The organism is Flavobacterium sp. UBA6135 (genome assembly GCF_002428305.1).
GTDB lineage: Bacteria > Bacteroidota > Bacteroidia > Flavobacteriales > Flavobacteriaceae > Flavobacterium.
Window position 1 is genome coordinate 1 of sequence record NZ_DIVJ01000028.1, and the last position, 57,671, is coordinate 57,671.

General features: G+C 32.2%; 57 protein-coding genes and 1 pseudogene (1 of these 58 running past the window's edge). 29 read left to right on the top strand and 29 right to left on the bottom strand.

The window, feature by feature from the left end; all coding sequences use genetic code 11:
- The 5 genes from B3L86_RS07230 to B3L86_RS07250 form a co-directional block, all read right to left on the bottom strand.
- The coding region (locus B3L86_RS07230) for a BT4734/BF3469 family protein (protein WP_291116963.1) at positions 1-692 on the bottom strand (692 nt) is incomplete at its 3' end.
- Between the two features lie 2 nt (positions 693-694).
- The gene (locus B3L86_RS07235) at positions 695-970 is read right to left on the bottom strand and encodes a helix-turn-helix domain-containing protein (protein WP_291116966.1); all 276 of its coding nucleotides are present in this window, start codon (positions 968-970) and stop codon (positions 695-697) included.
- A gap of 3 nt (positions 971-973) precedes the next feature.
- Positions 974-1,261: a helix-turn-helix domain-containing protein gene (locus B3L86_RS07240; protein WP_262319431.1), complete on the bottom strand. Its 288-nt coding sequence runs from the start codon at positions 1,259-1,261 to the stop codon at positions 974-976.
- A gap of 96 nt (positions 1,262-1,357) precedes the next feature.
- Positions 1,358-2,644 carry a hypothetical protein gene (locus B3L86_RS07245; protein WP_291116971.1) on the bottom strand — a complete coding sequence of 429 codons (1,287 nt, stop codon included), beginning with the start codon at positions 2,642-2,644 and terminating at the stop codon, positions 1,358-1,360.
- A gap of 50 nt (positions 2,645-2,694) precedes the next feature.
- The gene (locus tag B3L86_RS07250) at positions 2,695-3,930 is read right to left on the bottom strand and encodes a tyrosine-type recombinase/integrase (RefSeq protein ID WP_291116974.1); all 1,236 of its coding nucleotides are present in this window, start codon (positions 3,928-3,930) and stop codon (positions 2,695-2,697) included.
- A gap of 1,025 nt (positions 3,931-4,955) precedes the next feature.
- Between B3L86_RS07250 and B3L86_RS07255 the strand changes: the two genes are divergently transcribed.
- Positions 4,956-5,444: a hypothetical protein gene (locus B3L86_RS07255; RefSeq protein ID WP_291116977.1), complete on the top strand. Its 489-nt coding sequence runs from the start codon at positions 4,956-4,958 to the stop codon at positions 5,442-5,444.
- Positions 5,445-5,858: 414 nt separating this feature from the next.
- Positions 5,859-6,281 carry a hypothetical protein gene (locus B3L86_RS07260; RefSeq protein WP_291116980.1) on the top strand — a complete coding sequence of 141 codons (423 nt, stop codon included), beginning with the start codon at positions 5,859-5,861 and terminating at the stop codon, positions 6,279-6,281.
- Between the two features lie 78 nt (positions 6,282-6,359).
- Here B3L86_RS07260 and ltrA read toward each other — a convergent pair.
- Positions 6,360-7,655, bottom strand: a pseudogene (gene ltrA, locus B3L86_RS07265) (group II intron reverse transcriptase/maturase).
- Positions 7,656-8,530: 875 nt separating this feature from the next.
- Here ltrA and B3L86_RS07270 point away from each other — a divergent pair.
- The 13 genes from B3L86_RS07270 (at position 8,531) to B3L86_RS07330 (ending at position 23,132) form a co-directional block, all read left to right on the top strand.
- On the top strand, positions 8,531-9,214 hold the full coding sequence (locus B3L86_RS07270; RefSeq protein ID WP_291116983.1) for a glycine zipper family protein: 684 nt from the start codon (positions 8,531-8,533) through the stop codon (positions 9,212-9,214).
- 361 nt (positions 9,215-9,575) lie between these two features.
- Positions 9,576-10,037 (top strand): hypothetical protein, encoded by a 462-nt coding sequence (locus B3L86_RS07275; RefSeq protein WP_291116986.1) that lies wholly within the window; start codon positions 9,576-9,578, stop codon positions 10,035-10,037.
- Between the two features lie 421 nt (positions 10,038-10,458).
- Positions 10,459-12,081 carry an OstA-like protein gene (locus tag B3L86_RS07280; protein ID WP_291116989.1) on the top strand — a complete coding sequence of 541 codons (1,623 nt, stop codon included), beginning with the start codon at positions 10,459-10,461 and terminating at the stop codon, positions 12,079-12,081.
- Between the two features lie 58 nt (positions 12,082-12,139).
- Complete coding sequence (locus tag B3L86_RS07285) at positions 12,140-13,327, top strand: aspartate aminotransferase family protein (RefSeq protein ID WP_291116992.1); 1,188 nt, start codon at positions 12,140-12,142, stop codon at positions 13,325-13,327.
- 184 nt (positions 13,328-13,511) lie between these two features.
- Positions 13,512-14,909: a tetratricopeptide repeat protein gene (locus tag B3L86_RS07290; protein WP_291116995.1), complete on the top strand. Its 1,398-nt coding sequence runs from the start codon at positions 13,512-13,514 to the stop codon at positions 14,907-14,909.
- 73 nt (positions 14,910-14,982) lie between these two features.
- Positions 14,983-15,948 (top strand): DUF368 domain-containing protein, encoded by a 966-nt coding sequence (locus B3L86_RS07295; protein WP_291116998.1) that lies wholly within the window; start codon positions 14,983-14,985, stop codon positions 15,946-15,948.
- Entirely contained in the window at positions 15,948-16,961 is a 1,014-nt protein-coding gene (locus B3L86_RS07300) for a DUF368 domain-containing protein (protein WP_291117002.1), read from the top strand. Before B3L86_RS07295 ends, B3L86_RS07300 begins: the two co-directional genes overlap by 1 nt.
- Positions 16,936-17,694 (top strand): shikimate dehydrogenase family protein, encoded by a 759-nt coding sequence (locus B3L86_RS07305; protein ID WP_291117005.1) that lies wholly within the window; start codon positions 16,936-16,938, stop codon positions 17,692-17,694. The genes B3L86_RS07300 and B3L86_RS07305 overlap by 26 nt, the downstream gene beginning before the upstream one ends.
- A gap of 157 nt (positions 17,695-17,851) precedes the next feature.
- Positions 17,852-19,903: a DUF349 domain-containing protein gene (locus tag B3L86_RS07310; RefSeq protein WP_291117007.1), complete on the top strand. Its 2,052-nt coding sequence runs from the start codon at positions 17,852-17,854 to the stop codon at positions 19,901-19,903.
- Between the two features lie 97 nt (positions 19,904-20,000).
- Positions 20,001-20,345, top strand: a complete 345-nt coding sequence (locus B3L86_RS07315; protein ID WP_291117010.1) for a hypothetical protein — start codon at positions 20,001-20,003, stop codon at positions 20,343-20,345.
- Positions 20,346-20,436: 91 nt separating this feature from the next.
- A complete protein-coding gene (locus B3L86_RS07320) occupies positions 20,437-20,925 on the top strand; it encodes a hypothetical protein (protein WP_291117012.1) in 489 nt (162 codons plus the stop codon).
- Positions 20,926-21,093: 168 nt separating this feature from the next.
- Entirely contained in the window at positions 21,094-22,452 is a 1,359-nt protein-coding gene (hemN, locus tag B3L86_RS07325; protein WP_291117014.1) for an oxygen-independent coproporphyrinogen III oxidase, read from the top strand.
- Between the two features lie 71 nt (positions 22,453-22,523).
- Entirely contained in the window at positions 22,524-23,132 is a 609-nt protein-coding gene (locus tag B3L86_RS07330) for a hypothetical protein (protein ID WP_291117017.1), read from the top strand.
- A gap of 55 nt (positions 23,133-23,187) precedes the next feature.
- On the opposite strand, the gene B3L86_RS07335 is transcribed toward B3L86_RS07330, so the two are convergent.
- The 9 genes from B3L86_RS07335 to B3L86_RS07375 form a co-directional block, all read right to left on the bottom strand.
- Complete coding sequence (locus B3L86_RS07335) at positions 23,188-25,317, bottom strand: elongation factor G (RefSeq protein ID WP_291117020.1); 2,130 nt, start codon at positions 25,315-25,317, stop codon at positions 23,188-23,190.
- Positions 25,318-25,475: 158 nt separating this feature from the next.
- The gene (locus tag B3L86_RS07340; protein ID WP_291117023.1) at positions 25,476-26,180 is read right to left on the bottom strand and encodes a sulfite exporter TauE/SafE family protein; all 705 of its coding nucleotides are present in this window, start codon (positions 26,178-26,180) and stop codon (positions 25,476-25,478) included.
- Between the two features lie 69 nt (positions 26,181-26,249).
- Positions 26,250-26,696 carry a FixH family protein gene (locus B3L86_RS07345; RefSeq protein ID WP_291117026.1) on the bottom strand — a complete coding sequence of 149 codons (447 nt, stop codon included), beginning with the start codon at positions 26,694-26,696 and terminating at the stop codon, positions 26,250-26,252.
- Positions 26,697-26,729: 33 nt separating this feature from the next.
- Complete coding sequence (gene ccoG, locus B3L86_RS07350) at positions 26,730-28,148, bottom strand: cytochrome c oxidase accessory protein CcoG (protein ID WP_291117029.1); 1,419 nt, start codon at positions 28,146-28,148, stop codon at positions 26,730-26,732.
- A gap of 56 nt (positions 28,149-28,204) precedes the next feature.
- Positions 28,205-29,140 carry a cbb3-type cytochrome c oxidase N-terminal domain-containing protein gene (locus tag B3L86_RS07355; protein ID WP_291117032.1) on the bottom strand — a complete coding sequence of 312 codons (936 nt, stop codon included), beginning with the start codon at positions 29,138-29,140 and terminating at the stop codon, positions 28,205-28,207.
- 21 nt (positions 29,141-29,161) lie between these two features.
- Positions 29,162-29,335 (bottom strand): CcoQ/FixQ family Cbb3-type cytochrome c oxidase assembly chaperone, encoded by a 174-nt coding sequence (locus B3L86_RS07360; protein WP_291117035.1) that lies wholly within the window; start codon positions 29,333-29,335, stop codon positions 29,162-29,164.
- Between the two features lie 2 nt (positions 29,336-29,337).
- Positions 29,338-31,530, bottom strand: coding sequence for a cytochrome-c oxidase, cbb3-type subunit I (gene ccoN / locus B3L86_RS07365; RefSeq protein ID WP_291117038.1), 2,193 nt, complete (start codon positions 31,528-31,530; stop codon positions 29,338-29,340).
- 2 nt (positions 31,531-31,532) lie between these two features.
- On the bottom strand, positions 31,533-31,727 hold the full coding sequence (ccoS, locus tag B3L86_RS07370; RefSeq protein WP_291117041.1) for a cbb3-type cytochrome oxidase assembly protein CcoS: 195 nt from the start codon (positions 31,725-31,727) through the stop codon (positions 31,533-31,535).
- A 58-nt stretch (positions 31,728-31,785) separates the two neighbouring features.
- Positions 31,786-34,209, bottom strand: a complete 2,424-nt coding sequence (locus B3L86_RS07375; RefSeq protein ID WP_291117044.1) for a heavy metal translocating P-type ATPase — start codon at positions 34,207-34,209, stop codon at positions 31,786-31,788.
- Positions 34,210-34,314: 105 nt separating this feature from the next.
- Here B3L86_RS07375 and B3L86_RS07380 point away from each other — a divergent pair, with 105 nt between their 5' ends.
- Positions 34,315-34,995 carry a Crp/Fnr family transcriptional regulator gene (locus tag B3L86_RS07380; RefSeq protein ID WP_291117047.1) on the top strand — a complete coding sequence of 227 codons (681 nt, stop codon included), beginning with the start codon at positions 34,315-34,317 and terminating at the stop codon, positions 34,993-34,995.
- A gap of 248 nt (positions 34,996-35,243) precedes the next feature.
- Here the strand turns inward: B3L86_RS07380 and B3L86_RS07385 are convergent, their stop codons facing one another.
- The 6 genes from B3L86_RS07385 to B3L86_RS07410 form a co-directional block, all read right to left on the bottom strand.
- Positions 35,244-36,392 (bottom strand): T9SS type A sorting domain-containing protein, encoded by a 1,149-nt coding sequence (locus B3L86_RS07385; RefSeq protein ID WP_291117050.1) that lies wholly within the window; start codon positions 36,390-36,392, stop codon positions 35,244-35,246.
- Between the two features lie 192 nt (positions 36,393-36,584).
- Positions 36,585-37,358 (bottom strand): nucleoside triphosphate pyrophosphohydrolase, encoded by a 774-nt coding sequence (mazG, locus tag B3L86_RS07390; protein ID WP_291117053.1) that lies wholly within the window; start codon positions 37,356-37,358, stop codon positions 36,585-36,587.
- A 72-nt stretch (positions 37,359-37,430) separates the two neighbouring features.
- Positions 37,431-37,853 carry a DUF5606 domain-containing protein gene (locus B3L86_RS07395; protein ID WP_291117055.1) on the bottom strand — a complete coding sequence of 141 codons (423 nt, stop codon included), beginning with the start codon at positions 37,851-37,853 and terminating at the stop codon, positions 37,431-37,433.
- Positions 37,854-37,906: 53 nt separating this feature from the next.
- A complete protein-coding gene (gene def / locus B3L86_RS07400) occupies positions 37,907-38,494 on the bottom strand; it encodes a peptide deformylase (RefSeq protein WP_291117057.1) in 588 nt (195 codons plus the stop codon).
- Between the two features lie 100 nt (positions 38,495-38,594).
- The gene (gene ruvX / locus B3L86_RS07405) at positions 38,595-39,011 is read right to left on the bottom strand and encodes a Holliday junction resolvase RuvX (RefSeq protein WP_291117059.1); all 417 of its coding nucleotides are present in this window, start codon (positions 39,009-39,011) and stop codon (positions 38,595-38,597) included.
- Between the two features lie 70 nt (positions 39,012-39,081).
- Positions 39,082-39,966 (bottom strand): copper resistance protein NlpE N-terminal domain-containing protein, encoded by an 885-nt coding sequence (locus B3L86_RS07410; RefSeq protein WP_291117062.1) that lies wholly within the window; start codon positions 39,964-39,966, stop codon positions 39,082-39,084.
- Between the two features lie 322 nt (positions 39,967-40,288).
- On the opposite strand from B3L86_RS07410, the gene B3L86_RS07415 reads away from it, so the two are divergent.
- The gene (locus tag B3L86_RS07415; protein WP_291117065.1) at positions 40,289-41,104 is read left to right on the top strand and encodes a 2,3,4,5-tetrahydropyridine-2,6-dicarboxylate N-succinyltransferase; all 816 of its coding nucleotides are present in this window, start codon (positions 40,289-40,291) and stop codon (positions 41,102-41,104) included.
- A gap of 55 nt (positions 41,105-41,159) precedes the next feature.
- Here B3L86_RS07415 and B3L86_RS07420 read toward each other — a convergent pair whose 3' ends face one another.
- Positions 41,160-41,972, bottom strand: coding sequence for a glycosyltransferase family 2 protein (locus B3L86_RS07420; protein WP_291117067.1), 813 nt, complete (start codon positions 41,970-41,972; stop codon positions 41,160-41,162).
- Positions 41,973-42,168: 196 nt separating this feature from the next.
- Here B3L86_RS07420 and B3L86_RS07425 point away from each other — a divergent pair, with 196 nt between their 5' ends.
- Positions 42,169-43,137: a Stealth CR1 domain-containing protein gene (locus B3L86_RS07425; RefSeq protein WP_291117069.1), complete on the top strand. Its 969-nt coding sequence runs from the start codon at positions 42,169-42,171 to the stop codon at positions 43,135-43,137.
- Positions 43,138-43,420: 283 nt separating this feature from the next.
- Positions 43,421-44,200: a glycosyltransferase family 2 protein gene (locus B3L86_RS07430; RefSeq protein WP_291117072.1), complete on the top strand. Its 780-nt coding sequence runs from the start codon at positions 43,421-43,423 to the stop codon at positions 44,198-44,200.
- Here B3L86_RS07430 and B3L86_RS07435 read toward each other — a convergent pair.
- Positions 44,197-44,961, bottom strand: coding sequence for a lipopolysaccharide kinase InaA family protein (locus B3L86_RS07435; protein ID WP_291117075.1), 765 nt, complete (start codon positions 44,959-44,961; stop codon positions 44,197-44,199). The two genes, B3L86_RS07430 and B3L86_RS07435, sit on opposite strands and share 4 nt — an antisense overlap.
- 89 nt (positions 44,962-45,050) lie before the next feature.
- Between B3L86_RS07435 and B3L86_RS07440 the strand changes: the two genes are divergently transcribed.
- The 7 genes from B3L86_RS07440 (at position 45,051) to B3L86_RS07470 (ending at position 50,898) form a co-directional block, all read left to right on the top strand.
- On the top strand, positions 45,051-45,920 hold the full coding sequence (locus B3L86_RS07440; protein ID WP_291117078.1) for a glycosyltransferase: 870 nt from the start codon (positions 45,051-45,053) through the stop codon (positions 45,918-45,920).
- 23 nt (positions 45,921-45,943) lie between these two features.
- Entirely contained in the window at positions 45,944-46,510 is a 567-nt protein-coding gene (locus tag B3L86_RS07445) for an L-threonylcarbamoyladenylate synthase (RefSeq protein WP_291117081.1), read from the top strand.
- Between the two features lie 34 nt (positions 46,511-46,544).
- Positions 46,545-46,919 (top strand): GxxExxY protein, encoded by a 375-nt coding sequence (locus B3L86_RS07450; protein ID WP_291117084.1) that lies wholly within the window; start codon positions 46,545-46,547, stop codon positions 46,917-46,919.
- 66 nt (positions 46,920-46,985) lie between these two features.
- Positions 46,986-48,434 carry a CCA tRNA nucleotidyltransferase gene (locus B3L86_RS07455; protein ID WP_291117087.1) on the top strand — a complete coding sequence of 483 codons (1,449 nt, stop codon included), beginning with the start codon at positions 46,986-46,988 and terminating at the stop codon, positions 48,432-48,434.
- Between the two features lie 56 nt (positions 48,435-48,490).
- The gene (locus B3L86_RS07460) at positions 48,491-48,781 is read left to right on the top strand and encodes a hypothetical protein (RefSeq protein WP_291117090.1); all 291 of its coding nucleotides are present in this window, start codon (positions 48,491-48,493) and stop codon (positions 48,779-48,781) included.
- 283 nt (positions 48,782-49,064) lie between these two features.
- Positions 49,065-50,084: a COX15/CtaA family protein gene (locus B3L86_RS07465; protein ID WP_291117093.1), complete on the top strand. Its 1,020-nt coding sequence runs from the start codon at positions 49,065-49,067 to the stop codon at positions 50,082-50,084.
- 43 nt (positions 50,085-50,127) lie between these two features.
- The gene (locus B3L86_RS07470) at positions 50,128-50,898 is read left to right on the top strand and encodes a CDP-alcohol phosphatidyltransferase family protein (RefSeq protein WP_291117095.1); all 771 of its coding nucleotides are present in this window, start codon (positions 50,128-50,130) and stop codon (positions 50,896-50,898) included.
- Positions 50,899-50,901: 3 nt separating this feature from the next.
- On the opposite strand, the gene B3L86_RS07475 is transcribed toward B3L86_RS07470, so the two are convergent.
- From B3L86_RS07475 to B3L86_RS07495, 5 genes are all read right to left on the bottom strand, one after another.
- A complete protein-coding gene (locus B3L86_RS07475) occupies positions 50,902-51,657 on the bottom strand; it encodes a LytR/AlgR family response regulator transcription factor (RefSeq protein ID WP_291117097.1) in 756 nt (251 codons plus the stop codon).
- 86 nt (positions 51,658-51,743) lie between these two features.
- Positions 51,744-52,052: a 2TM domain-containing protein gene (locus B3L86_RS07480; RefSeq protein ID WP_291117100.1), complete on the bottom strand. Its 309-nt coding sequence runs from the start codon at positions 52,050-52,052 to the stop codon at positions 51,744-51,746.
- 15 nt (positions 52,053-52,067) lie between these two features.
- Complete coding sequence (locus B3L86_RS07485; RefSeq protein ID WP_291117103.1) at positions 52,068-52,367, bottom strand: 2TM domain-containing protein; 300 nt, start codon at positions 52,365-52,367, stop codon at positions 52,068-52,070.
- Positions 52,368-52,378: 11 nt separating this feature from the next.
- Entirely contained in the window at positions 52,379-53,716 is a 1,338-nt protein-coding gene (locus B3L86_RS07490; RefSeq protein ID WP_291117106.1) for a 2TM domain-containing protein, read from the bottom strand.
- 7 nt (positions 53,717-53,723) lie between these two features.
- Positions 53,724-54,344, bottom strand: a complete 621-nt coding sequence (locus B3L86_RS07495) for a hypothetical protein (protein ID WP_291117109.1) — start codon at positions 54,342-54,344, stop codon at positions 53,724-53,726.
- A 233-nt stretch (positions 54,345-54,577) separates the two neighbouring features.
- Here B3L86_RS07495 and B3L86_RS07500 point away from each other — a divergent pair, with 233 nt between their 5' ends.
- Both B3L86_RS07500 and B3L86_RS13675 read left to right on the top strand, forming a co-directional pair.
- Positions 54,578-54,820: a hypothetical protein gene (locus B3L86_RS07500; RefSeq protein ID WP_291117112.1), complete on the top strand. Its 243-nt coding sequence runs from the start codon at positions 54,578-54,580 to the stop codon at positions 54,818-54,820.
- Positions 54,813-55,109, top strand: coding sequence for a type II toxin-antitoxin system RelE/ParE family toxin (locus tag B3L86_RS13675; protein ID WP_414655125.1), 297 nt, complete (start codon positions 54,813-54,815; stop codon positions 55,107-55,109). The genes B3L86_RS07500 and B3L86_RS13675 overlap by 8 nt, the downstream gene beginning before the upstream one ends.
- A gap of 25 nt (positions 55,110-55,134) precedes the next feature.
- On the opposite strand, the gene B3L86_RS07505 is transcribed toward B3L86_RS13675, so the two are convergent.
- Positions 55,135-57,288 (bottom strand): TonB-dependent receptor, encoded by a 2,154-nt coding sequence (locus B3L86_RS07505; protein ID WP_291117115.1) that lies wholly within the window; start codon positions 57,286-57,288, stop codon positions 55,135-55,137.
- Between the two features lie 133 nt (positions 57,289-57,421).
- Between B3L86_RS07505 and B3L86_RS07510 the strand changes: the two genes are divergently transcribed.
- Positions 57,422-57,671, top strand: the 5' portion of a protein-coding gene (locus tag B3L86_RS07510) for a hypothetical protein (protein WP_291117118.1). 197 nt of this gene lie beyond the right edge of the window; the window shows 250 of its 447 coding nt (coding positions 1-250); the start codon lies at positions 57,422-57,424; the stop codon falls past the right edge of the window.

Here is a 57,671-nt window from a genome sequence, read left to right on the forward strand (position 1 = left end):
CTATTGCCATTGTAATACTGTTCTTTTTGCTCCGTAAACTTTAAGCATTTATCTAATAATTCATCAGTCGTAAGGTCGTGTTTGACTTCTTTTTGTGGTTCTGTTTTTAATGGTTTAATTTCTTCCTTTACTTCAAAAATTACTGCATTTTCATTTAAAAATAAATCTGTATCACAAGAAACAAAACACAATCGGGTAATGTCTTTACATTTTGCATCAAAATTATAACCTGATAACTCTTTATAAAAATTTGCGATTTGATTGTAAACTGTTGTGTGTTGTTCTGCATTTGAATTGACTTTAATGAATACTTTTAAACCTTCGTTACTTGGACTTATAAATGATGCAAACGTGTATCTACAGCCATTTACAAGCGTTACAAGATTGTTTATTTCGGTTAATGGTATATCATCAAAATCTAAACATACCACTTGTGAATAGGTTACTATATTCCCTTTTGTTCTGCTTTCTCCAAATGTTCCAGAAGTTGTAAAACCTAACAAATTACTTTTGATTTCTTCGGCTGTTTTTTCATCTCCTTTATGCAAAGCATATCGGATAGAATTAATTTCACTTTGATATTTATCGGATTTGATTTCTTGTAATATTTCCAAAAGATTTCTTTCTCCTAAGTTGTGTTTGAACTCTTGAAAAACACTAACCATCAGTTTGTTGTTTGCTGTCTGTTCCATTGTTACTTAGAATTATAGTTATCATTTAGTAATTTTTGAATGTCTGAAAGTCTGTAATAGATTTTATTACCTACTTGAGAAAACTCGATAATTTTCTTGTTTCTCCATTCCTGTGCTGTTCTTTTACTAATATTCATTAGTTTCATAAATTCACCGTTATCAAAAAAAACATCTTCGGGATCTAATTTGCCACCTATTTTCATTTGTGCAACTAATAAGGCAACACTTTCGTCTAACCTTTTTAATACTTTTTCGGCATCGTCATAAAAATTATTCATAGCTTACTTTTTTAATAGGGTTAAACATTCCATTATTTCAGACTTTTTGTAGTAACGTCTTGCACCTATGCCATAGGCTTTGACTTTACCATTGTTTGTCCATGCCCAAAGTGTGCTGCTATCAATTTTTAGAAATTGACAGGTTTCTTCTCTGGTCATTAATTCTTCTGAATTGTCTTTTGTTTGAATTTCCTTTTGAAGTTCAAGAATTCCGTTTCTAACGGATGTACCTATTAGCTGTTGAAGCTGCTCAACAGTTAGGGTTTGGAGTAAAATTGCATTGTTTTGCATATCGAATAATATTTAAAATTATTCGACAAACATTCAAAGTGTATGTGGTGGTTAAAAGTGTAAGAGAAAGTGTTTTAGGTGTATTTGGTGTTCGCTTTATTTGTCAGGGTTTGTAGTGAATAATTTATAGAATTTTGATTTGTTAAAATTATCATTTTCTATTATTTCCTTTTCAAATAGGTTTATGTTTTCTTGAGCAAAACGGAAATACTCAATATCCAAATTATCCTGTTTATTGTTTTTATAAACTTCCTTTAATGCCCAGCCAACTTTCTTTTTATTAACTCTTTTAAAAATTATTTTTTTATCGAGTTTTGGAAATTTTGAGGTTGTGAAGTATAAATATAAAGCATCTACTAAGATACCATAGTTGGCAGTATCTATAAATTCTGTCACTGTTTCTAAATAATCTTCGATTGAAGATTTTAAATAATCATTTTCAATAGGTAAGCTGTTGTTGCTTTCAGTTTTATCTTGTGTTTCTTCGTCAATAGATGAATTGTGCTTTCTCTCTATTCCATTTAAATGATTATAAACATATTTTAAATTTGAAATATTTTCAAAATTTTCAATTGGATTTGCAAAAAAGCCATCATAATAATCAATCATCATATTATTTAGATAAACTAATCTTACAGTGTTTTCTTTCTTTTCTTTAAATAATCCAGATACATTGTAAACAGTTTTAATAGAACCAAAATCTTTTACAAAAACACTGAAATTTTCTAAATCACCTTCATAAGCATAGACGTACTCTAAGTTGTTTTCAAGTATTTCTAAAGCTTTTTTTATATCGTCGTCCTTTACCTTAAACATAAATTCATTAAAAATAAATTGACAACAAGAGTTGAACTCTTTTAGAAATAAATCGTATGTTTTTTTGTTTGTATTATCGTTTATATAATTTATAACATTAATAATAGTAATGTTTTTATATAAAATATCATTCAATAATTTTCTAACTTCTGGAGTTTTCGCTGTAGATATAAGGTTGTTATATTTTTTAGAATTGATATTGGAAACCAACTCTTTTCGTTCTTTAAGAAAATCAATGATTTTTTTAAATGTAACTTGGTATTTTAATGCAAGTTCTAAATCCCACCCGTCATTCTCTTTTTTAAAGGTTACTAAGCTATCATATATTTTAGAAATAATAAATCGACAATTACCAAAGTTAATTGCATATTTATACTCACCTTTAAATGTGTAAAGTGTTAATGTTGCGTTTTCTAAACACAAATCATAAAGGTCTAATTCGTTTTCAATAAAATTAATTTCATCAAAATCTTCATGTTTTGACAAGAAAGAATTAAGTAAGGTGTTGTATTTACTACGATATTCCTTTGATGAAAAAAAAATATCTCTGCTATTATAATCAGACATTTAAAAACTTTAAAAATAAAAAATGTGAAAGTATGAAAAACCTTTAAAAATTAAAAGTAATTTGTTAACTCCATAGCAATATCCTTGTTGCTCTTACCAATATAAGTTAAAAACATTGCTTCTGTTGTATGCCCAGTTACATAGATTAGATATGTTGTTGGTATTTTACCGTAAAAATTAGTAGCAAAAGAACGTCTACCAATATGAGAAGATACTAATTCATATTTTTTATATGTATCTGTTTTTTTTCTGTAAATACCGCTATCAGTTGCAGTTTCTACTTTTTTACTACCAATAATTTTGTTGTTAATTTCAGCTACTTCACAAACCTTTTTTATATAATCATTATACTTTTGGTCTGAAATGGCATAAGGAAAATCACCGTTTCTTTTTTCTAAAATTTCTAATACTTTTTTATGTATTGGAATGGTCATTATTTTATTTGTTTTTTGCTGTGTAAACTCTAATAAGTGTTTTCCGTTTTCAACTCTAATCATTTCTTTGGTAAATCTTAAAAAATCAGATACTCTTTGTCCTGTGTAACAACTAATAATTAACCAGTCTTTTGCATTTTCAAGACTTTCAGATAATTTACCTTTTTTAATATTATCTATTTTTTCTAACTCCTCAAAGCTTAAATATATTTTTTCAACCTTTGCCCTATCTAATCTTAAATCATCCAATTGTGGATGTGTTTCTATCCCTAAAAGGCGTGCATGTTTGCAAAATGTTTTAATAAAAACTAATTCTCTTTGCATTGTGTTTTGTGCATATCCTTCAGCTTTGTAATATTCAACAAATTCCTTTTTAAAGTTTTCGTTAATTTCACTTATGAGAATAGGCTTTTTTCTTTTCAACTGAAACCTCTCCATTTTATGTTTTATAACATTAAACTTTTTACGTGAAGTTTCTTTTATTTCGTGTTTACGATAATCAATATAAAAATCAATATACTCAACTAAGGTTGTTGGTAATTTTTGTTCTTCAATTACTTCAATAGCAGGATTTAAAAAATCCTTTAGCCATTGTGTATTAATTAATAAGTTATTATTTGTTTTGTTGTAGTATTTGAGCAAATTGCTTTTTAAGGCTACAAGCTCAGAATTAAGATTGGCATAATGTATGTCTTTTAGATCTTTTGGTTCTTGTTTTGTAGAGCTCCAATCAGACGGATTGATACTATAATTGGTTTTAGCCATTACATCAACATTTCTACCATCAGAAAGTCTAATATAAATTGGTGCAGGGTTGTTTTTTGATTTCAAAAGTACTTTAATTCGTGCCATAATTGATTTCTTAATTGCTTTATCAAATATACGAATTTCCCAACATCTTCCCAACATCTTCCCAACAATTATTCAAACACATCAAACTTAATTCAAACACATACAATATTAATACACTTGTAAAGCATTGAATTTGTTGAGTTTTTAATAAAAATAGTTATTTTTTATGGTTTGTTAATTTTATAAGTTTTGACAATAGTGTTCTCTCCGACTCCACAAAAAACCCTGTAAAGTATTTATTTTACAGGGTTTTTTATTTAACGTTGTTCTTAATTCCTTCTCTTTACCCAATGACCCGGAAATGGTGTACAGCCCACCCAATCAGGAAAACTCAAACGACTGTTTTCAGGTGAATTTTTTAACTGCCTAGTCTGTAGCGAGTTTTCTTTAGTTTTTGTTATAAAATTTTTTAGGCTCTTGCGTATTTCCGTTAGGGTTTACTGTATTTCTGTTAGGGTTTACCGTATTTACGTTAGGGTTTGACGTATTTCCGTTAGGGTTTGGTTTATTTTCGTTAGGGTTTGCCGTATTTACGTTAGGGTTTCGCGTATTTCTGTTAGGGTTCGACGTATTTACGTTAGGGTTTGCCGTATTTACGTTAGGCTCTGGCGTATTTCTGTTAGGGTTTGACGTATTTACGTTAGGGTTTGACGTATTTCTGTTAGGGTTTGGCGTGTTTATGTTAGGCTCTTGCGTGTATTTGACAATGACTGGCGTGTATTTGATAATGACGGACGTGTTTATGGAAATGACTGCCCTGTAATTGACAATGACCGCTGTGTATCTGACAATGAATGGCTTGTAAATGGAAATGACTGACGTGTATCTGATAATGACTGATGTGTTTATGGGTAATGTTTAATTAACTGTGTAAAGTTTCTTTTTTTTTAGATTCTTTAGTTTTTTGGTTTTTTTGATTTTTTGGTTATTAGATTATTTGTTAATAAATGGATAAGAAAATTCTTGTGTTGATTTGAGAAGTCTTAAAGTAGTTTATATATTTACTGTTTATAGCCAAATTTAGAATGACAGCAAACCAAGACATAAGAGACATTTTTTCAATCCTACACGACGGGAGAATTACAGCGTGGTCTGGTGATAAATACTCGCTGACTTTGACGGTTGACTGTGAGTATTTAGCAGAACGAATTGATAAGTCTTTCGATAAGTTCTTTGTTGAGCTAACTGAGCTTGACGAATTGTTTTTATTGACCTGGCCAAATCCATTTGATTTACCTGTGCAGACATTATCAGAACTAAACGATATATTTAAAGCAGAACTTGAAATACTCTCGGCTGACATCAAAGACGGAAAAGTAATAATTGCTTGCAATCAACATGACACAGACTTTGACTATTGCGGGGGCAACTTGATAATTAGCTGTAAGACAATAAAAGTGTTTGACCAAAATAGAAGCGAATTAACAATTGAGGAGTTTGACACAATATGTAAAAGCTATTGGAACGACATTAATAGGCAACAAGAGAAATTAATTAATGACAGAAAAAAATAAAATCTGTCTATATATGAGTAGACTGACCCCCTACTTTAAGTGTTCTAAATTAGCACTGAGTTCTGCGAATGTCTTTGACTAATGCGTTTTTGAAGTTGAATTCTTAAAAAAGTTAACTTTTTGTAAGAAGTAATTACTTTTTTCTTATCTTAGTATTTCCAAAAACGAGTTTACCGTGTGGCAGACGAATTCCTTATTTATTTTTTGTGTTTTACTGAAATCCGTAAAAAGGTTTGGTGGTGATGGATTAGGTTTGTACATAAAAATTTATAAAAGATAGATATTAAATAAAAACAATAAACTTTTGGTTATCCATACCATCAGGCTGAATAAACAAATGTTTTTATCGGCTAGCAATTAGTTGGCAGAAATTTTTGAGAAACGCAGTGAATATAATCCTAGAGACATAATAATATGAATGATTTTTTTGAAATATTTTGTGATCCTAAAAAAGAAATATTTTGGACTGCAAGTGGTACAATTTTAGCAATATCTATAGCTTTAGGAAGTTTATTTACTTTTATTTATAATTCTATAATTAAAAACAAGGTAAGTGAAAGAACAAAAATCATTATAGATGGACAAATTGAAATCTTCACAAATTGGGTTAAAGTTAGAAGCAAATCACAACAAATAGATGAAAAGAATATAGAAGAATGGTTATCAGATTTAGGTGGTGTTGTAAACCTTGGAAGAAATTATGTTATTTATAGAAAATTTATAGAAAAATTAAACGAAAAGGAGAATAAAAATATTCAGCTTATGAACGAAGATAAATTTAATAATTTAATAAAGGATTTTGACAACGCACCTAAATGGTCAAGAATTGAATGGTAATCAAAACTTCTGCTAATCGAGTAGACTGCCCTGCCAGAAACTGACAGGGAGAGCCTCTCACACCACCGAGCGTACGGGTCACGTACTCGGCGGTTCGCAAAGAGATGGGTTGAGTTGAATGTAAATTTCCGTTAAGGATTCGTATCCTTTCATTTTCAAGCGTTTTAGCGTGATGGTTGTTCCTAAAATGGGACTTTGAGCAATCGCCCAACCACCTTTTCGAGTTCGACTCCATGCATAGGCGTGGTCTTGGTCAACCCCCAATCGAATCAGGTTTTTCCTTTTCCTTTCAGGTTTCTTCCAGTCGTGCCAAATACAGTAGCGGATGCGATTCCGTAGCCAACCATCTATATCTCGTAATTTTCCCATGATATTGGTTCCTCGAAAATAGTTTAATCATCCTCGTTGGATTTCCTTTATCTTGGTTATACGTTCTTCTGGTTTGGCTGGAGTGGTTTTTCGGGTAATACTTTTGAGTCGCATCTTTAGGTTTTTCCATGCCTTTTCTGCTACTACAAGTTGGTATTGATTCTTGCTTCCTTTATTGTAAACGGGCACAAATCCAAAGCCAAGTAACGTAAAGTTAGAGGGTTTTCTAATCCCACTCTTTTCCTTGTTGATGGTTAGTTTGAGCTTGTTCTTGAGGAACTTTTCAATCACTACGTTCGTAGCTTTCGCTTGATTATGGCTCTTGCAGTAGATACTAAAATCATCAGCGTAACGAACGAATTTATGTCCTCTTCGGGTCATTTCTTTATCCAATTGATGGAGTAAGATGTTTGACAATATTGGACTTAAAGGAGAACCTTGCGGAACGCCTTTTCTACGTTTTCGTAGCTTTCCGTTGATTTTAGTCGGTGCTCGAAGCCATTTGCGAATGAGTTGCATCGTGGTTTTGCATTTCACTTTTTGAAACACCAGATTCAATACTAAACAATGGTCAACTTCATCAAAGAAGTTTTTCAGGTCAATATCCACAATGTGGTTCAGTCCTGAATGAATGTAGTCCCGTGCTTGTCCAACGGCTTGTCGGGCATTTTTGTTGGGTCTAAATCCAAAACTGCTGGGTTTGAATTCGGGTTCAAATAAAGGTGCGATGCTTTGTGAAACCGCTTGTTGCAATACTCGTTCGCTTGTTGTGGGAACTCCCAATAATCGGGTTTTTCCGTTTCCTTTTGGAATCTCGATTCCTAAAATGGGTTGAATTTGATAGTTTCCTTGTTTTACTTCCTCAATAAGTTGTAGTTTCTTTTCCGTAAAAACCTTGCGGAGTTCACGCACAGAAACGCCATCAACACCCGCACTGCCTTTGTTGGCAATGACGTGTTCCAATGCTTTTTGGAGGTTGTAAGGATGTACTACTTTTTCAATCATTTTAGTTTTGTTTTAACCTGTTTTCGTTAAGTAGGGCTATCCGCCGTGGCGAATTCCGTTACTTATTGAAAAGCTCTTTACGTTCAGTCCTTCCTTGTTTGTGAGTCCTATGCGGTATCTATTCGCACCTCGTTGCTTTCAAGTACTATGACTTCTGCTGACTTCTCTTTCTAACCAACTCGTGGTTTAAGAGACCTCCCCCGGTAACCGCTTTTTCCTTCCTCCAATCCCTGCGTCATCTACAATTTAAAGTTTTGGTATTCTTTGGACGTTGCGTTGCTGTGGACGCTTATCCGCTTTAAATTGCCTCTTATGACGTTTCTGTTCGTCAGTACCGGATTTTGTAGTCCTGCTTCCTTCAGTGCATACCTCACGATAAACCACCTTGCAACTTACTAAACCTTCGAGACGTTACTCTCGCGGTTAAGGGACTCGCACCCTCTGGAAAAATAACACCCCGAAAATTAGTTTTTGTAGTCAAAATTTGTATTTTTGAACTATTTGAAAAGCTTTCGGGGTGTGTCCTGCGGATGCAGGGCACACACAGCTTGGCAAAATGGCGGGTTAAGTACTAAATTGAACATTCGGATTTATAAAAAACATTAGTGCTAAATTAAAAATAAGTGCTTCTAAATCCGCCACATCGCCAAGTCAAAACCGTTAAGCCATATCAAAGAAAACAGTCTGGTCTTGTTTTCAGACACTTGGGCTGATATACCCAGTTTACGATGGAGGATGTGAAAGCGAAAAGCCATCGAAAAAATAGAGTAGCCGAGCTTTAATAACAAAAGTTTAACTAAATAGCGAAGTGAGTGAAGAAACACTTTTTAACAATCGCTTAAAATTTAAATAAAGCGACATAAATTTTACTTAAGATGAAAAAATTTGGAAAGTACGTGACGTTTTTTATGTTATTTATGGCACTTACATTTAATGCATGTAGTGATGTTAGCAAAGACCTTAGTGAGGAAGCAGAAATTTCTTTGCTTAAAAACGCTGTAGAACATTTGAATACATCTGAAAATCGACAAGCTATATTGGAAATCTTGCAAAATAGCGAAGAGGCTTATCACCCAGACTACGATTTAGATACAGTTGATTTAAATGAGCAAATATCAAATTATGAGCGATGCTCTGAATGTCCTAATGAAATAAAGCAATTTATGTTACCTCTACTTCAAGATATGGCTAATATAGAAGATGATAATCTATTGCAACTTATTTACGAATATCAGGAGATATTAGTAAATTACGATAGCGATTATGTGAATAAGCAAAATCTGGAATTTTTGTTATATTCTTTTGAGCAAGGTGCAATTTTTAAGCTAGGGAACTCATCATTACAACAAAGGGTTTCTAGAAATAGAGTAGCCACAGGATTAGCTTGGGGATTTCTTTCTGGTTGTGCGTATGGAGCATATGTTGGTGGTACAGCCGGCACATTTACAGTTCCAGTGATAGGTACAGTAACTGGTGCTGTTGCTGGTTGTATAGCTGGTGGTGCTTTTTCCGGAGTTATAGGTGCAGCTGGGGGAGCGTTTTGGTCAATATTTGATTAAAGATGAGAGCAGTTTCGTTTTTGGCCATCGTTGTTTTAAGTTTAACCTTTTATTCTGTCATGGAGTATGATAATCCCCAATTTTTCGATTATACTCAGACCTCTTTTTATTTGAAAATCCTAGCCGCACTTGTTATCTCGGCGATAATAGTGCTAGGTATAAATAAATTAATTAAGGGAAGGTTTATAATATGACATGGCATGGTGTAAACGCAATAACGGTTCAGGTGCAAACTAGAACCGTTATTGTTTTTATTTAATTATCTTTCTACCCGAAAAGTCGTGGTTCAAAGACCAGTACTGCGTTTATACTTTACCTTTATGCCCATTTTTAGGACAGCACAAACAGCTCACAATAGACAATGAAATTTAAGAACTATAAATCAGCCATTCACAACTTTGCGGATTCATTCCAGAGTGTTGACTATTCCAAAAGTGGAAAATTGGCTATTAATGTTTTAATTCATCTGAACAACCTTAAATTAAAACCGACAGCAACATTTGACTTTATTAATAAGACAATTCAACCTGAAGAAGCAATTACAAAAGACATTGAAAAGTTATTAAACGATTATCTTGACTGGTTGCCTGAGCATTTTAAAAATCATAATTGCGACCTTGAGAAACTCGAAAAATTAACTGTTGTCATTTCAGCAGACTTTGTAAAAGCGTTTTATCCTCAAGGAATGATTAAAGCGAAGCAAATAGGTTTGCAGACAAAAACTAATTGGAAAGCAGCCAACAGAGACGAAGAAATAATTGAAATCAGTTTGAGTGAAATAGTTGACGACTATTATCTAAAAACGGGAATACCTGAAATGTAGTTTGAAATGAAAGATTACAAATTGAACAGTTACTAGACCCTGCTCCACAAAATATTCAAACAAAATATAATCAAAGAACCCTCCCACCACTCTACTTTCTCAACACATAACACATTTTTATGGAAATGACTATTTCTTAGAGGTTTTGTTCGGGTTTTGTTTGGGATTTGTTCGAACCGTCTTCGGAAAAAGGGAGGGTTTTCCGAACAATTACCGAACAACTACCGAACAAATGTGGACGAAAACCCCAAAAAACAGTAGTTGATTTCATTCACCATACCTTTACCAAAAGCCTTGTAAAATAGTGATTTTAAGGGGTTTTATATTTAACTGTGGTAGTAAATGCTTCTCTTTAGCCTAAATAAATCTTAACACCTCTTGTCCTTCTTTGAATTTTAGTAATTTTGACAAAAATTTAGATTTGAAAAAGCTACTTTTATTACTTCTAATTCTCTCCGGATTTCAAAATGCTATTGCTCAACAAGCAAAAAAAATCATTGTCGAATACTCAGAGTTTTTTAATGTTGATCAGGATGAAGTTCCTGATGCCGTATTATTATATGGTAATGTTAGAGTATCTCATGATGGTGTTTTGATGTATTGCAATAAAGCCTATTGGTTTCAAAAAGAAAACTACATCAAAGCCTTTGGTGATGTTCGAATGATACAAGGAGATACAATTACGCTGACCAGCACTTATGCGGAATACAATGGTGAAAACAAACAAGCCTATGCATCCGGAAATGTGATTATGACCTCCCCTAGCTCTACACTAAAATCGGAAGTCGTTAATTTTGATCGAAATTCGCAACAAGCTTTTTACAGAACCGGCGGAACCATCAACGACAAAGAAAATGTGTTGGTCAGCCAAGCAGGAACTTATATCGTGGAACGAAAAATGTACCAGTTTCGAAATGCAGTGACTATCACCAATCCAAAATATGTCATCAAAACCAACCATTTGGATTATTATGAAAATGTGGGTCACGCTTATCTCTTTGGTCCTTCCACAATTACAAGTGAAGAGAACTTCATTTATACAGAAAAAGGATTTTATGACACCAAGAAGAATTTTTCGCATTTTGTAAAAAATTCATACATCAAATACAACAATCGTTTGATTGAAGGTGACAGTCTCTACTATGACCGCAACAGAGAATTTGCCTCTGCAACCCGAAATGTAAAAGTGACAGATTCTATTAACAAAAGTGTGGTAAAAGGGCATTATGGCGAAGTATATCGCCTTAAAGATTCGCTAATGATGACCCATCGGGCAGTAGCGATGACCTTGGTTGAAAACGACACCTTATACATACACGGAAAAAAATTAATAGTTACCGGAAAACCGGAAGATCGTGTGGTACGAGCATTTTCTAATGTTCGATTTTATAAAACAGACATGAGTGGAAAATGTGATTCGTTGCATTCCTCTGAAAAAGTGGGTATTACCAAATTGATTGGACGTCCTGTAATGTGGAATTATGACAACCAAATGACCGGTGATGTGATGCACCTCATTTCAAATAAAGAAACAGAAAAGTTGGATTCATTAAAAGTATTGAACAATACCTTCATTGCTTCAAAAGACACCATAGGAACAGGATACAATCAAGTGAAAGGCCAAAATCTCTACGGAAAATTTCGCGATAATAAATTATATGAAGTAGATGTAGTCAAAAACACCGAAGTGATTTATTATATGCGAAACGACGAACAGGAGTTGATTGGAATCAATAAAAGTGCCTGTAGTAGTATCAATATGATTTTAGACGGCAATCAAATTGAAACCATCACTTTTTTCACGCAAGTAGATGGCGATATTTATCCCGAAACTGAACTTCCCGAAAATGCCAGAAAACTGAGAGGTTTTATTTGGCGGGGCGATGAACGAATAAAATCAAAAGACGATATTTTTCCCGAAGAAGAAAATAGTTACGATCTTAAAATGAAGAAACAAGTGGAAGAAGAAAATAAGAAGGAAGACAAACCATTAGAAGTTAGAAAAGAAACTTTAGAAGTTGAAGAGAAAAAGAAAAACAGTTAAAAGTACTTTGTTTTTTTGATAAACCCTTTTATCCATCACCTTCCAGAAATCACACACAATGAAACAAGATTTCCTTACGTACCAAGCTCAAACCTCACCTTACCCCCTTGCAATGGAAGTTTCTCATGCAAAGGGTTCTTATATTTTTGATACTAACGGAAAAAAATATTTAGATTTTGTAGCCGGAGTTTCCGCTTGTAGTTTAGGTCATCAACATCCCAGAGTGAACCAAGCCATTAAAGACCAACTGGATAAGTATTCACATGTGATGGTTTATGGTGAATACGCTCAAGATCCTGCGGTTGCTTTTTGCCGTCTTTTGGCTGAATTAATGCCGGAACCTTTAAACAAAACCTACTTAGTGAATTCAGGTACTGAAGCTACTGAAGGTGCTTTGAAATTGGCTAGAAGAGTAACCGGAAGAAGTCAGTTTATATCGTGTCACAACGCCTATCATGGAAACACAATGGGTTCCATGAGCGTGATGGGATTTGAAGAACGAAAACAAGTGTTTCGCCCTTTACTACCCGATGTTGATTTTATCACATTCAACAACGAAGAAGATATTACAAAAATTACAACCCGAACAGCCGGAGTCATTCTAGAAAGTATACAAGGCGGAGCCGGTTTCATTCAACCTGAAAACGGATTTTTAGCAAAAGTAAAAAAGCGTTGCGAAGAGGTTGGAGCACTTTTACTAGTAGATGAAATTCAGCCTGGCTTTGGAAGAACCGGTAAATTATTCGGCTTTGAAAACTATAATGTGGTTCCTGACGTAGTTATTATGGGGAAAGGAATGGGAGGCGGCATGCCGGTTGGGGCCTTCACAGCAAAGTCAGAACATATGGATTTGTTGAGTGACAATCCGAAACTAGGTCACATCACCACTTTTGGCGGACATCCTGTCATAGCGGCAGCCTGTTTGGCAACCCTACGTGAAATAACAGAAACCGACTTGATTTTACAGACTTTAGTCAAAGAAAAATTGTTTCGAGAACTTTTGGTACATCCTTTGATTAAAGAAGTTAGAGGAAAAGGATTAATGTTGGCGGCCATGGTAGAAACACCTGAAATTACAAATGAAGTAATTTTTAAATGTCAAGATAAAGGTTTGATTTTATTTTGGCTATTATTTGAAGGTAAAGCCATCCGAATTACACCACCACTTACCATTTCTGAAGAAGAAATTAAAGAAGGTTGTGCATTGATTATTGAAGCATTGGATGAAATTCATCTAAAAGGGTAATAGGTTAAAGGTAATGGGCTATAGGTAGTTGCCTTTACGAAAAATAGATAACCCATCACCAATTACCCATCACCAATTACCAAAAAATTGTTAATTAAATTGTTTACAACATATCCTTTTTTTCCAATTTTCAATTATATCCTTGACTAATTTTAGAAAAGGATAATTTTAAAAAATACTGAGTATGCATTTAAGTCACGAAGAAGACGATTACAACGTATCCTTATCCAAATTTGAATCAATGTTGAAGACCAATAAAGTCCTCTTTTTTGATTCCGAGGAATTTGAAGAAATCATTCTTCATTATCTGGATATGGGCAAGGCATCTCTGGCAAAAAAGGCCTTAAAATTAGCTCTCGAACAACATCCCAAATCTACCGGTTTAAAATTGGTACATATTGAAATGTTGATTTATGATGACAAGCTTGATATTGCAGAAAAAATGCTCAATGAATTGTATGCTATCGAGCCTCACAATGAAGAAATCTACATTCAAAAAGCTAACATTTTCTCGAAAAGAGACCAACATGAGTTAGCGATTAAAGAGCTAGAAAAAGCATTAGAATTTACTGAAGATTTTGCAGATGTTTACAATTTGATAGGAATGGAATACCTGTTTCTTGATAATTTAGAATTGGCAAAGAAGCATTTTATTTTGTGTCTTGAAGATGATTTTGAAGACCAATCAGCATTATATAATGTAGTGTATTGTTTTGAATTTTTAGACCAACACAAGGAAGCTATTGATTTTTTGAACAGTTATATCGACAAAAATCCCTACAGTGAAATTGCTTGGCACCAACAAGGTCGTTTGAGCTACATCATTAAAGATTATGAAAATGCTTTGCGTAGTTTTGATTATGCAACACTTATTGACGACTTCTTCATTGGAGCTCACATGGAAAAAGGCAAGTCTTTAGAAAAACTAAAACGCTATAAAGAAGCCATAGAAAGTTATGAGCATACCATTTCGCTTGAAGATCCCACGTCGTATGCGTTATTGCGGATTGGAAAATGTCATGAAAAATTGGGCAATAAAGTAGAAGCTATAAAATATTACAATAAAACCGTTCACGAAGATCCACTTTTGGATAAAGGTTGGATTGCTATAACTGACTTTTACATTCGCCAAAAAAATTATCAAAAAGCCTTATTTAATGTGAATAAAGCTTTAGCTATTGACAACGAAAATCAGTTGTATTGGAAACGATATGCTACCATCAATCGTCAAATGAATTTCTATGAAGAAGCTGAATTTGGCTATAGAAAAGCAGTAGAATATGGTGATTACCAATTAGACACTTGGTTGTTTTGGGTGGATATCATGCAGTTTTTAGGTGAACTTGACAATGCAATACAAACCTTATTACAAGCATCAGAATATTTTCCTGATTCCTATGAATTGGAATACCGTTTGGCCGGAACATATTACATGTTGAAAGACAACACCAAAGGCAAATTTCATTTAATTAATGGCTTGCGATTAAGTCCGAATAATGTGACCGTATTAGAAGAATTATTCCCTGTAGTTTGGAGCAGAAAAATAATCCAAAATGTCATAACAAAACATTTAAAAACTTAAGAACTATTTCTAAAATTTTTACAAATTTTTCCCTAATTTGCGTTCCGTTCTAACAACGGAACGCTTTTTTTTTATGAGAAAATTATTTCCCGATTATTTTTTAATAACCCTCAAAGGAATTGCAATGGGTGCTGCCGATGTAGTTCCGGGAGTTTCAGGAGGAACCATCGCTTTTATCTCCGGAATTTATCAAGAACTAATAGACACCATCAATAAAGTAGATTTTTCATTTTTTTCTTCTTGTAAAGAACATGGTTTTAAAATAGCTTGGCAACAAATTAACGGCAGCTTTTTAGTAGCATTGCTTACCGGAATTGCTTTGAGTGTTTTATCACTTTCAAAAATCATTACTCATTTATTGGCCACACAACCCATCTTGGTTTGGTCGTTTTTCTTCGGATTGGTAGTTGCAAGTATTTATTTTATAGGAAAACAAATCACTTCATTCAAGTTACCTATTATACTTAGTTTTGTAATTGGAACAATTGTTTCCTATTATATCACAATTGCCACACCGGTTTCAACACCTGAAAGTTATTTTTATTTGTTTCTTTCAGGATTTATTGCCATCATCGCCATGATTCTTCCGGGAGTTTCGGGTGCATTTATTCTATTATTGATGGGTTCTTATGCCGTTGTTATTGGAACAATCAATCAGTTTCGGGAAGCCATTATTACATTAAATTGGGTTGCTTTATGGCAAGTCATTCTGAAACTTGGAACTTTTGCACTAGGTGCACTTTTAGGATTAAAACTATTTTCAAAAGTTTTACATTGGATGTTTGACAACTACCGAAACTTAACTTTAGCCTTATTAACCGGTTTTATGTTGGGTTCATTAAACAAAGTTTGGCCTTGGAAAAAAGTTTTACAAATCCGAATAGATTCGCATGGAAATGAAGTTCCCTTTCTTGAAAGAAGTATTTTACCTCATTATTATGAAGGAGACAATTTACTTATCTCTGCAATACTATTGATGGTTATTGGATTTTTAACTATCTTTAGTATTGAAAAAATTGCCGTTAAATTTTCAAAATAATGCAAGTTCAAAGAAGTCTTTCCGATAAACTATTTTTGGTTCTGAAAGGAATAGCAATGGGTCTTGCCAATAAAATCCCAGGTGTTTCTGGAGGTGTAGTTGCTTTTGTTGCAGGTTTTTATGAAGAGTTTATTCACTCCTTCAAACGAATAAACAAAACTGCATTTAAGTTTTTAATTGCCGGAAGATTCAAAAGTTTATACCGCTATATCAACGGGACTTTTTTGTTTTTGTTAATTCTGGGTATGATCATTAGTTTTTTTAGTGTTTCAAAAATCCTTGATTTCCTTTTAGCCAGATACGAAATTCAAGTTTGGGCTTGTTTTTTTGGAATGATTATCGGTTCCATATATTACATCAATAAAGATTTTGAAGGAAACTGGAGTAAGAGTTCTAAAACCGCATTAATTATTGGTTCATTACTTGGTATCGGTATCAGTTTTTTTGATCCGGCAACTGAAAATTCAAATTTACTTTTTGTTTTTCTTTGTGGTATTATCAGTGTTTCCGGAATGACATTACCCGGACTTTCAGGATCATTCATTATGATGTTAATGGGTAATTATGTTCTATTACTGGTGGATTCCGTTAATTCACTTTATGATACAATTGCCGAATTAATTACGGGCGATTTTAGTTTTATACATAACCCTTCGAGAATACATCTTTTAAAAGTTTTATTTTTCTTTACATTAGGATCTTTAACCGGTTTGGTTACTTTTTCTAACCTTTTGAGCTATTTGATTAAACACTTCAAAAAAATAACTTACGCTTCAATTCTCGGGTTTATTATTGGTTCATTAGGGGTTGTTTGGCCTTGGAAACACAAAGTATTTTTAAAAGTTGGTGACAATTTTGTTTTGGACCGAAACGGCAATCAAATTGTGGCTACTTACAAACGTTATCTTCCTGAATTTACATCAGATACACTTTGGGCTGTTTTTTATATAATCATTGGCGTTTTAATTGTTTTAAGTTTAGAATGGTATGGAAATAGAACTAACAAAAAATAGAGTATTTGGCTTGATTGGAAAAAATATTTCTTACTCCTTTTCAAAAAAATATTTTACAGAAAAATTTGTAAAAGAAGGCTTTTCCAATTGTAGTTTTGAAAATTTTGATTTAGCTTCTATTGCTCAATTTCCAAAATTACTGCGTGACAATCCAAATATCAATGGTTTAAATGTTACCATTCCTTATAAAGAAAAGATTATTCCTTATTTGGATAAACTATCAAAAAAAGCTGCCAAAATAGGAGCAGTGAATTGTATCAAAATTACAAAATCAGGAAAAATAAAAGGCTACAACACTGATTATTATGGGTTTAAAAAAGCATTGAAGCCGCTTTTAAAGCCTCACCACCAAAAAGCGTTAATTCTTGGAACAGGAGGAGCTTCAAAAGCCGTGGCATTTGCCTTAGATGAACTCGGAATAGTATATACTTTTGTGTCGAGAAGTAAAAAAGACGCCTGCTTGGATTATAAATTTTTGAATGCCACAACGTTTGATAATTATCAAATCATCATAAATTGTACACCTTTAGGCACTTTCCCGAATACGGATGAATTTCCACCTATTCCTTATGACTATTTTACGCAAGATCATATTGCATTTGATTTAATTTATAATCCCGAAGAAACTGTTTTTTTAAAAAAAGCCAAAACCAAAGGAAGTACCATTAAAAACGGCTATGAAATGCTTGTATTACAAGCAGAAAAAGGCTGGAGAACTTGGAATAATTTATAATTTTTTTTCATTTTTCTATAGATTTCAATTATTTGCTTTGTTAAAATCAATTGTGTTTTTAACGTTATTTTACTTTTATATAACATGATTCCTTTGAATTTTGCTCCGCGTTTAGTATCTTTCGCATCTATTTTTATAAACCTTACACATTAGTAAAATGTTAGAAGAAAAGAATGATAACCTGACTCCAATTGAAAATGAGTCAGATGGAAACCAAGAAAACGTTGTCTCAAACGAAGTCAATGAAATTGTTGAGGAAGTAACTGAAGCTACCGGAAAAATTTCAGAAGAAGAAATTTCAACGGAAAACAATGCTTTGGAAGAAACTGACGAAGCAATTGATGAAGCAACAAGTACTTTAAATGATGAAGTTGCAACAGAAGTCCCTGTTGCTGCAAATGAACATCAAGCAGCATTGAATGCAATTGAAGAATCAAATGCTGAAGAAAGTGAAGACAATACGTTAAAAGACAGACATGCAATTCCAATGTTGGATTATGCTTCATTGTCTATGGATTCTTTGGTTGATGAATTGGAAAAATTGGCAGAGGTAGAAAAAGTAATGTCAGTTAAAGAACATGTTGAAGAAGTAAAGAAAGAATTTTTATCTAAATACAATCATTTCATTGAAGAAAAAAAGGATGAATTTCATGCTGAAAACCCTGAAAGTACTGAAGAATTTGAATACCATCTTCCATTAAAATCAAAATTTGATTCTATTTATAAAAGCATAAAATCAAGACAAAATACACACTTTAAGAGTTTGCAAAACGATTTAAAGGCAAATCTTGATCGTCGTTTGGCTATTGTTGAAGAAATCAAAAACTTAATTAATCCTCAGGAAAATATTAAAGATACTCTTAAACATTTCAATGAATTAAGAGATGAGTGGAAAAATATTGGTCCAATTCCGAGAGATAAATACAACCACGTTTGGAACAATTATCACTTTCATGTAGAAAATTTTTATGATTATTTACACTTAGATCGTGAAGCCAGAGATATTGATTTTAAACACAATTTAGAGCAAAAACAAAAAATTATTGCTCGTGTTGAAGAATTGGTTAATGAAACTGATGTAACCAAAGCTTTCAGAGAATTACAAGATTTACACCGTATTTGGAAAGAAGATATAGGCCCGGTTGATCGCGAACATCGTGAAGAAATTTGGAACAAATTCAGTGCTTTAACCAAAGAAATGCATGACAAACGCGAACAATTGTTTGCCGCTCAACGAGGTAAAGAAACTGAAAATCTTGAGGAAAAAAAGAAAATTATTGCCGCAATTGAGGCTCTTAGCACCGAAAATGTAACCAACCATTCACAATGGCAAGGACTTATAGATCAGGTAGAAAATTTGAGAAATGCTTTTTTCTCAGCAGGAAAAGTACCAAGTGATGTAAACGAAGATACTTGGGCATCTTTTAAAACAGCAGTTAGAAATTTTAATGCTCATAAAAACAATTTCTACAAAGAAATTAAAAAGGAGCAAAATGAAAATTTGACTTTAAAACAAGCTTTAGTTGACAAGGCAAATGCACTAAAAGATTCTGAAGATTTTGCAGCTACTACTCCAATTATGAAGCAAATTCAAGATGAATGGAAACAAGTAGGTCATGTACCGAGAAAATATTCTGATAAAATATGGAAAGAATTCAAAACGGCATGTAACCACTATTTTGACAGAATGAAGGCCCAACGTAACGATGAGAATTCTGAAGAAGTTGCGGCTTTTGATAAGAAAAAAGAATTTTTAGAAACATTAAAAACTTTTGAATTAGTTGGTGATCACAAAACTGATTTGGCTGCTATAAAAGCTCATATCGAACAATGGAAATCTTTTGGAAAAGTGCCTTTCAACCGTAGACATATCGAAGGTAAATTCAACAAGATTTTAGATGCGTTATTTGAAAAGCTTAGCCTAAGCAAAAAAGATACAGACATGATGCGTTTTTCAAACCGTCTTGAAAATTTAGCAGAAGGTGATGATAGTAGAAAAATTGAAAATGAAAAGATATTCATTATCAGAAAAATTGATGAAGTACAATCTGAAATTTTTCAGTTAGAAAACAATATTCAGTTTTTTACACATGCTAAAAAAGACAATCCTTTGGTAAAAGAAGTTTTCAAAAACATTGAAAAACATAAAGACGAATTAAAAACCTGGAAAGATAAATTAAAACAATTACGAAATCTTACTCAGGAATAACAATCCGCTTAAATCATTAAAAACCATGTTATTACAGCATGGTTTTTTTTATGATTAGTATAACATACCAATTCAAATTATTGAATACATTTGCACTGTGAAATATATTAAAAACAGTGTTCTATTTGCAATTGTAGTATTGCTCTTTGTTTTGGGAAATCAAACCCAAGCTGTAGCTAATGTTCTCAATGAAGAAGCATCAAAAGAATTTCACCAAACCGAAATCCAACAATCTGTTGGTACTTTACAATTACTCTCTGAAACTTTTTCTTTTCAATTTGTAAAAGAAAATAAAAATCAAGCACGCAGTTTATTCTTTTTTTATCCTGAAGGAACCATTGCTTTTTTCAAAAGTAACTTTCCAAACTTTCTTTCAAGACAAGACCACAACCGTTGTGAAAAAGTTTCAAAACTACTTTTCCCTTTTCATTTTTTCTGGTAAATCAGTATGTTTTAATTTGACCAATTTAGTTACTATATCCTTTACATAGTAACCCATCTCACTTTTATATACATAATAAAAATTTAAAAAAATGGAAACATCAACCACTTATATCGGATTGTTTTTAATCCTTTTAACAATTTTACCAATCATTCTTTTATTGCGTAGTCAACACATTAATAAAACAAAAATTGAAGCTATTTTAAAACAGCACAATCAAGGAAACTCAAAAGGATTCGACATCAGAGATCAAATAAATAATAAAATTGTTGCTTTTTCAAGTCAAAATAAAAAACTTGTTTTAATTGATTTAAATACAAAACCCGAGCAAATAACTTTTAAAGATTTAAATGAAATCAATCATTGTGAAATCATAAGAACATCGGAGCTTATTGAAAATGCAGCAACCAAAAAAGAACGAATAACTAAAGTGGAATTGATTTTAGAAAACACCAAAGAGAAATCAAAAACACCTTTTAAATTCTATGACTTTGATTATGAAAAACCCATTCAAATTAATTATTTCAGAGACAATCAATTAGCTGAAAAATGGATGGATATTATTAAAAAAGTGATCTAAATAATTAAAAAAGTGATTCTTAAAACGAGTCACTTTTTTTGTCATGATAATTATCATTTTTTAATTGATAGTCGCCATCTATCTTTGTTTTGTATTTTACTTCAAGGTAAAAAGTTAAGATGAAATGAATGCATTATTTCTTAACTTTTGCTATTTAAAATAAAAGAAATGTCTTTAATTCAAAAATATAATGTTCCTGGTCCCAGATACACTAGTTATCCAACAGTTCCTTATTGGAACGAGACAATGTTTTCGGTAGCAGAATGGAAAGAAACACTAGAAAAATCATTTTTAGAAAGTAATGCCTCTGAGGGAATTAGCTTATACATTCATTTGCCTTTTTGCGAAAGTTTGTGCACGTTTTGTGGTTGCAACAAACGCATCACTAAACGCCATGATGTGGAACATCCATACATTGAAGCTGTTTTAAAAGAATGGGAACTATATTGCGAACTATTACCCAAAAAACCAAGTATAAGGGAGATCCATTTAGGAGGCGGAACACCAACATTTTTTTCCCCCGAAAACTTAGAAAAATTGATTAATGGTTTGTTTGAAAATGCAGTAAAACACGACGATTATGAATTTAGCTTTGAGGGACATCCAAACAATACCACGCGAGCACATCTTCAAAAGTTGTATGATTTAGGTTTTCGCAGAGTGAGTTTTGGTGTACAGGATTATTCTGAGACGGTTCAAAAAGCTATTCATCGGATTCAATCGTTTCACAATGTTGCCAAAGTGACTTTTTGGGCACGAGAGATTGGTTATACTTCCATTGGTCATGATTTAATCTACGGCTTGCCCTTTCAAACTGTTCAAGATGTGATAGATACCATCGATAAAACCAATTCGTTGCAACCTGATAGGTTGGCTTTTTACAGTTATGCTCATGTTCCTTGGATTAAAGGAAATGGACAACGAGGTTTTAAAGACGAAGACATTCCAAAAGATGAAGAAAAACGCCAGTTGTATGAAATGGGAAAAAAACGACTCTCAGAAAATGGCTATCACGAAATTGGTATGGATCATTTTGCTTTAACATCTGATAGTTTGTATCAATCGTTTAAAAACGAAAAACTGCATCGCAATTTTATGGGATACACTTCTTCTAAAACACAAGTAATGATTGGGTTAGGTGTTTCTTCAATCAGTGATAGTTGGTATAGTTTTGCTCAAAATACAAAAACATTAGAAGACTATTATGATGCTTTAAATCTAAATCAATTGCCCGTTTTCAGAGGGCACATTTTAACTTCTGAAGATTTAATTATCAGAAAACATATTCTCAATTTAATGTGTCAATTTAAAACCTCTTGGACAGAATATGGTACTTACTTTTCTGAATTGCCTAGTGTTTTAGAACGATTACACGAAATGCAAAATGACGGTTTATTAGAGATAAATGACTCTTCAATTACTGTTACCGAATTAGGAAAAGCATTTGTTAGAAACATTTGCATGGCATTTGATTTAAGAATGACACGTAACAAACCGGAAACGGAATTGTTTTCTATGACGGTTTAATAAAATAGTCACTCTCTCCAAAATGTAACTTTTTTTGCAGTATTACGTAAAACTACTGATAAAAAAAATTTATGGGAAATTTTGGAAGTACTCAAGCAATGATAACTGTTTTGAAAAACAACAAAGCATTGCTTGGTAATAGAAAATCATTATTTCGCTCAAAAAAAGATTATATTTCTTCAAAAAAAACTTACAGTTCCATTTCGGGTGAATTTTTTGATTACAAAACTGCTTCACCTGAATTATTAGAAGAAATAAGGCAAAAGTTTATTAAAGAACGTAGAAAAGAGGCCATAAAAAATGGTTTACTACTCGCTTTTATTATTTCTGTTTGTATCTTTTTAACTTATATATTTTTCATTTCTGAGACTAATTCTTTAAATAAAAGTTCAAATGAAATAAAACCTAAAGAAACAAAACAATTTCGTTTAATCATCAAAGACGGAGATGAATGGATTGATGCAGGAAATTATGAAAATGCTATTATTCAATATACTAGAGCGGCAAAATTATTTCCAAACCAATTTGAGGTGGAATACAGAATTTGTTTAGGCTATAGTTATTTATGTCGATATGATCAAAAAGAATGTGAAAAGGGTAAAGAAATAGTATTGAAAACAATTGAAAAATATCCCAATGAAAATAAAATGAAAGAACTAGTACAATTCTTTAGCGATTAATTCACAAAATAGAAAAGCCCGAAAACTAATCGGGCTTTTTGCTTACTTACAAAATTCAAATTTCTTGTAATTCACTTTTAAAAGATTGGACTAATCTTTCTTGAATCTCATAAGGTACGCTTTCATAATGATCAAATGCCATTGCAATCTTAGCTCTACCTTGTGATAGCGAACGCAAGTCTGATGTAAACTCATGCATTTCAGCAATCGGAATCAAAGCTTTAATTTGTGTAAAATGTCCATTAGCATCTAAACCTTCAACTAGGGAGCGATGTGATTGAATAGCACTCATGATAGAACCGGTTATTTCTTCAGGTGCCGTAATCATTACTTTGTAAATTGGCTCTAATAATTTTGGACTGGCATTAATAAAATTTTCTTTAAACGCCATCATTCCCGCTATTTTAAATGATAAATCGTTGCTGTCAACTGCGTGCATTTTTCCATCATAAACGATAACCCGAACGTCTTGAACATGCGAACCGGTCAACGGCCCTTCATGCATTTTTTCCATAATTCCTTTCAAAATGGAAGGGTGAAAACGAGCATCAATAGCTCCTCCAACAATACAATTATAATACACTAATTTTCCACCCCAAGGTAAATCAATTTCTTCTTTCCCTCTGATAGAAAAACCGGTAGGTTCTGGAATTCCCTCATACCAAGGTTCAATCTTCATCGCAATTTCTCCAAACTGTCCTGCCCCACCCGATTGTTTTTTGTGGCGATATACGGTGTTGGCTTCTGTTTGAATTGTTTCTCGATAAGCTACTTTTGGTTTTTGAAAACGAACTGATAATTTGTGAGAATTCTCTAATTTCCATTTGACAACCGCCAAATGAAGTTCGCCTTGACAATGAATCAATGTTTGATGTAACTCAGCAGAAACCTCCACTTTAATACTCGGATCTTCTTCAACTAACTGATGCAAAGCGGAAGACAATTTTTCTTCTTCCCCTTTTTTTGTTCCTTCAACCGCAATAGTAAAAGTTGGATTGGGAAACTGAATCGGTTTAATTTCAACCGGAAATCCACGTTCGTGTAGCGTATTATTGGTATGTGTATTTTTGAGTTTTAGAGTAGCTCCAATATCGCCTGCAACTAATTCATCAACAGGAATTCGTTTATTGCCTTCCATTTCAAAAAGTTGCGATATTTTTTCAACCTGACCGGTATTTTCATTAGTCAATTCGTCGCCATTTTTGATTTTACCTGACAAAACTTTAAAGAAACTCAAATCACCAATGTGAGGTTCTGTAATCGTTTTATAAACAAACAACGCTGTTTTTTCTTTTTCAGAACAGTTGATTTCTTTACCATCCACAGTAACTTGTTTAGGCATTTCAAAAGCTGATGGACAAACGTTATCAATGAAGCCCATCAATCGACCTGCACCCATATTTAATTTTGCTGATATACAAAAAACAGGAAACAATTCATGATTAATCAACGACTGATGCAAACCTAATTTCATTTCATCTTCATCTAACTCCCCTTTTTCAAAATAGTGTTCCATCAAGTTTTCATCATTTCCGGCAATTGTTTCAATCAATTCTTTGTGTAAGCGATTTGCTTTTTCTTTTTCAGAATCAGGAATTGGTAATTTTTCCGGTTTACCGCCTTGGTTAGAATAACGATACATGACCATATTCAACACATCAATAACGGAATCAAAAGCAGCACCTTGGTTAACAGGATATTGCACCAGCACAATTTGATTTCCAAAATGTTCTTTGGCTTCAGCCACTGTTCTATCAAAATCTGATTTTTCATTATCCAATTGATTAACCGCAATAATTACAGGCAGTTTGTATTCATTGGTATACTGCCAAATAATATCGGTTCCTACCTCAACTCCCATTCTGGAATTTAAAACCATCAAACCACAATCGGCTACTCGCATAGCTGAAATTATTTCACCGGATAAGTCATCATAGCCTGGAGTGTCTAAAATATTGATTTTGAAACCTCTCCATTTTGAATTCATTAATTTTGAAAAAAGTGTCTTTCCCTTTTCATGTTCGATATCAGAATAATCGCCTATTGTATTTTGATCTTCAATGGTACCTCTTCGGTTGATAATTCCTGCTTCAAAGAGCATCGATTCAGCCAAAGTGGTTTTACCGCTTCCTGTATGTCCCAACAGTACTACATTTTTTACGTGATTGCTATCGAAATTTGCCATAATATTGATTTTTTAAAAGGTTATATCATTATCAAATTTCATTAAATATAACGAAAAAAAATATGATATAAATCATTTCAAAACAGATAATTAAACCTAGTAAACCAATTCTTATAACTATAAATTTATGAAATGAAAAAAAATATTTTTTTCAGAAATTAATTACTACAATCCGGATTGGCTTGTACAATCAAACTAGTAGTTTTTGGAGAAATAAATGGGATGTCTAATCCCATTCCACGAATGATAAATAGACTGCCAATAACGAAAACCATCACAGGTATTAGTTTTTGAATTCTATTTCGAATAGGAAGTGTAATAAAATTGGAAACCAAGACCACAGCACTCATCATGGGAATAGTGCCGATTCCAAAGAGAACCATATAGCTCACTCCCAACCATTCGTTTTGCATGGCAATGGCACCAAAAAGTGCAGCATAGACCATTCCGCAAGGTAAAAAACCGTTTAGCAAGCCCATAGTAAATAAAGCGTCAAATGATTTTCTTTTAAATTGATTTCCTAAATGACTTTTTACTTTTGAAATCAATTTGAACATGGGTTTAGAAAAATTGTATTGTGCCATTTTCTTTTCGGGAACTACAACTAATACAATCATCATAATACCAACAGCGATAGAAATTTGCTGTTGCAATCCGGCTAAGAATAACCCTTTTCCTAAGATGCCGAAAAACAACCCCAACATGCCGTATGCCGTTAACCTTCCCAAATGATAAAGAAATAGCTGAAACACCCTTTTGGTTGGATTATTGTGGTCAACAGGAAGCATCATGGCAATCGGGCCACACATGCCGATGCAATGAAAACTACTTAGTAAACCAAAAAGAAGGGCGGTGTATAGCATGTCTGTTCTCGATTGTCTTTTGTCCGATGTCTGTTGTCTGATAACTATCAACAGACAATAGAATCACTTTTAAAGAAAAATTGTTTTTTTAGTTAAATATTCCGTTCCTTGATATTTCCAATCAACAGAAATGTCCCAACGACCGCCTACCAAGTTACTTTTAGGTATGAGCAAATGTGAACCGGAAAGGGAAATCGGAATTTCAAAATCCAGCTTTTGGTTAGACGGTCGATAAAAGGACACTTTTCCTGTAATGTTTTGATAATTCAACGATTCGGGAAAATGTATTTTCAATCCTTCTTCAAAGGTTTCAACTGTTACTTTTTCTTTTAAATTGAGGTCATTTAATTCTTTCTCCATTTGTTTTTCAAAAACAAGTTCTTGTTTGTAATATTCCTCAACAACCAATTCATGATCATAGGTTGAGTCTGTCTGTACCTTGATTACAAAGTATAGAATGAATGAGATGAATAATACTATTGCAATTACGATTCCTGTTCCCCAATTGATTTTCATTTTTTTAAGTTTTTTAGTAGCTGAGTTACTGTGTTAGTTAAAGCTTCTTGGTCCCATGAAATTTGTTGTAGCGGTTTCAATTAAATTCTCGCCGTCAAAAACTTCAATTTTTAATTTTATTTTATCACCTTCCAAATAAGCCGGATTGATTTCAATAAATAAGGTTCCTTTGGCAATGCCATCTGCTTTTACCTTTACTTTTGTCGCACCAACCACTTGAATTGTTCCTTTTGGTTCTAGTAACTTAAAGGTTACATTTTCAAATGTCTTGTTAGTTTTGTTTATAATCTTATAGGTATACACATTACTAATGTTTTCACCTTTATGTTCAAAAAGTTGTCCGGGTAAACGAAGAATAGTTGCCTCAACATCATTCCTTAAGAACAACATTCCTATTAATACACCAATCAATATGGTTAAAACGGCAGCATAACCTTTCATTCTATTGGTAAAAACAAATGGTTCTTTTTTTACGATTTCGTCTTCGCTTGCATAGCGTATTAAACCTTTAGGAAGTCCGACACTTTCCATAATTGTATCACATTCATCAATACAGGCGGTACAGTTAATACACTCTAATTGTGTTCCGTTGCGAATGTCAATTCCGGTTGGACAAACGTGAACACATTGTTTACAATCTATACAATCACCTTTTCCAGTTGAAGCTCTGTCTTCCTGTTTATTGAATTTGGCTCGACCAATTTCTTTTTCACCTCGCACATAATCATAAGCTACATTTATGGATTTGTTATCCAATAAAACGCCTTGCATTCTCCCGTAAGGACAAGCGATTATACACACTTGTTCTCTAAACCAAGCAAAAATGAAATAAAAAACAGCTGTAAAAATAAGTAATGCTATCAAAGTACCGGAGTGCAAAGCGGGTCCTTCTTTAATCATGAGTAACAATCTGTCACTACTTACCAAATAGGCTAAAAAAACATTAGCAATCAAAAATGAAAAAATGAAAAACAGAATCCATTTGGATACTCTTTTCCTAATTTTTTCAGCATTCCATTCTTGTTTTTTTAATCTGATTTGTGCACCTCTATCACCATCAATCCAATACTCGATTCTACGAAACACCATCTCCATAAATATTGTTTGCGGACAAAACCAACCGCAAAATATACGTCCAAACGCAACTGTAAATAAAGCCAACCCCACTACCCCAATAATCATCGAAATTACAAACAAATGAAAATCTTGTGGCCAAAATGGAAAACTGAAGATATTAAACCTTCGTTCCATTACATTAAACATCAAAAACTGGTGACCGTTTATCTTGATAAAAGGAGCCGCAAGTAAAAAAACAAGCAAAAAATAACTTAGTGTTTTTCTTTTATCATAAAAGGGGCCTTTGGGTTTTTTGGGAAAAATCCATGCTCTTTTACCTTCTTTACTGATGGTTCCTATAGTGTCTCTAAAACTCTCGTCTTGAACTTTTGACATGGCTTTGGTACTATGTGACCAAATCCCGATTGCTCGGGATTTGGATTTAGTTTACTTTATTTTACTTCAACAGTTATTGCCGTAGAGTCAGTTACAGTTTCTGCTTTAGGTGTACTTTCGTCAACCCAAATTTCTCCTTCAGGAGCTTTTGCATCAGGTGGATTGGTTCCTTGAAGTGACAAAATATAACTTGACACTTTTTGAATATCTGATGGTTTTATTTCAGTTTTCCAAGAAATCATCCCTTTCCCTTCTCTACCGCCTTCCATAATAGTATTAAATACCTCTTTAATTCCGCCTCCTAGAATCCAATGAGTATCTGTTAAGTTTGGTCCTATAGAACCTCCTCCATCTGCTTTGTGACAAGCTATACATTTGGCGTCATAAATTGCTTTACCTTGTGCTAAAGATGCGGCATCTGTTAATAAGGTTACTTTATCTTTGTCCATTAAATCAGGTGCCGTTAATTTGTATTTTTCAATTTCAGCTCGGGCAATTTCCATTTCCGTTTGAAATTCTTCTTCTTGCGTATAATCACCAATAACATGAAAACGAATCATATATACAAAAGCAAATAAGATAGTGATATAGAATAAATTTACCCACCATGGTGGTAATACATTATCTAATTCTTTGATGCCATCATAATCATGATCAAGCAAAACGTCGTGCTCTTCTTCTATTTCTTTTGAACGTGTTAATTTTTTCATTAAACCTTGATAAAACTTACCTTCAGTAAAGGGAATCTCTTGAGCTTCTTTTAGCTGTTTTTTCTGCTCTTCGGTTAATAGATGATAAGTAACATTATCAACGGCACTAACCACAATTTCAATGGCAATTAATAAAAATAGAAATACCACTAAAAAGAGACCTACCATTGGAAACTTTATAAATGCAGGTTGTTCACCTGAATCGATGAAATATTCCATTGCACCCAATACGATGGCAAAAAGCAACGGAACTCTAACATATGATGGAATTATTTTTTTCATTTTCTTAAAATATAAAAATTACTATTTGTCTTCGTTTAATGGGATATCACTCAATTCTTTAATTCTATCTTTACTGTAGCTGAAAACCCATACCAACAACATAACAAAGAATAAAAAGAAGATACTCAAAGAGATTATTGGATATATTTCTATACCGGAAATGGAATCCATATGGTGTTTAATAAACTTGAGCATAACTATTTGTTTTGAACGGTTTCTTTTACTTTAATATCAGTTCCTAAACGCTGTAAATAAGCGATTAAGGCTACAATCTCTCTGTCTTTCATTGGAACAAATTCATCTCCTCTGGTGGCAGCATTCTTTTTACTTTCTTCATATGATTTTACAAAATCAGGATCTGAATGTAAATTTTTCTCAATTTCAGCTGACTGAATTTCAATCGATTGACGTGCATTTTTAATGTCCTCATCAGAATATGGAACTCCAAGAGATGCCATCACTTCCATTTTCTTTTCAATCATAGAATGATCCATTGCTTCGTTATCATACATCCATTTGTAACCCGGCATAATTGATCCTGGTGAAGTGCTTTGTGGATCCCACATGTGATTGAAATGCCAACTGTCGTTGTATTTAGCTCCAATCCTATGTAAATCAGGACCCGTACGTTTTGAACCCCATAAGAAAGGATGATCATAAACATATTCACCAGCTTTTGAGTGATCGCCATAACGAACTACTTCAGAACGGAACGGACGAATCATTTGAGAGTGACATCCCACACAACCTTCACGAATGTATAAATCTCTACCTTGTAATTCTAATGGTGAATAAGGCTTAACAGAGGCAATTGTTGGAATATTAGATTTCACTACTATAGTTGGAATAATTTGAATAATACCACCAATTAAAATCGCTACTAAAGATAAAATGGTAAATTGGATTGGTCTTCTTTCTAACCAAGCATGCCATTTTTCACCTTTCACTCTTTTTGGAGAAATTACAGCTAAGGCTGGTGCTTCAGCTAATTCATCTTCTACTGTTGAGCCGGCAGAAACTGTTTTAACAACGTTATAAACTAATACAAGTAAACCGGCAACATATAAAGTTCCCCCGATGGCACGCATCCAATACATTGGCATAATTTGCGTAACCGTTTCAAGGAAGTTACCATATACTAAAGTTCCGTCCGGATTGAATTGTTTCCACATTGAAGCTTGAGTAAATCCGGCAACATAAAGAGGAAGAGCATATAAAATAATTCCTAACGTTCCAATCCAGAAATGGAAATTAGCTAATTTTTCAGAATATAATTTGGTTTTGGTCATTCGAGGAATCAACCAATAAATCATACCAAAAGTCATAAATCCATTCCAAGCTAAAGCCCCAACGTGAACGTGAGCAATAATCCAATCGGTAAAGTGAGCTATAGCGTTTACATTTTTTAAAGAAAGCATCGGGCCTTCAAAAGTTGCCATACCATAACCTGTAATTGCAACTACAAAAAATTTCAATACAGCATCCGTTCTAACTTTATCCCAAACACCTCTTAGGGTAAGAAGTCCGTTAATCATACCTCCCCAAGATGGAGCAATCAACATCACAGAGAAAACAACTCCTAAATTTTGAGCCCAATCCGGCAAAGCTGTATATAATAAATGGTGAGGTCCTGCCCAGATATAGATAAAAATCAATGACCAAAAGTGAATGATAGATAATCGGTAAGAATACACCGGACGATTGGCCACTTTAGGAACAAAATAATACATTAATCCCAAAAATGGTGTAGTTAAAAAGAAAGCGACGGCATTGTGACCATACCACCATTGCACCAAAGCATCTTGAACACCGGCATAAACCGAATAACTTTTTAGAGCGGAAACCGGAAGTGCTAAACTGTTAAAAATATGAAGGATAGCAACCGTAACAAAAGTAGCAATGTAAAACCAAATGGCCACATAAATATGACGTTCTCTACGTTTTAGAATGGTCATAATCATATTAATACCAAATACCACCCAAATTAAAGCGATTGCAATATCGATTGGCCATTCTAATTCGGCATATTCCTTTGAAGATGTTATTCCTAATGGCAAGGTTATGGCTGCAGCTACAATAATAAATTGCCAACCCCAAAAGTTAATGTTACTCAATAAATCACTATACATCCTTGTTTTCAGCAATCGTTGCATTGAGTAATATACTCCGGCAAAAATGGCATTTCCAACGAAAGCAAAAATTACAGCGTTGGTATGTAAAGGTCTTAATCTACCAAAACTTAACCAAGAAATTCCATCGGTTAAGTTGGGAAATAAAAACATGATGGCCAAAATAAGGCCTACTAACATTCCGACTACACCAAACAGGATACAGGCGTAGAGGAACTTCTTTACAATTTTGTTGTCGTAATAAAATTGTTGCATCTCCATAATTATACTTGTTTTTCTTTAATTGTTTGTATTGGTTTTTTGTTTGATTTGTTCTTGAGTTCATCGTCAAAAAGCATTCTGACAGATGGTGTGTAGTCATCATCATATTGCCCGCTTCTTACCGCTCTGATAAAAGCATAGAGAAAAAAAACGGCCACAATAATGCTGATGGTGATTAAAATATAAATGACGCCCATACCTTAAATTTATGTTAACAAAATTAGACTTACTCGATTTTATAAAATATGATAATTATCATGCTAGAACATTTTTTGTTGCGGGTTGAAAGTTACGGGTTACGGGTTGCGAGCTTCGTGCATAAAAATTTGTCATAATTGTTACAAAACTTACTATAGTAATAGTGCTCAATGGCATAATAATCGCTGCAACTAATGGTGATAAATTTCCTGTAACGGCATACGTTAATCCAACCACATTGTACGCTAATGAAAGTCCGAAACTCATATAAATCGTTTTCATTGCTTTTTTAGAATAATTCATAAAAAATGCAATTTTTTGAAACTGAGAAGCATCTAAAATTCCATCGCAAGCGGGAGAAAAGACATTAACATTTTCTGAAATAGAAATTCCAATGTTACTTTGTGCCAAAGCTCCGGCATCGTTTAAACCATCGCCAATCATCATCACATTTTTACCTTGTTTTTGAAGTTCTTCGATATATTGAAGCTTTTGTTCCGGCTTTTGATTAAAAACCAAAGTTGTGTTTGAGGGAAGCATTTTCTCCAATATTTTTCGTTCACCGTCATTATCACCGGATAAAATAATCAGGTCATACTTTTTTGATAATTGAAGAAATAACTGCTCTAAACCTTCTCGGTATTGGTTATTAAAAACGTAACTTCCTTTATAAACACCATTAATTTCTACATGCACTTTGGTTTTTTTATGTGTATTTTCGGTCATAGTTTTTAAAAACTGTGAAGAACCTAATTTAATGGAATTGCCATCGATTTCGGCATGAATTCCTTTACCAATTATTTCTTCAAAATGAGTTGGAATAAGTCTAATTTGGTTGGGAATAAATTCATATAACCTTCTGCTCAACGGATGATTGGAACCTCTCAAGGTATTGCTTAACAACTTTAAATCAAAATCATTTAAAGGAGTTCCTTCATAAGTAATAGCCGTTTTTTTATTGGTGGTAATAGTTCCTGTTTTATCAAAAACGATACTATCTACTTTGGCTAATTGTTCAATTACGATAGCGTTTTTTAGATAGAACTTTCGTTTACCTAAAATCCGTAACACATTTCCCAAAGTAAATGGAGCCGTTAGAGCTAATGCACAAGGACAAGCCACAATCAAAATTGCAGTAAACACATTGAAAGCCGTATTGGTATCGATAAAAATCCAATACAAAAAAGAAATAATGGCCAAACCAAGCAAAGCCGGTGTAAAATAACGACTTATTTTATCAGTGATTGTTTTGTGTTTGATTTCAATTTTCTTTTGAAAAACATCATTGCTCCACAATTGGGTTAAATAACTTTGTGAAACCGAAAAAAGGACTTCCATTTCGATAACTTTTCCTATTTGTTTTCCACCAGCGAAAATTTTGTCCCCTGATTTTTTTTCGATAGCAACGGCTTCTCCCGTTACAAAACTGTAATCGATGGCTGCTTTTTCAGAAATTAAAATCCCATCCACAGGAATCAATTCTTGATTTCTAATTAAGAGTCGATCGCCTTTTTGAATATCGTAGACTTGAACAGAAGTTTCTGAGCCATCGGCTAAAATCTTTGTTATTGCAATGGGAAAATAAGATTTATAATCCCTTTCAAAAGACAAAAAATCATAGGTTTTCTTTTGAAATAATTTACCCAAAAGCATAAAGAAAATCAGTCCGGTCATGCTGTCAAAAAAACCCTGACCGTAATCAAAAACAATATCAACCGTACTTCTGATAAACATCACCACAATTCCTAACGCAATCGGAATATCGATATTGAGCATTCCGGATTTGATGCTTTTGTATGCCGAAACATAATAGCCTGTTGCCGAATAAAAAAAGGCAGGAAGCGAAATGGCAAATATCAACCAACGAAAAAATCCACGGTATTCATTAATCCAGTATTCTTCTACTTCAAAATATTCGGGAAAAGAAAGCAACATGATGTTTCCGAAACAGAAGAAGGCAACTCCTATTTTGTAAATTAAACTTCGGTCAATGACTTTTTTGCCTTCATCAAAATTTTCTAAACTAATGTAAGGTTCATAACCAATGGAACAGAGAAGTTCCACAATTTTCTTGAGTGAAGTTTCTTCGGGATTGAATGTAATTCGAACTTTCTTCTCCGGAAAATTTACCTGCGAAGTGTTTATTCCTTGCTGAAGTTTCTGTAGATTTTCCAAAATCCAAATACACGAACTACAGTGAATATGAGGAATGTAGAGTGAAACAACATGAGTTGTATCCTCTTGGAATTCGAGAAGTTTTGTAACAATACTTTCATTGTCTAAAAAATCATATTTGCCTTTAATATCTTGTGGAGTTGCACCCGGAGATGCTTCAAAATCGTAATAACACGTTAAATCATTTTGACTGAAAATTTCATAAACCGTCTTACAACCGTTACAACAGAAACTTTTCTCATCATAAATAATCTCTTCTTTTTTGTTGATTTCAATACCACAATGGAAACAATTTCCAATGTTCATAATTTGCTCATTTTACCTTTGACAAAGGTCAAAAATGGTTGTAATTTAAAATATGATATTTGTCATACTTTAATTATCTTTGTGGTTACCAATAAAAAAACTCAAATGAGTAAGTGTGAACAATGTATAGTAAGGGAATTTAGTTCGTTAAAAGCCCTAAACAAAGAGGAGCTGTTGAAAATGGCCAATTGTAAAACCTCTTATATCATAAAAAAAGGTGATCCTATTTTTGAGGAAGGAGAATCTGTGAATGGAATATACTGTATAAAAGATGGTATTTGTAAACTATCTAAGTTGAGTGCCAACGGAAAGGATCAAATTGTAAAATTAGTTAAGCCTGGTGAACTTTTAGGACAGCGTTCCATGATTAGTGATGAACCTGCTAATTTGAGTGCTGTTGCCTTAGAAGATATGGAGGTTTGTTTTATTCCAAAATCGGAAGTGCTTGGTTTCTTCAACCAAAACAATCAATTTTCTATGAATATGATGAAATCGATTTGTGGTGATTTAAAGGACGCTGATGACCATATGGTATCAATGGCTCAGAAATCCGTTAAAGAAAGATTAGCTGAGACACTTATTTATTTAGAAGATACATTTGGTAAAAATCAAGACGGCTCACTTCATATTCAATTATCTCGTGAAGAATTAGCCGGAATGATTGGAACAGCAACAGAAAGCTGTATTCGATTATTATCTGAATTCAACAAATCAGGTTTGGTAGAACTAACTGGAAAAAAAATCAGTATTTTAGATAAAAATAAATTGAAAAGAATGGCGGAGTAGGTACTGAACCTATTATCAAAGTTGCTATTTTTTTTTTTGAAAACTTTTTTCCTTTTCTGCCAAAAAAATTCTGACAGTATAATTTTCATGTCTTTTTGATTTTTTTATCATTTCACTTCTAATCTATTTAATGTAAACATTACAGTATAATGAAGTGAATCCGAATCCATATCAAATAATTTTAAAAAATACCGATAAAAAAATGCCACTAGCAAAACTAATGGCACTTTAAAAAACATAATTATTAATCAATTTTTAACTAGCTTAACGGTTTGAGTAACATTATTTCCTGTGACTTTTGCTAAAAAAATTCCTTTTGAAAATGTTGAAGAATCAACCACTACTTCGTTAGAAGTAAATTGACTGGAAAAAATAGTTTTTCCGGTTAAATCACTAATTTCGATACGATCAATTATTTCCTTGGGAGAAGAAAAGTTCCAAAAAGTGTTTGACGGATTTGGATATACTTTTATGTTTAGTAATTGATTTTCTGTAACACTTAACACTTGCTGAAAATTGTAGGCTCCGGTAGTTCTATTAAATGTAATATTGTAATTACCCGCACTCGTTGGAATATCTGCTCCATTTTGAGTTCCGGTGCCGGATGGAAAATCTGCACTTCCCCAATTTTTTGCCCATGAACCATTAGCTCTAAACTTTACTAAACCATTTACCAGCGAAACATTTTCTAGTGTAAAAGTTACACCTCCATCATTAGTATTCAATGAAACATCAGTATCCCAACCTTGAGCACCACTTCCGATAAGCGTTACAGGCACTTGTACGAAAGTGTAATTTAATTGATTATAATTGAAGGCAACATTATAAAAACCTGATGTCAATGGAATATCTGAACCACCAAGTATTGCAGTACCAGAGGGAAAAGTTGTTCCACCCCAATTAACAGTCCAATTATTATCTTTTCTAAACTTTACATTGTTGGCCGTAAAATTATAATCATCTCTGGTGTATAAAACACCATCAAAAGTAGTTAATGGCAAACTTTCTGCCCATGCATTGAACCCGCCAATTATGCCTATATTATCATAAGTAGATTGAACGGCTGTAAAAGTGTAAGCACCTGTATTTTTATTAAACACTACATTATAGGTTCCAGCCGGTACCGGAATATCTAGTCCATTTAATGTACCAGTTCCAGTAGGAAAACTAGTAGATCCCCAATTTGTTGTCCAAGCGTTATCTTTTCTGAATTTAGCTCCTCCTGTAACTGCAAAATTTTGAGCAGTTAAAGTATAGGTTATTCCATCAGTTGTATTCAAAGGAACATCAACCGACCAATTGGTAAACTGACCAATGATTGATATATTATCAAATTGTGCAAATACAATTGATAACTTAAAAACCATTAAGAAAGTAAAAAGTAATTTTTTAGTCATGACAAATAAATTAAGAGTTAGTAATCAAATGTAACTCACTTATAATCAATAACAAAAAGTAAAAAGTAGATTTGTTAATTATGTAAACTTTTAGGCTTTTATTACCTTTAATTATAAAAAAAATTGTAAAACTGAAATAAACGTAATTTTAATTCAATATTTCACGAAAACGTTTTCGTAAAGTGGTTTTAATTAAAGTTTTTTTGCCTCTTCCCAAAATATATCCATTTCTGCCAAACTCATTTCTGAAAGAGGTTTTCCTAATTCTCCGGCTTTGCTTTCAAGATACATAAACCGTTTCATGAATTTTTTGTTGGTTCGCTCTAATGCATCTTCTGGATTGATTTTTAGAAACCTTGCATAATTAATCATTGAAAACAAGACATCCCCAAATTCGGATTCCATTTTCTCGAAGTTTCCTGACTTTACTTCTTCTTGTAATTCTGATAATTCTTCCTGCACTTTATCCCAAACTTGATGTGGTTCTTCCCAATCAAAACCAACGCCTTTCACTTTGTCTTGAATTCGGCTTGCTTTGACTAAAGCAGGTAAACTTTTCGGTACGCCTTCTAAAACAGATTTTTTTCCTTCTTTCAATTTTAGTTTTTCCCAGTTTTGTTTGACTTCTTCTTCATTGGCAACCACCACATCACCGTAAATATGAGGATGACGGTCAATCAATTTATCACAAATACTGTTGGCTACATCAGCAATATCAAAATCATTGGTTTCGCTTCCGATTTTGGCATAAAAAACAATATGCAACAACAAATCGCCTAACTCTTTTTTAATTTCCTGTAAATCGTTATCCAAAATGGCATCGCCCAATTCATAGGTTTCTTCGATAGTAAGATGACGCAAACTTTCTAAGGTTTGCTTTTTATCCCACGGACATTTTTCTCGCAAATCATCCATGATATCTAATAATCGTCCAAAAGCCTTGAGTTGATTTTCCCGTGTGTTCATGTAAGTTGAATTTGTGTAAAAATAAAAAATCCTGCTCGAAAGCAGGATCCAACTTGTATTATTTTATAAACATTATTCTGCCGGTTCTTCTTTCAAAGCTTCTTCCAAAACTTCAAGAGTGATTAAGCCTTTTGGTTGAAGTAAGTTGTACCAATTGATAATTTTTTTAATATCGGACGGATACACTCGCTCTTCATCAAAATCAGGCAATACTTCTCTAAAATAACCGGTTAACACTGCGTTATCTTCTTTATGAGAAATTGATGGACCTTCATTTTCTTTGGTTGCAATTGCTTTAAAAACTTGAGCTAATTTTATCTCTTCGTCATAAGTATAAACTGCAATTTCTGAAAGCAAACTTACGTTGCTTCGCATACCTACAGTTATTTTTTTTCCGTCTAACAATGATTCTGCTACAAAACCTGTACGTGTTTGTACTTTTAATTCAAATAATCCGGGTTTTCCTGAAATAGCTAATATTTTTTTTAAACTCATTTTTATTATTTTATATAATTTTTTATCATTTTATTTGTTGAAATTCAAAAAAGTTACCTGCCTTTCTTGTTGAAGAATTTCATTTTATAGTCGGCTCTAATTTTGCCTTCCATAATGTTTTGTAATCTTTTTTTAATTAAAGTTTTCTTTAATGTAGAAAGTTTGTCTGTAAACAAAATTCCTTCAATGTGATCGTATTCATGTTGAATAACTCTTGCGATTAAACCATCAAACACTTCTGTTTTTTTGACAAAATCTTCTTCACAGTATTCAATTGTAATTTGTCCTTTTCTATAAACATCTTCCCTTACATCAGGAATACTCAAGCAACCTTCATTAAAACCCCACTCCTCGCCTTCTTCTTTCAGAATTTTGGCGTTAATAAATGTTTTTTTAAATGACTTTAATTGTTCTTTTTCTAATTCGTTCAAATCATCACTTTCACTGAATGGCTCTGTGTCAACAATAAACAATCTAATTGCCAAGCCAATTTGTGGAGCAGCTAGACCAACTCCATACGCATTATCCATAGTGTCATACATGTTGGCAATTAATTCTTTAAGATTAGGATATTCCGGAGAAATTTCCATTCCAACTTTTCTTAAAACAGGATCGCCATATCCAACTATTGGTAAAATCATCAATTAGAAATTTATTGTGTTTAAAAACCCATTTCGGTTAAACCGGATGCAAAAGTAATAAAAGATTTCCTTTTTATATCGATTGAAATGATTTTGAAAATTAAAACATTTTGCGGGTTAAAAAATCCTGCAATAAAATTGTTGCTGCAATTTCATCAACTAATCCCTTATTTTGCCTTTGCTTTTTACTTAATCCACTAGCAATCATGGTTTGAAAAGCCATCTTGGAAGTGAATCGTTCATCAACCCGAACAACTTTCATCTCCGGAAATTCTGTAGTAAAAGTTGCTACAAATTTTTCGATGATTGGTGCACTTTCCGATGGCAAACCGTTCATTTGTTTGGGTTCTCCAATTAGAACTGTGGAAACATTTTCTTTTGAAAAATAGTTTTTTAAAAACGGAATAACCGTTTCAGACGGAATTGTAGTTAATCCTGATGCAATAATTTGCAATTCATCAGTAACAGCTATTCCGGTTCGTTTGATTCCGTAATCTATGGCGAGGATTCGAGGCATTATTTTTTTGTAAAAGTACGTTTTTGAAAAGTATTTATAAAAAACCTCTTTTTCAAGAGGCTATATAAATTTATTTAATTGCTTTAAACCTTGCCAACGGAGCCATTCTGGCTTTATTTAGCGACATGTTTTCACCATTTAAACTGTAGTTGTCAACTTTTTCTATCATTTCAGCGAATTCTTGTTCGATTGTCATGTCAGGGCAAGCCATCAAGGTTGATGCTCCTTTGGTGAATTTGATTAATGATTTTTCATCACCCAATACAAATCCGCCTATCATATTATTACATCCCGCAAAAGCGGAATATCTACTGTCATTGTTCAGTTGAATAAACATTTCCTTTTTGTCATCATTGTTATTTACAACAGGTTTACCATTAAGTTCAACTAATCTCCATTTATTTTTAATCAAAGAAGTGTTTTCAATACTCTTAGGATGATAGGAAACATCTTTTATCATTATTGGTTCTGGTGGTAGCGGAGGTGGTAAAACGTTCACGTTTGACTTCTTTTGTAAAGTATATTTCTCAGTCAAATCACCTTCAATTTTATTTCCTTTTATATCCAATTGTTTTAAATAATTTTCTCCCACAAAATACTGATTGGGAGCATTTTCAATACCTTCTAAAATAATAGTATTTCCCTCATCATTCCAAACATATGCACCTCTAAATTCAGACTCCGTTTTATTCTTTTTACCCAAATAGTTGGTGAATAAGACATAGTTTGATTCATCAATCCAAACAGTAATTTCAATTCCCTCGCAATCTGCACAGGGAACTACACCTTGATACATCCCAATATAATCCAAAGAATTTTTGGCGTTGTGCTCATCATTAACAACAATCCCTGAGGAGTCTGCTACGATTTCTTCGATTCTTTCTTCTTTTACTTTTTGAGTACAACTCACTATCAAAAGAGCGAATAAGAATAGAGATGTGTTTTTCGTTTTCATACTAAATATCATTAGGTTCAACCCGTTGGGTGTAATTAAATTTTCAAATAATTTTACCACTAATTCACCAATTTTTTTGACTAATTATTCGATTAAATTCGAATTTTCATCAAAGATGAACAAATTATTGCATTTACTAAATTTATAATTTGTGAATTCGTGGCAAAAATATCCAGAATACTATTGAATTAAATAATTACACCCAACGGGTATTAGGTTCAATACAAATTTAGTTCATTTTGTTATTTATCTGTGTTAAGTTTACAAAAATCAAACCAAATTGTATCACGAAAAGATTTTATCTTTGTCAAAATTTTACACAATGAACAATTTACAACCTATCATAGAAAAAGCTTGGGAAAACAGAGCTTTATTGCAAGAAGAAACTACTATTGCTGCCATTAGAGAAGTCATTGAATTATTAGACAACGGAAAACTTCGTGTTGCTGAACCTAAAACTGATGGTTGGCAAGTAAACGAATGGGTAAAAAAAGCCGTAGTCATGTATTTCCCTATCCAAAAAATGGAAACCTGGGAAGCCGGTATTTTTGAATATCACGATAAAATTCCGTTGAAACATGGTTATGCTGAAAAAGGAATTCGTGTTGTGCCGAATGCTGTTGCCCGACACGGAGCTTATATTTCAAAAGGTGTAATTCTAATGCCAAGCTATGTAAACATTGGTGCTTATGTTGACGAAGGAACAATGGTTGACACTTGGGCTACTGTAGGAAGTTGTGCCCAAATTGGAAAAGACGTACATTTAAGTGGTGGTGTTGGAATTGGAGGCGTTTTAGAACCACTTCAAGCCGCACCTGTTATCATTGAAGATGGAGCTTTTATTGGTTCAAGATGTATTGTTGTGGAGGGCGTTCGAGTTGAAAAAGAAGCCGTACTGGGAGCAAACGTTGTTTTGACAGGATCCACTAAAATTATTGATGTTACAGGTGAAACTCCAATTGAATACAAAGGTATTGTTCCCGCAAGATCAGTTGTGATTCCAGGAAGTTATACTAAAAAGTTTCCTGCCGGCGATTTTCAAGTACCCTGTGCTTTGATTATTGGAACACGCAAACCATCGACAGACTTGAAGACAAGTTTAAATGATGCATTGAGAGAATATAACGTTGCGGTTTAAGTATATAGAAAAAATGTCTTAGTGTTTTTTTTAAAAATTTACTAAGACATTTTTTTTAATTCTTATTAATCCCAAAAGGAGTCCATTTGATTTTCTTATTGCGAACCTCTTTTCTGATGGCAAGATTAGCCGCTAAAGATTCCGGAGTTTTATATCCTCTTGCATGATCAAGATGTAAAACAATAGCTTTATGTCTGATTTGTTTTCCTTTTATACCATAGTTTTCTAGCCGTTCGCCAAATTCTCTATCAGGCCCACCATATTTCATGCGTTCATCGTAACCATTAATAGCTATCATATCTTCTTTAAATCCTGAAGAATTACAATTATTAAATGAAGGTGTTGTAGGTGAAATTACATCTAATACAGTGGCAAGAAAATTACTTGCACCCAATTTTAATTTATTCGATAAATTTAATTTTTCAATTGAAGAAAGCCATTTAACATTAAAACAAATGTTAGATAAAATGTCTTCTTTAGCAATTTTTTTACTTGCTTTCATTCCTAGTTTGCAATAACCTCCTGACAAAAACCTTCCCTTTTCTGCATATTTTACATGAACTTCAACAAAATCCTTTCTCGGAATACAATCACCATCAGTCATAATAATGTATTCGTATTTTGCATCAGGAATAGCTACATTCAAAATTTCTTGTCTACGATATCCTAAATCTTCATGCCACAAATGACGTAATGGAACCGGATAATTTAGAGCATATTTATCAATTAATTCTTTTGTTGATTCTCTTGAACCATCATCAGCAATTATAACTTCAAAGTCATTATAAGTTTGATTACTATAGCCTATTAGTACTTTTTCTAACCATTCTTCGGCATTATAGGTGCTAACTATTACAGATACTTGCATTTATAAAAAAATTAATTGCTACAAAATTACATTTATTTTTTTGGCATTCTACATACATTTTAATTTAAATTCTTTCCTTTGAAATTAATAGAGAGGTTTGTATTGAAAAATGTATTGGTGTATAGTTTTGATTATATTTGAAGTCAATTAAAATCTAGAATCAATTAAATTTTTCGTATTATAAAATACAATTGAAATGACTGATAAAAAAAATAAAGCTTTTGATATTGATGCGGTAATTACTTGGGTTGATGGGAATGATGAAAATCACATTAACAAGCTTTCTCAATATGTTGAAAATAAATCTTCATTAAAATCTAAGGGATTTTTAACTCGTTTTTATCAAGTTAACGAGATTGAATTTTGTATTAAATCCATCAAAAAATATGCTCCTTATGTTCGTAATATTTATGTTGTAACAGACAATCAAACGCCTGATTTTTTAAAAAACAATAATGATTTTAAAAATGTTAACATTGTGGATCACAAAATCATTTTCAAAGGTTATGAGGATTTTTTACCCGTTTTTAATAGTAATTCTATTGAAACAATGATTGGTCGAATTCCAAATCTAGCAGAACATTTTATCTATTTTAATGATGATATGTTATTGATAAATGAAACAAAACCCTCAGATTTTTTTTCTGAAGAAGGTTTGCCAATTTTAAGAGGACGATGGACAAATTATGAGTCAGAAAAACTAAAAAAGTTTCTAGAATCAGTTGGATTAAAGAAAAAAAGAATTTCAAAATTAGGTTATAAAAAAGCTCAAGAAAACATTGCTAGAATTTTAAAATTTAAAAAATATTTAAAAGTAAGTCACACTCCTTTTTCCATGAGAAAATCAATCATAAATGATTTCTTAGAGAAAAATGAAAAGGTATTACTAAACAATATTAAATATAGATTCAGAGATCCATCCTATTTTATGATTCAATCTTTGGCTGCACATTTAGAAATTCTGAATAAGAGTTTTGTATTGCAGAAAAACTTTCAACTACTCCATTTTGGTTCTTCAGACAAACCCCTATTTTGGATAAAACTAAAACTGAATTCCATTCAAAACAAGAAAGAAAAATTGTTTTTGAACATACAAAGTTTGGATTTATATCCTGAAAAAAAACTGAACTATATTTTAAATTGGTTAATAAAACACATGTCATAAATCAATCTAAAAATTTTAAAAAAACTTAAGTTTAATTTTACTACTTTGCGATAACATTTCAAATTTGTCTGGTATAATTGAATAATTTCAAAATAATTAAAAATTTTAACCTCTAACTATTTGTTTATTAAGCATAAATAAAATCATTAAAACTAATTATTCATGCAATCATCATAAACAATCCATACAGTTTTATGAATAACTTTTTTAATTCAGACTCATTTTTTGACCATTTCATTTCAACAACAGTAACCAAAAACAGTTGCTTTATATTTAGTATTTAATGACATCTAGTTTGAAAAATAAAATATCTGTATTAATAATTACTTTAAACGAAGAAGCTCATATGAAGGAGCTTTTGAGTGATTTAACCTTTGCTGAAGAAGTAATTGTTGTTGATTCATTCAGTACAGATAAAACAAAAGAAATTTGTCTCTCCTTTGAAAATGTAAAATTTATTGAACACAAATTCGAGAATTACACTTCTCAACGAAACGTTGCTTTAGATTTGGCCACTCATTCATGGGTTTTATTTTTAGATGCAGATGAAAGAATCACACCCAGGTTAAAAGATGAAATTCTTCATACTATATCGTTAGAAAATACTGCTGATGCCTATTTTTTCTTAAGAAAGTTTATGTTTCAAAATAAGCCGTTGCATTTTAGTGGCTGGCAGACAGACAAAAACATTCGTTTGTTTAAAAAAGAAAAAGCAAGATATATTGAAGGAAGATTAGTTCATGAAAAACTAAAAGTTGATGGAACAGTTGCTGTTTTAAAAAACAAATTAATTCATTATTCTTATTTGAATTATGAAACGTATAAATCTAAAATGGTTAACTATGGTAGATTGAAAGCGAAAGAATTATTTGCAAAAAATGTGAAACCTAATTTTTTTCACTTTTATATAAAACCAGCTTACAAGTTTTTTAATAGCTATTTTATCCGATTAGGTATTTTAGATGGAAAAAAAGGCATCATAATCTGTTACCTCAATGCTTTGAGCGTTTATGTCAGATATCCTGAATTGGACAGATTAATTAAAAAAAAAGAGACTAATTAACTCCTGTAAAACAATATTTTGTTTTTCAATTGTTTTTTAAATTCATTTTGTGTTACAAACTGATTCGCAAAATAAGACATCGAATTATAAACTTTATCTGAGGTCAAATTATACAATTTTGCATATTCTCTACTTATTTGTTTTATCACATCTTCTTTAATTGATAATCTTGAGAAATTTTTCATACGCTGTTCAAAAGTCATCACATTATGAAATTTCATTCTGTTCAAATCCACTAAATAAAAATCAAATAAGCCATCTTCTTTATCTTTGATTAAAGTGTTTCCGGGAGAATGGTCTAAAAATTCTATACCGAGTTCGTGAAGTTTGAAGGTAAAATGCGTAAACTGATTTATAATTTGAATTCTATTGGGAAAATTTTTATCTTTTATTACTTCTCTAATGGAAAAATCGTATTCTAAATAATCACACACATAATAACTTTTTCGAATTCCTAAATAAGTGGTCTCTTCAAAATACGCAATTGGATTTGGTGTTTTTATACCTCTTTTTAATAATTCATTTGCAAATTCAAATGATCTTCTTGCTTTTGACTTTCTAAAAAATCTGTAAGTAATTTTATTAAAAAGATTTGGAATTTTAAAAGACTTAATGGCAAGCGACGCTTGATTATGATTTAAGACTTTAATTTTATTCCTTGAACCATTAACCAAAACAATTCCTTCATCATATGAATTTATAATTAACTTAAGTAAATCATTTTTATTTACGTTAGAATTATGTCCAAATCTATACTTCATTAAAATACTTTCTCTTATTACAAAAATAGACACTGTCAAGTTATACTTAAAATAATTAAGTTATTTTTACAAAAAATTTAAGAAAAAAAATGGATTTCAAACATTATCTCATTACGAGATTTAATCTCAGAAATAAAAAATGGGATGTGACCAAAAACAATGAATCACTGTTGACCGATCAATGGATGAATCATAGGATGGAATTATTTGAAAATTATTGTTTACCAAGTGTTAAAAGTCAAAACAATAAAAACTTTACTTGGTTATTATTTTTTGACATCACGACATCTGACGTGTTTAAAAACTGGATTCTTAATACAACCAAAGATACTAATTTTATACAGTGTTTTTTTATTGACGGGATGGATTCATTTTCTGATTCTATTAAAGAATTTATTGCCAAAGATGCTTCCTCTTTCACTCATATCATCACATCAAGAATTGACAATGATGATTGTGTTAGTAAATTTTACATTGACGAAATCCAAAAGCAGTTTAATTTTCAGAAGTATCTGGCTGTTGATTTTGTATCCGGTTATACGCTGAGCTTAAATCCGGTGATGCTCGGGAAAAAAGAGCAAATTTATAACCCCTTCATTAGTTTGATTGAAGAAAACAAAAATCCAAAGACCGTTTGGCATAATGATCACAATCAATGGAAAAAAGAAAAATCAATTATAAATATTGAAAATAAAAGAGTTTGGTTGTCAATCATTCACGATAAAAATAAAGTTAATGAATTTTATGGATTTGGAAACATTTTTTGGGATTCTCTTGAAAATGAATTTATTATTTCTGATAAAATTAATAAAGAAATAAAATCTAAAATTATACCCCAAAAAAAATGGTTACTATTAAGTCTAAAGAATGAATGGCATGTAAGGTTTAAACTTTTAAGTAAGAAAATAAAAAAAATAATTGGACTTTATAAATTAAAAAAAATCTTAAATCTTAAATAATCTTTTAAGATAAAAATTAAAATATGGATAGCAATCAAGAAATACACAACGCATACGAAATAATCAAAAACGGAGGCATCATCCTCTACCCGACTGATACCGTTTGGGGAATTGGCTGCGATGCTACGAATCCGGAAGCCGTTAAAAAAATATACGAACTCAAAAAAAGAGAAGAATCAAAAAGCATGATTGTGTTAATGAATGGCGAAAAGATGATGTATAATGTATTCAAGGATATTCCCGAAGTAGCTTGGCAAATTCTCGATTTATCCGAAAAACCAACAACGTTAATTTTAGACAAACCACGAAATGTGGCTCCAAATATCATTGCAGAAGACCAATCGTTAGCTGTTCGATTGGTGAAAGAACCGTTTTGTTTTAAATTGATGGAACGTATGAAAAGACCGTTGGTTTCTACTTCTGCAAACATTTCCGGTCAACCCACTCCAAAATCATTCAAAGAAATCAGTCCCGAAATTATTAAAGGTGTAGACTATGTTGTAAATTTGCACCGCGAAAAAATTTGCGATAAGCCATCCACGATTATCAAATTAACCTTGGATAGTAAAGTTCAGATTATTCGGAAATAAAGTTATACGCCACGAATTCACAAATTAAACTTTAATGACAGATATTTTATATAAAACAGAAAGCTATCAATTGGTAGGGATTTTATTTGAAGTACATAACAATTTAGGAAAAGGTTTTTCTGAAATTGTATATAAAGATGCTCTCGAATACGAATTTAAAAATTCATCTATACAATTTGAAAGAGAAAAAGAGTATTCAGTCAATTATAAGAATATTATTTTGAAACATAAATTTTATGCCGATTTTGTCATATTTGATAAAATAATTTTAGAAATAAAATCATGTAAATCTTTAAATGACGAGCACATAGCTCTATGCATAAATTATTTAAAAGTTTCAAATAATAAACTAGCAATACTAGTAAATTTCAATAAAGATTCATTAGAACATAAAAGAATTATTCTTTAGATAGAATTCGTGAAAAAATATTTTTTATTCGATTAAAATTGTTATTATGAATTCAAAATATTATTTGTGAATTCGTGGCAAAAAAACAAAAAAGTGGTTGTAAATTATAATAAAGCATTAGAAAATCCCATCTTCAAAATAATATCCAAAGCAGCTCAAGAACTTGGTATAGAAACCTTCGTTATTGGTGGTTTTGTACGTGATTTTTTGTTAGAACGCGATTTTAAAAAAGACATCGACATTGTTGCCATTGGTAGCGGTATTGAATTAGCTCTCAAAGTTTCAGAATTACTCCCAAACAAACCCAAAGTACAAATTTTTAAAACTTATGGCACAGCAATGCTTCGTTTTCAAGAAATTGATATAGAATTTGTGGGTGCTCGAAAAGAAAGTTATCATTTTGAAAGTCGGAATCCTGTTGTAGAAAACGGAACCTTGAAAGACGACCAAAACAGACGTGATTTTACCATTAATGCCTTGGCTTTTTCGCTAAATGAAAAAAATTATGGCGAATTAATTGATCCTTTTAATGGTTTGGAGGATTTAGAAAATAAAATCATTCGAACACCTTTAGATGCCGACATTACTTTTTCGGATGATCCGTTGCGGATGATGCGAGCGATTCGTTTTGCATCGCAATTGAATTTTACGATTGAAGAAAAATCATTAGTCTCCATTTCTAAAAATTGTGAGCGAATCAACATCATTTCCGGTGAGCGAATTGTAGATGAATTAAACAAAATTTTATCGACAGAAAAACCTTCCATCGGATTTATTTTATTGTATCAAACCGGCTTATTAGATTTAATTTTACCGGAATTGACCGCTTTAAATCAAGTGGAAGAAATAGAAGGTCATACGCACAAAAACAACTTTTATCACACGTTAGAAGTTGTGGATAACATTTGCCCAAATACCGATGATGTTTGGTTGCGATGGGCGGCTTTGCTTCACGACATTGGGAAAGCTCCCACCAAAAAATTCAACAAAAAACAAGGTTGGACATTTCATGGACATGAATTTTTGGGTGGAAAAATGGTGAAAAAAATCTTCGAACGATTACACATGCCATTGAACCACAAATTGAAATTCGTTTCAAAATTGGTGATGCTGAGTTCGCGACCTATTGTGCTTTCACAAGATATTGTAACCGATTCTGCCGTTCGACGTTTATTATTTGATGCCGGCGAAAACATTGAAGATTTGATGATTTTATGTGAAGCAGACATCACGACCAAAAACCCAAATAAATTTAAAAAGTACCATAATAATTTCAAGATTGTTCGTCAGAAAATTGTGGAAGTGGAAGAACGTGATCATGTACGAAAATTTCAACCACCTATTTCCGGAGAAGAAATTATGTCAATTTTCAATTTAAAACCATCTCGTGAAATTGGGGTTTTGAAAGAAGCCGTGAAAGAAGCTATTTTAGAAGGAGAAATTCCAAATGAATATAAAGCTGCTTATGAATTTGTTTTAGAACGTGGAGCCAAATTAGGTTTGACAAAAGTTTAAGTTTTGTTTTATCTAAGGTTGTTGAAAATTTCTTAATTTTATAAAAATTTAGATTTATGAATATTGATAAATTAAAATTACAAATTATAGCCAAAATCATGTCCACTGATGATGTTGAACTTTTGAATAGAATTCAAGAAATTATTGATGCTTACAAATCTAATTCTTTCGTCAATGAACCATCTTCAACATATCAGAAAACAACTTCTGAAAACATTCGTGTTTTTAGTGAATGGGAACAAAAAAGAATTGATATTGCTTTAAAACAAGTTGAAAATGGCGAATATATTACAGATGAAGAAGCTCAAATAGAAATAGAAAAATGGTTCAACGAACAAGAAAAATAGTTTGGACGAGCTTTGCAAGAGAATCAAGGTCTTCTATTTTTTCATATTGGAATAAAAGAAATAAGTCTGATAATTATAGTAAAAAATTAAATATTCTATTTCAAGAATCTTTGAAACAACTTACTTATTTTCCTGAAAGTTCTATAAAATCTAACAATCAAAATGTTAGACTAAAAATAGCTAGTCACTTCGAAATTATTTATTCAATTTCAGATACCCATATTTTTGTTTTAGACATTTGGGACACTAGACAAAATCCTGATAACTTTCCTATCAAATAAAAATGAAAACAAACAAACCCGTTATAATTTGGCTTCTTTCCGGCTGTTTTTTATTGTTTATTATGGTAATGGTTGGTGGTATCACTCGCCTTACCAATTCCGGACTTTCTATGACCGACTGGCATTTGGTAACCGACACTTTTCCTCCTACCTCAGAACAAGCTTGGAATGAGGCTTTTGAAGAATACAAGAAATTTCCTGAATACCAAAAAATCAATATTCACAACGATTTTACACTAGACGATTATAAATTTATTTATTTCTGGGAATGGTTTCACCGCTTCATCGGAAGAATTATAGGTTTGGTGTTCATCATTCCGTTTGTTTATTTTTTGATAAAGAAAAAATTAGACCCCGAAACCATCAAAAAATGCATCATTCTACTTTTCATGGGTGGTTTTCAAGGATTTTTAGGTTGGTTTATGGTGAAAAGCGGCTTAATTGACAATCCAGATGTGAGTCATTATCGATTGGCTCTACATCTAACTTTTGCATTCATCACCTTTGCCTATACGTTATGGGTTGCATTAGATTTGATTTATCCTGATAAAAATGAAATCATTTTACCATTGCGAAAATTAGCTCGAATTGCCATGGTAGTTTTGATTATTCAAATCATATATGGTGGATTTGTAGCAGGATTAAACGCAGGATTAATACACAATCACTGGCCATTAATGAGTGAAGGGAAATTGATTCACGAAACCGTTTGGATTGAACAACCCACACTTTTGCAAAACTTAACCGAAGGAAAAAGTGGCGTTCAATTTGTGCACCGAACATTGGCTTATGTTGTAGTTGGTTTGATGATTTTATTATTTATAAGAAGTAGAAAATATTCGCTTTCATCACTTCAATCTAAATCGGTTAAAACATTGGTTTTGTTTGTGTTAATTCAATTTATTTTAGGTATTTTTACGTTATTATTTCATGTTCCGCTTTGGCTGGGATTAGCTCATCAATTGATGGCTTTTTTATTGCTTAGTGCCATGACATTTACTTTGCATCGCTTTAGTAAATAAATTTTCAGACTATATTGTCGCAATTTTTGTTAGAATATATTACATGTCTAAACTTGCCGCTCAGGATAAATTTTTAGATTTATCCGATTATGGTAGAACTTTCGGAAGAATTTTTGCTTTACAATTAAAAAATACTCGCTTTACGCCTATCCATGTGACGCTGCTTTTTGGAATCAGTGGATTGTTTGCAATCTATTGCATTCTTTATAATCATTATGTTTGGGCTGCTTTTTTTATCATTTTGAAATCCATTATTGATGCCGCCGATGGAGAATTGGCTCGATTAAAAAAAACACCTTCCTATTCCGGAAGATATTTGGATAGTATTTTTGATATTTTCTTGAATTTCGGATTTTTAATGGCGATTTGTTATGTTTCGTCTACATCATTTTGGTTTACAATTATCGCCTTTTTTGCCATTCAATTGCAAGGAACATTATACAACTATTATTATGTGATTTTGCGAACAAAGTCCGTAGGAGGTGATGCAACCAGCAAAATTTTTGAATACAAAACACCAAAAGCATTGCCTGGAGAAAGTCAGCAATTAGTAAACATTCTATTCAGAATTTATACTATTGTTTACGGAACATTTGACAAAATCATTCACTCTTTAGATCCGAATGCTTATAAAGTAAAAACCTTTCCAAACTGGTTTATGACATTACTTTCTGCTTATGGATTGGGCTTTCAATTGTTGATTATTGCTATTATGCTTCCGTTGGGTTGGATCGAATGGATTGTGCCGTTTTTTATAGTTTATTCCGTTTTTATTTTGGTTTTAATTGGAATTCGAAAAACGATTATAAAATAAAGTTTAACCCAACCAATCTTTAAAATCATTTACTCGTTCGCGACTTACAATTACCTCATCGGCTTTGAAAGTGGGCAAAATCACTTTCAAACGCGAATTGCTGTAAACCACAATATCTTTAATGGTTTTTAATGGGATGATGAATTTTCGGCTGACTCTGAAAAAATCTTTCGGATTCAGTTCTGATTCTAATTGTTCTAATGTGATGTCTAAAAGATAATCTCGATTGTCCAAAGTATGAAGATAGGTTCCTTTATTTTCACTGTAAAAACATTCCACCTCATCAATGGAAATCATTTTTAAATGTTCGCCAATTTTGATTGTAAAACGTTGCTTATATGTTTTTTCGTTTGGATTGACTAGCATGCGTTTGATGGCTTCAAAGTCTAACGAAGCTATACTACTTTTTTGAAATTGATTTTTGAATTTTGTAATTGCAATTGACAAATCTTCCTCGTCAATAGGTTTTAACAAATAATCAATACTATTCAATTTGAAAGCCCGCAACGCATATTCATCAAAAGCAGTGGTGAAAATAACAGCACTTTTAATTTCTATCTTTTCAAAAATTTCAAAAGATAATCCATCCGACAATTGAATATCTAAAAAAATCAAATCCGGATGTTGATTGTTTTGAAACCATTGTAAGGCTTCTTCAACAGAATGCAAAAGCGTTTCAACTTGTAAGCCTAATTTTTCAACTTTGCGTTGCAATAATCTGGCGGCGGGTTTTTCGTCTTCAATGATGATGATTCTCATTTTATAAAGGTAATGGGTAATGGGTTATTGGTAAAAGGTAATAGGAGATATAACTGTAAACTGCGACTGATTAGTGCGACTGTAATCTACTCCCATTTCTTATTTTTTTCCTTTTCCATGATTTCTCTGATTTTTCGTTCTTCCCAATTATTACCAAGGAACCATTGCGGAACAAAAACAGAAAATGCGTGGGCCACTAAACCAATTCCCCAAAAGAAAGCCGTAAAGAAATTTTTATACTGAAAATAGGACTCTCCCGGGTCTAAATTTTGAATATTAACTACAATAATCATGATGTTTATGACAAGGTAAATAACCGCATGCGAATAAAATCCTTTGATTTTTTGAACGCGTTTTAAAGCTTCCTGATATTTTATTTCATCTTGTGTGTTCATAATCTGAATGTTTAATTATTGATAACTATTTTTCTTTTTTTCTTCTTCCATAAACTGTTTAATCTTGCGTTCTTCCCAATTCTTGCTAAATAAAGTATCGGTTCCAAAAACACCTAATGCATGACCTAAAATGCCTAATCCCCAACCAATCATTGGATATACAAACCACAAGTGTTTTGCTGAAAATTTCAGATTTACAACTACAAGTATTGGAATTACAATCAAATAAGCAATTAAATGCACATAAAACCCTTTGATTTCTTTAACCTTTTTACTTGCTTTTTGGTATCTTTCGTATTCGTTATTTGTTTCCATTGCTAATTATTTTAATTCCATTTATTCTTTTGTTGTTCCTCTTTTTTTAAGATTTCCTGAATTTTTCGTTCTTCCCATGATTTTCCATAACCAAAAGTTTCCATGGCATGAAAAAACACACCCATTCCCCAGCCTAACATTGGAAACCAAAACCATTGAAATTTTGAAGTATTAAAATTTACAATGATTAAAATTGGAATGACCAAGCAATACGAAATTAAATTTCCGTAAAACCCTTTTATTTTTTCCACTCGATCTCTGGCTCTGGCATAAGCCATATTTTCATTATAATAATTTTGCGTTTTCATAATTGTTATTTGTTTTGTTAATACGGGTAGATATACTTTGAAAGTAGACTCATTTTCATCTACCAAAACTTTTCTGTCTGTTAAAATAGCATAGCGGTTTACAATATTTTGCAATCCAACACCTTTTCTTTCGGACAAAACTTCTTTTTTTTGTAAATTATTTTCAACTACAAGTTGATTGTTTTCTATATAAATTTTAATGTGTAACGGCTTGCTTTCACTCACCACATTATGTTTGATACAATTTTCTAAAAGCAATTGAAGTGACAATGGCACCACTTTGGCATCTTCATTATCAAAATTCTCCGGTAACTCATAAGTGATGCTTTTTTCAAATCGCATTTTCAACAAGTTCATATACGTTTTAGCAAAGTTTAATTCTTCCTGAACCGATACCAATTCTTTGTCTTTTTGTTCTAAAACATAGCGATATATTTTAGATAAAGAAGTGGTAAACTTTTGAGCACTTTCCGGATTTTCTTCTATCAATGAACTCAAGACATTCAAACTATTGAACAAAAAATGCGGGTCAATTTGATTCTTTAAACTTTCAAATTGTGCAGAAGCTGTTCCGGCAATTACTTTTTGTTCTTTTACTTTATTTTCCTGATAGGCTTTGTAAAAATAAAAAGCATGAATTCCGAGAGTTACAATGAACGTAATAATGATAGCGACAATATAATTTGAAGGCTTTTCGTTGGCTAAAAAATCGGTGAAAGATTGGTTTTCCATCACAACATCTTCAAAAATTCGTAATAAAAATATAACCAAAAGACTGATTAAGAACGAGGTAAAAGCACCTATAACAAGTCGTTTTTTTGTAAATCGATTGGACTTAAAAACAGTATCCAGTTTTTGAAAAACAAAACTGTTTGCAAAGTATAAAGAATAACCATAAAGCATTGTGTAACCAAAATTCACAAGCAAATTATTATCGAAAATTATTTTTCTGCCCATTAAAAACTGAATTAAGATAAGCACTAAAAAAACACTTAAACTAATCCAGGTTGCTCTGGGAAATTCTTTGATATACTTTTCCATTTTGTTATTATTTACATGCTTTTGCAGCATCTTGAGCTCTGTCTAATCCCCATTTAGGATGAAAAACAGTTTGAGGTTTAAAAGTAGCAAAAAGTTCGATTGCTTTTTCAATTTGAACACAGATTGGTTTGGTATCAGTTCCAAAAAATCGAGCAGATCCCATTTCAAATTCGGCTTTACTGAACACTACTCTAGGATTATTTGGTTCTATTTGTTCAGCCTTTGCATAGATTTCCATTACTTTTCCTGATAACTTCATTCCGTTAGTCATTGGGTCAAAAGCAATCCAAGCGGTGTGAATCATGGCTTGCATCACTAACAATTCAACATTATTTGGATATTTGTTTAACTCAACATCCAATGCTGATTGAGCTTTAGTCAGCAAAGCATTCACTTGATCTTTGTCTTTGGTTGCAAAAGCGGTAGTTGTATTAACTAAAGCTACATAATAATTTGGTAACCAATTGTCTTTTTCTGCCGATGCAATACGTTCAAACATAGCCGAAGATTCTGTGTTTTTTCCTTCACCCCAAAGTGCGAAAGCTTTTCCCATTCCTTGTTCAAATTGACTTTGTCCGTTTACTATTGAAACGACTAAAAGTGCGAGGGTGATGATAATTTTTGTCATAATTTTAATTTTTAAATTGTTAGATTTTTGGATTGTTATATTCTTTGATTATTAGATTATTAGATTTTTTGATTATTAGATTTTTTGAATTTTGATATTGAATTTTAATACTGATCTATAATTTACTGATTCAAATTTCCATCATAATATCAAGTTTTAAAAAAGAGTCTGACTGAACTGTTGATTTTTGAGGATGAATTGTTTTTTTTAGTATTTTTGATAAAAGTTTGGCTATGAGTACTGCAGAATTAAAATTGAAATTATTTCGTGAAATCGATACACTTGAAAATTCTAAATTAGAACGAGTTTACGGTGTTATTCTTAATTTTATCAATAATGAAAATGATACAAATGAGTTTGATTCTTTATCTCCTGCAAAACAAGAAGGTTTACTAAAAGCCATTGAAGAAATGAATTCTTCTGAAGGTATTGATCATAAAATTATGATGGATAATTTCAAGCGTAAATATGAATAAACCAATTAAGTGGTCATCTTTCGCACACAATGATTTAACCAACTTACTCGACTATTTAGAAGCTAAATGGAATAAAAAAAGTTGTCTAGTTTTCTTAAACAAACTCGATTTTTGTGTTGACTTAATCGAAAAAAATCCAAATTTATTTCCTTTTTTCAATAAAAAACTTGGTATCAGAAAATGTGTTGTTACAAAATATAATACACTTTTTTATAAAATTTCAGACACCAAAATTGATATACTTCGTTTATATGATACCCGTCAAAATGATAAAACTTTAAAATTTTGACTATTTAAAAAAATCAACTTCTTTCCTACAAATTCTCCAATTGATTCGTCTTCTTATTATCACTAATCGTCCAAAAGAAACCAACAAAGAAAAAACGATCTGCAGGTTGACCAATAGCTCTGCGTTGAAATTGGCCATTCATATCAGGTGAATTAGCATATTGATAACCAAACACGTTGTCTGTTCGAATGATGTTAGAAACCGAGAAATACAAAATCTTTTGTTGCGAAAGCAAATACGCCCAGTTGAAACTCAAATTCTGAAAGGCTTTCGTTTTTCCGTTCATGAAATCCATTTCATTGGGATTGTTGTAAGGTCGACCGGAATTAACAATGTACGAAAATCCAATTTGCGATTTCCAATCATCAATCCAATGTTTAGTAACAATCGACAAGGTATGATCAGCAATAAAACTGGGGGTTACTTGGTTAGGAAAATTCAAATAATCACGTTCCGTATCTATGTACGAATACGAAACCCAATAATCGGTATTTTTGAACGTTTTATTATCTCGCCAAAAAACATCTATCCCTTTAGCAAAACCGGAACCTTCATTGGTGAAAACGGAATTGAATTGAGCTATATTCGTATCAAATTTAACCAAATCGTCATATTTTTTATAATATGCTTCCGCTCTAAACAAACGTCCATCCTTATTATGTTGAAAATTCAAGATATAATGACTTGCTTTTTCCGATTCAAAATCATTAGAATATTTGATATAATCCGCTCTCGGAGTTTGAACAAAATCGCCATAAGCAAACGAAAACTGTCCATTTTTTGAAACTTTGTACGCAAAAGAACCTCTAGGCGAAAGTCGAAATTCATCCAACAAATTGTTTTGCGAAGCTCTTGCTCCCACTTTCATTGCTAATTTTTTACTAAAGAAAATATCCGTTTCAGCATAAGCGGCAGCAATTGAATTTTGATAGCCAACTTTAAAATTTTCTCCTTGAAATTCGGAAAATTTTTCATCAAAATCGGTTACAAAATAATCAGTTCCGGCAGTAATTTTAATTCGTTCGGTGAATTTCTTTCCCACTTTAATTTTTAAATGAATAGCGTTTTCATCATTTTCAATTTGGTTAGCATTGATTCCAATCTTATTAATGCCCAAACCATAACTCATTCCTGTATGTAAGCTCCAATTATTACCGAAAGTTCCTTTATAAGATGCATTGCCATAAAAATTATTATTCTGTAAATCAAAGCGAACTTTCTCAGTTTGATTGATATCTTCCTGATTGATATCAAATTGAGCCACATCAAATGAACCATAAACTTTCAATAAACCATTTCTAAATTGATAACGATAAACCAATTCTCCGGCTAACGATTGATAGGGTTTATTCCAATCAACCGCTTGCGGAATCAGTTTCTGATACGGTTCCAAATTGATATAAGCCGCATTAAAAGTCAACGAATTTTTATTCCATTTTTGTGTATTTCCGATTCCTAATCCAACCGTCATTAACGAAATATCGGTTTGTTCTTGAATAGGTTCATCGATGGTATTTAAAGTCAACACACTCGAAAGAGCTTCGCCAAATTCAGCACTATAACCTCCAGTTGAAAACGAAATTCCATTAAATAAAAACGGTGAAAATCGTCCGCGGGTTGGCAAGTTATCTGCCGTTGCACCATACGGTTGAGCCACTCGAAGTCCGTCAACAAACGTTTGAGTTTCATCGGCTTCACCACCACGAACGAATAAACGACCACTTTCACCAACGGTTTGAGTTCCTGGTAATGTATTCAAAGCTCCGATGATATCTCCGGCTGCTCCGGCTGTTGTAACAATATCCAACGGTTTCAAAACAGAAACTCTGGCTTTATCTCCGGCTTCGAAAGTTCCAGCTGTTACAACAACTGCATCTAATGCATTAACACTTTCTTTAAGTTTGATTGTTTGATTGTTGAAATTAGCAACATCAATTTGCTTTTTGAATGTTTCGAAGGAAAGATAGCTGACGATTAAAATTTTAGTTCCAATTTCTGATGTATTGAATTTAAAAAATCCATTTTCATCAGAAGAAGCACCATCGTATGTTCCTTCTAAATAAATATTTGCTCCGGGAATGGCAATTCCTTTTTCATCCACTACTTTACCGGAAATTTCTGTTTGAGCATAAGTTTGAAGTCCAATAACAAAAAGTAGTAATGTAAAAATAGTTCTCATTTGGTTATATTTTGATGAGACAAAGTTGCTTCAAACCAAATCGATTTAAAATTGAATGTTACTGAGTTGTTAAAAATAAAGGATGAATTGAAATTAGAAATGAAATTTGTATCTTCGCTCAAAGGATTTTATCATGAAAATAATCTTATCTTGTTTTTTTATTTCAATTTCTTCCATTATCTTTTCTCAAGAGATTATAGTCACATCTAACTTTTCGAAATTTTATTTTACAACGGAAAATGGTATAATTGAATTGAAATCTCCATCTTTTTTATTGCCAAATTTTGAAAAAGAGAATGCTTTTACTAAAAATGAATATTCTTCAATTTCACTGAATTTAAATTTAGAAAAGCCAAAAACATTTTATATGTATGACAATTTTA

What these genes read in the sequence shown, in the direction of transcription:
- B3L86_RS07495 (WP_291117109.1), bottom strand. Translation starts at nt 54,344, where the DNA reads ATGACAAAAATTATCATCACCCTCGCACTTTTAGTCGTTTCAATAGTA.
- B3L86_RS07250 (WP_291116974.1), bottom strand. Translation starts at nt 3,930, where the DNA reads ATGGCACGAATTAAAGTACTTTTGAAATCAAAAAACAACCCTGCACCA.
- B3L86_RS07360 (WP_291117035.1), bottom strand. Translation starts at nt 29,335, where the DNA reads ATGCTCAAGTTTATTAAACACCATATGGATTCCATTTCCGGTATAGAA.
- mazG (WP_291117053.1), bottom strand. Translation starts at nt 37,358, where the DNA reads ATGAACACACGGGAAAATCAACTCAAGGCTTTTGGACGATTATTAGAT.
- ruvX (WP_291117059.1), bottom strand. Translation starts at nt 39,011, where the DNA reads ATGCCTCGAATCCTCGCCATAGATTACGGAATCAAACGAACCGGAATA.
- B3L86_RS07345 (WP_291117026.1), bottom strand. Translation starts at nt 26,696, where the DNA reads ATGAAAATCAATTGGGGAACAGGAATCGTAATTGCAATAGTATTATTC.
- ccoN (WP_291117038.1), bottom strand. Translation starts at nt 31,530, where the DNA reads ATGGAGATGCAACAATTTTATTACGACAACAAAATTGTAAAGAAGTTC.
- B3L86_RS07485 (WP_291117103.1), bottom strand. Translation starts at nt 52,367, where the DNA reads ATGGAAACAAATAACGAATACGAAAGATACCAAAAAGCAAGTAAAAAG.
- B3L86_RS07440 (WP_291117078.1), top strand. Translation starts at nt 45,051, where the DNA reads ATGGATTTCAAACATTATCTCATTACGAGATTTAATCTCAGAAATAAA.
- B3L86_RS07410 (WP_291117062.1), bottom strand. Translation starts at nt 39,966, where the DNA reads ATGAAAACGAAAAACACATCTCTATTCTTATTCGCTCTTTTGATAGTG.
- B3L86_RS07445 (WP_291117081.1), top strand. Translation starts at nt 45,944, where the DNA reads ATGGATAGCAATCAAGAAATACACAACGCATACGAAATAATCAAAAAC.
- B3L86_RS07425 (WP_291117069.1), top strand. Translation starts at nt 42,169, where the DNA reads ATGACTGATAAAAAAAATAAAGCTTTTGATATTGATGCGGTAATTACT.
- B3L86_RS07355 (WP_291117032.1), bottom strand. Translation starts at nt 29,140, where the DNA reads ATGAAAAAAATAATTCCATCATATGTTAGAGTTCCGTTGCTTTTTGCC.
- B3L86_RS07395 (WP_291117055.1), bottom strand. Translation starts at nt 37,853, where the DNA reads ATGAGTTTAAAAAAAATATTAGCTATTTCAGGAAAACCCGGATTATTT.
- B3L86_RS07290 (WP_291116995.1), top strand. Translation starts at nt 13,512, where the DNA reads ATGCATTTAAGTCACGAAGAAGACGATTACAACGTATCCTTATCCAAA.
- B3L86_RS07320 (WP_291117012.1), top strand. Translation starts at nt 20,437, where the DNA reads ATGGAAACATCAACCACTTATATCGGATTGTTTTTAATCCTTTTAACA.
- B3L86_RS07500 (WP_291117112.1), top strand. Translation starts at nt 54,578, where the DNA reads ATGAGTACTGCAGAATTAAAATTGAAATTATTTCGTGAAATCGATACA.
- B3L86_RS07375 (WP_291117044.1), bottom strand. Translation starts at nt 34,209, where the DNA reads ATGAACATTGGAAATTGTTTCCATTGTGGTATTGAAATCAACAAAAAA.
- B3L86_RS07245 (WP_291116971.1), bottom strand. Translation starts at nt 2,644, where the DNA reads ATGTCTGATTATAATAGCAGAGATATTTTTTTTTCATCAAAGGAATAT.
- B3L86_RS07255 (WP_291116977.1), top strand. Translation starts at nt 4,956, where the DNA reads ATGACAGCAAACCAAGACATAAGAGACATTTTTTCAATCCTACACGAC.
- B3L86_RS07450 (WP_291117084.1), top strand. Translation starts at nt 46,545, where the DNA reads ATGACAGATATTTTATATAAAACAGAAAGCTATCAATTGGTAGGGATT.
- B3L86_RS07285 (WP_291116992.1), top strand. Translation starts at nt 12,140, where the DNA reads ATGAAACAAGATTTCCTTACGTACCAAGCTCAAACCTCACCTTACCCC.
- B3L86_RS07465 (WP_291117093.1), top strand. Translation starts at nt 49,065, where the DNA reads ATGAAAACAAACAAACCCGTTATAATTTGGCTTCTTTCCGGCTGTTTT.
- B3L86_RS07310 (WP_291117007.1), top strand. Translation starts at nt 17,852, where the DNA reads ATGTTAGAAGAAAAGAATGATAACCTGACTCCAATTGAAAATGAGTCA.
- B3L86_RS07490 (WP_291117106.1), bottom strand. Translation starts at nt 53,716, where the DNA reads ATGGAAAAGTATATCAAAGAATTTCCCAGAGCAACCTGGATTAGTTTA.
- B3L86_RS07340 (WP_291117023.1), bottom strand. Translation starts at nt 26,180, where the DNA reads ATGCTATACACCGCCCTTCTTTTTGGTTTACTAAGTAGTTTTCATTGC.
- B3L86_RS07235 (WP_291116966.1), bottom strand. Translation starts at nt 970, where the DNA reads ATGAATAATTTTTATGACGATGCCGAAAAAGTATTAAAAAGGTTAGAC.
- B3L86_RS07380 (WP_291117047.1), top strand. Translation starts at nt 34,315, where the DNA reads ATGAGTAAGTGTGAACAATGTATAGTAAGGGAATTTAGTTCGTTAAAA.
- B3L86_RS07275 (WP_291116986.1), top strand. Translation starts at nt 9,576, where the DNA reads ATGAAATTTAAGAACTATAAATCAGCCATTCACAACTTTGCGGATTCA.
- B3L86_RS07505 (WP_291117115.1), bottom strand. Translation starts at nt 57,288, where the DNA reads ATGAGAACTATTTTTACATTACTACTTTTTGTTATTGGACTTCAAACT.
- B3L86_RS07480 (WP_291117100.1), bottom strand. Translation starts at nt 52,052, where the DNA reads ATGAACACACAAGATGAAATAAAATATCAGGAAGCTTTAAAACGCGTT.
- B3L86_RS07435 (WP_291117075.1), bottom strand. Translation starts at nt 44,961, where the DNA reads ATGAAGTATAGATTTGGACATAATTCTAACGTAAATAAAAATGATTTA.
- ccoG (WP_291117029.1), bottom strand. Translation starts at nt 28,148, where the DNA reads ATGTCAAAAGTTCAAGACGAGAGTTTTAGAGACACTATAGGAACCATC.
- B3L86_RS07335 (WP_291117020.1), bottom strand. Translation starts at nt 25,317, where the DNA reads ATGGCAAATTTCGATAGCAATCACGTAAAAAATGTAGTACTGTTGGGA.
- hemN (WP_291117014.1), top strand. Translation starts at nt 21,094, where the DNA reads ATGTCTTTAATTCAAAAATATAATGTTCCTGGTCCCAGATACACTAGT.
- B3L86_RS07475 (WP_291117097.1), bottom strand. Translation starts at nt 51,657, where the DNA reads ATGAGAATCATCATCATTGAAGACGAAAAACCCGCCGCCAGATTATTG.
- B3L86_RS07240 (WP_262319431.1), bottom strand. Translation starts at nt 1,261, where the DNA reads ATGCAAAACAATGCAATTTTACTCCAAACCCTAACTGTTGAGCAGCTT.
- B3L86_RS07330 (WP_291117017.1), top strand. Translation starts at nt 22,524, where the DNA reads ATGGGAAATTTTGGAAGTACTCAAGCAATGATAACTGTTTTGAAAAAC.
- ccoS (WP_291117041.1), bottom strand. Translation starts at nt 31,727, where the DNA reads ATGGGCGTCATTTATATTTTAATCACCATCAGCATTATTGTGGCCGTT.
- B3L86_RS07260 (WP_291116980.1), top strand. Translation starts at nt 5,859, where the DNA reads ATGAATGATTTTTTTGAAATATTTTGTGATCCTAAAAAAGAAATATTT.
- B3L86_RS07470 (WP_291117095.1), top strand. Translation starts at nt 50,128, where the DNA reads ATGTCTAAACTTGCCGCTCAGGATAAATTTTTAGATTTATCCGATTAT.
- B3L86_RS07415 (WP_291117065.1), top strand. Translation starts at nt 40,289, where the DNA reads ATGAACAATTTACAACCTATCATAGAAAAAGCTTGGGAAAACAGAGCT.
- B3L86_RS07305 (WP_291117005.1), top strand. Translation starts at nt 16,936, where the DNA reads ATGGAAATAGAACTAACAAAAAATAGAGTATTTGGCTTGATTGGAAAA.
- def (WP_291117057.1), bottom strand. Translation starts at nt 38,494, where the DNA reads ATGATTTTACCAATAGTTGGATATGGCGATCCTGTTTTAAGAAAAGTT.
- B3L86_RS07385 (WP_291117050.1), bottom strand. Translation starts at nt 36,392, where the DNA reads ATGACTAAAAAATTACTTTTTACTTTCTTAATGGTTTTTAAGTTATCA.
- B3L86_RS07420 (WP_291117067.1), bottom strand. Translation starts at nt 41,972, where the DNA reads ATGCAAGTATCTGTAATAGTTAGCACCTATAATGCCGAAGAATGGTTA.
- B3L86_RS13675 (WP_414655125.1), top strand. Translation starts at nt 54,813, where the DNA reads ATGAATAAACCAATTAAGTGGTCATCTTTCGCACACAATGATTTAACC.
- B3L86_RS07460 (WP_291117090.1), top strand. Translation starts at nt 48,491, where the DNA reads ATGAATATTGATAAATTAAAATTACAAATTATAGCCAAAATCATGTCC.
- B3L86_RS07300 (WP_291117002.1), top strand. Translation starts at nt 15,948, where the DNA reads ATGCAAGTTCAAAGAAGTCTTTCCGATAAACTATTTTTGGTTCTGAAA.
- B3L86_RS07430 (WP_291117072.1), top strand. Translation starts at nt 43,421, where the DNA reads ATGACATCTAGTTTGAAAAATAAAATATCTGTATTAATAATTACTTTA.
- B3L86_RS07270 (WP_291116983.1), top strand. Translation starts at nt 8,531, where the DNA reads ATGAAAAAATTTGGAAAGTACGTGACGTTTTTTATGTTATTTATGGCA.
- B3L86_RS07295 (WP_291116998.1), top strand. Translation starts at nt 14,983, where the DNA reads ATGAGAAAATTATTTCCCGATTATTTTTTAATAACCCTCAAAGGAATT.